Below are 48,581 nucleotides of genomic sequence, written 5' to 3'. Positions count from 1 at the left end.
ATAATATGATAGGTGAAACAAACTTTCGGTAAGAATTAAACTTTTAATGAACTGGATTGAAAATTAATAATTTTAACTATATCTTAATAAATATAACTTTTAACAAATTATGATTTTATAGAACGAGATAATGTTTATATGATGTTAAATAAACAAAAAAAATATATTTAGTATTTAAAGTTATCTTAAATCGTTTTTTTTAATTTAGCTGACTGTTATCAAAAAACCAAGAAATATTCTTCTAACTTTTACAAAAAGGAAACGCTTTTCAAGATGAAAAGCGCTCCACAGATAAAGACATGAAAAAGTTTTTTACAATAATCGTTTTAGGAGCGATGACGATAGGAATGAGTAGTTTCGGAATTGCTGAAGAGCAAGGAGAAGATTGTACAAAGTTAATGGACAATGTTTATGGTGCTTATCTTGATGCAGGATATGATACGGAACATTCTTTCGAATCTGCTATATCGGCATATGAGGGATGTGTTGAAAATGGCGGAAGTGAGAGTCATATTAATTAATTACTATCGCGCACACTTATAAACCAAGTTCATAAAATGGGCTTGGTTTTTCGAAATATTATTATGAAAAAATCAAATTTAATTGTTCTTGTTTTACTGCTGATATTTCAAGTTAGTTTAGCCCAAAATGAATCAGGCATAATATATTATGGACATAAAATTGGAGAAATTGCTATTGACACTTCTAAGGTTAAAAATGAAAGTGCTAAAAGTTATATTTTAAGTCAGTTTTTGCAGAAGAAAAGAATTTTATCTCAAGATAATAATGTGTATAAGCTAAGTTTTCATGAGAAACAGTCACTATTCGAGCCTATAAAAAGATTAGATAATGACGCTAATTCTTCTTATGTTAAAGCTGTGCCTGATGATAGTTTTTTTACGGATTTATCCAAAAATGAGATTTTAAGAATAACCAGTTTTTCTGGAGAAGACTACATTGTTGAGCAAAACAGTAATTTAAATTGGGAAATCACGGGTGAGCAAAAAAAGATTAATAACTATTTATGTCAAAAGGCAACTGTAATTATTGAAAACTCAATAGGTGTAAAAACCAAAGTGACAGCTTGGTTTACTAAAGATATACCTTTAAATTATGGTCCCAGAGAGTATTCAGGTTTGCCTGGATTGATTGTTGAATTAAATTTGAGAGATAACATCTATTATTTAAGAGATATTATTTTTAAAGACCTTGAAATCAATCAAGATTTTGAGGGAAAACCTGTGTCAAATAAAAAATATCAAACATTATTTGATATGTCAAAATATTAATTTTTTTTATTTGACATTATTCAATATATCCAAAAATTGGAGGCTAGCTAAGTATCGACTTTAAAACCAAACCTTACTCAGTGTCGTTTTTAATAAAATATTAGCTTTAGTGTGTCGATAAATGTGTCAAAGATGTTAAATAAACAAAAAAACATACATTTAACATTTAAAGTTATCTTAAATCGTTTTTTTTTTTTTAGGTTAGCTAACTCTAACCAAAACATATCAAATGTTCTTCTAATTAAATTAAAAAGGAAACGCTTTTCAAGATGAAAAGCGCTCCACAGATTAAGACATGAAAAATCATATCTCAAAGCAAATACAAAGTTACTGATTTTTCATGAAGATAAGGACAGCTTTTAGCTGAGATTTGGTCTAAGCGACCAAGAGAATTTAAATATTTTAAGACAAATAACATGAAAAAGTTTTTTACAATAATCGCTTTAGGAGCGATGACAATAGGAATGAGTAGTTTTGGAGTAGCAGAAGTTAGTGAAAATCAACATGATGATTGTGTAGCTAGAGCAAATTCATACGGTGATTTCATGGACGGTTATGATGGTATGGGATCATTGGGACATGCATTCAGGTATTATACAACATTTTGTGTTCAGTATCCAATCAATGGTTAATATAATTAAAATCATAAAAACTACCCTTGTATGGGTAGTTTTACTTTCCTCCACCCAAGTATTTTCTCAGTCTGGGACAGTTAAATATAATAACGAGGCGGAAATGTCATACTATTACAGTAATATAAAAGAAAATTATCCTGAAAAATTTAAGAAAATTCAACACTTTGCAACTTATGAGAAAAAGATGATGAATCTAATTAATTATAAACTCGTTTTTTCTGAACATCAATCTATTTTTAAACCTATTGTTAAGAATAATGAAGAGAAAATGATTTTAACAACTCAAAAAGAAGGAGGTGTTTATTATAAAGATTCAGTATCAAATTATTTTAATACCATTAGGCGTTCTGAAACTTTTGATGTTCAACTCGCAGAAATAAAATGGGAAATTACGAGCGATTCTAAAGAGATTTTAGGTTATAAATGCTTCAAAGCAATAGGTCATAAAATTGATATTGATTCCTCTGAATCAACTTCTAAAATAGAAGCTTGGTTTACTGAAGAAATAAATTTATCACATGGACCAATGGGAATTAATGGATTGCCTGGCTTGGTTTTGGAAGCACACTTTGATCATTATCATTTTTATGCAACTGAAATTAAATTTGAATCTCACAAAGAAATTTCCAAGCCCGTTGAAGGGAAATCAATCGACGAAAATCAATACATCAAACTTATTAGATAATTAAAATGAAAAAATTACTATTTATTTCTGGAATCATCGCACTAACTTTTCAATTTTCACAAGCTCAAAGTGCTAAAATTACTTATAAAAATGAATTAACAGCGCCAAAAGAATTGGAAGAGCTGAAAGAAAAGGATCCCAAAAAATATGAACGATATTCATTTATGATTAAAAAAATGAATGAAAGAACAAAGCAATTAAGGTATACGCTTAAATTTAATGACCAGCGATCAGAATTTAAAACAAACCCGAAGATGGCAAAAGGTGACGATGCTGTTTCAAATATGTCTATGCCACAGAGTGAATATTTTTATGACTTAAGTAACAATAAACGTTATCAAAAAAATAATATTTCGGGCAAAGAGTTCTTAATAAATAAAGAATCTATTACGTGGGAAATTTTACCTGAAACCAAAGTTATCAATGGCTACAAGGCAAGAAAAGCAGTAGCTTCTCAAATATTTTTTAGTGTAGATAGAGAAAGTGGAGAATTGAAAGGAAAAAAGCAACCAGTTACAGCGTGGTTTACCACAGAATTGCCATTTGCTTATGGACCAGAAAATTATGGAGGCTTACCGGGCTTGATTTTAGAGCTGAAAACTCAAGGAAAAAATTACAGTGTAGAGAAATTAGAAATTGATGAGGATAAAAATTTAGAAATTAAATTCCCGGATTTAAGCAATGCTTTATCAGAAAAAGAAGCAGCATCAATGATGCATAAAGCTGCTGCCAAGATGTTTGGAAGATGATAATGACGAGATAATTAAAACACATCAACAATGAGATACTTCATCATATTATTAATTTCCTTTCAGTGCTTTTCACAACAAACATTTGTGTATAAAACAAGTGCTGAAGTTGATTATAAATCTATTAAATTAGATGAAGTAAAAAAGTTAATGCGAAATGTTGAGAGTGAGTTAGGTGAAAATAAATTTATATTAAGCGTTTTAGATAATCAGTCTCAATTCTCTGTTTCTGCAGCCTTGAACAAAGATTCTCAAAATCTTCAGGCTCTAAAAATTGCAGAAGCAATGAGTTGTGTTAGTGATCAATGGTTTTATAATTCCTTTAATGGAAGTTTGTATTTACAAACCTCTTTTATGAATCAGATTTTTAATGTTCAGTTTAAAGAATTGCCAAGATGGCAGATTAAAAATGAACACAAAGTTATTGGTAAATACAAAGTAACAAAAGCAGTGACATCCAGAAAATTTATTGGATCAAATGGTGTTAAAGAAAAAGAAATTGAAGCTTGGTTTTGTAAGGATATTCCTGTTACTCATGGACCAATGGGCGCAGTAGGTTTACCAGGCTTAGTTGTTCAATTAAGACTTCAAAATACAATTTACACTTTAGACAGTGTTGAAAATACAGTAAATCCATTAAAAAAAATTAATCAAAATGAAATTATTTCCTCTGAGAAATTCTATGATTTAGTTGATGAAAAACTCCAAAATTATCGATAAAACAAAAATTTTAAAAGTGATAGTATGTTAAGTAAAACAAGCTTTCAGTAAGAATTAAGTTATGATGAACTGGATTATAAATTGATAATTTAAACTGAACATTGCGAATCTAACGGATCAGTTCCTAGTTTACCAACAGTACCTAATTAAAAATTATGTTACAAAAAATATCATTCTGCGTTTTTTTTATATTTTTTTCTTTGACCAATAAAAGCTTTAGTCAAGATTTAATTGTAGAATATCAAAAAAGTAATTTACCAGCTTTTTTAAAGATACATGATTCAATTTCACCCGATAAAAAAGGGCAATATCTCAATTTAAGGAAAAGGATAAGTAGAAATATCGGTAAGTTCAAGTATAAGCTTGAAATCGATTCTGATAATCAGACTTCACACTTTAGCGTTATTGAAAAAATGAGTGTTAATAATCAAGAGCGTTTTGATAATCAATTAAAAGGTTTCTTATATGGTCGCTTTCCTCATTTTACAAGTCTTAAAAAAGATAGTATTTTTAACGATGTCAATTACAGAGGCCAAAACTACTTTATAAGATTAGCTAACCCATATTACAATTGGGAATTAAAAAATGAAACAAAAACTATTAATGGATTTAAATGCTATTTGGCTACTGGTGAATTTATTGAAAAAGATGCTTTGTTCACGTTTGATAATAATAAAAAAGAAGTTTTACATGCTTGGTATGCGCCAGAACTTCCATCTGGTTATGGTCCATCCAGGTTTACAGGTTTGCCAGGAATGGTACTCCAAGCTGGAAATCAATATTTTGAATATTCTGTTACAAAAATTAAAGAATCAGATGTCAATGTGCAATTACCATCTAAACCATCAATAACTGAAAAACAAAAAAATAGTTTACTTAAGAAACGTTATCTTGGACAATAAATAATGCAGAATGATATTTTATTAAGACCACGAATTTATGTTTGTGGTCTGTTTTTTTAAATAAAACTATTTGATAAAATCAATATGTCAAAAAAACTCACAAGTCTCCTCATTTTTATTTTTACAATCACAGCAGTTTCCGCTCAAACTGTTCAACTCAAAGGTTTTATTACTGATAGCGTCCAGAATCCGCTGCCTAATACCAACGTGATTGCAACCTCTTTACAAGATGCCAATGCGCAGATTAAATTTAGCATCAGCAGCTCAAAAGGCGAATATAAATTACAGCTGAGCGAGAATCAGCCTTACCTTATTGAAATCACGCATTTAGGTTTTAAAAAGATTGAGGACACCATTGATTTATCAGAAGATGTCTCCAGAAATTTCATCATGCATGAAAGCACTGAATCTCTGGAGGAAATTATCATTCAACAAGAGATGGCGGTTATCGTCAAAGAAGACACCATCACTTATAAAACAGATCGATTTAAAACAGGCGAGGAAAGAAAGCTGAGAGATATTATTAAAAAGCTGCCAGGCATGGAAGTTGACCGCGAAGGTAATGTGACTGTCAACGGAAAACCTGTTACAAAATTAATGGTCGATGGCAAGGTTTTCTTTACAGGTGATGAAAAATTGGGCGTTAATAATATTCCTGCAGATGCCGTTGATGAAATTGAAGCGCTTGATAATTATAGCGAAGTTGCTTTTCTGAAAGGTTTGGAAGACAGCGACAAAATGGCGCTAAACATTAAGCTAAAAGATGGCAAAAGGAAATTTGTTTTTGGTGATGTTGAAGTCGGTGGCGGTATTGAAGATCGCTTTTTATTTTATCCTAAATTGTTTTATTACAGCCCAAAAACCGCAGTTAACGTTATCGGAGATTTTAATAACACAGGCAAGAAATCTTTTACACTTAAAGATTATCTAGATTTTGAAGGCGGTATGGCTTTGGCTCTCGAAGATCGCGAGGCTTACTCAAAATTATATAGCGATGATTTTGCACAGTTCTTAAGACAAGAAGATTTTGTTTCTAATAAAAATGATTTTGGTGCCGCCAGTCTTTCGCAAGAATTGGGCGGTAACTTTAGTTTAGACGCTTATAGTATTTTTAATAAAAGTAAATTAAGAACACAAAGCCGCGAAAATTTCGCTTACCAAACAACTGAAGCACCTGATGAACTGAGAACACAAGAAAGTGAAAATGATTTTCTTTTTAGCATTAGCAAAATAAAGTTGAGGTATGATAACAGTGACGACACAGATTTAAGAGCAAACACAAATTTTAAATACAACACAGCTGAAGCAGAATCCTTATTAAATTCTGAAGTTGGTAATGAAAACCGTTTTGTGAATACAAATGCACAACCTGAGAATTTTGAGTTTTTGCAAACTTTCAATCTTAACAAGCAATTTTCATTTAAACACACTTTAAAAGTTGAAGCAAAAATTAAAAGTGCAGACCAAACAACATCAAGACTATGGAGTTTTAATCAGCCGCTTTTTACAGATATCATTCCTTTGATTGATGAAGGAGACGATTTTAATTTGAATCAACTCAACAAGAAGCAAGTGACAAATGTAAGCCTGAATGCCAAGCATTATTGGGTTTTAGCCGACTTTCATCATATTTATCCTATCGTGAATCTTGATTATTTTAATTTTGATTTTAGCACACTTGATGAGCAACTTCTCAATGACGGCAGCGTCAATAGTTTTGAGTCTGCAGGTTTTAATAACCAAATGGATTTTGAATTGTTTAAAGCTGGACTTGGTTTTCAGTACAAAACCCAAATCGGGAATCTGGTTTTAAGACCAGGTTTAGTTGTCCAGAATTACAACTGGAATATTTCACAGTTTGATGAAGAGTTGATCAATTCACAAACGGCAGTTTTATTACCCGAATTTTTTGCTGAATACAAGTTTAAAAATTCAGCAAAGCTTAAACTGAAGTATAATCGTCACACAGGATTTGGCAATCATACGAATTATGCCAACCGTTTAAGCTTACAAAGTTTTAATCAAATTTCACGTGGTAATGAAAATCTTGAAAACCAGATTTTTCACCAAGCAAGCCTGTTTTACAGTCACTTCAGCATGTTTAAAGGCATGTTTTATAACTTGGGCTTAACATATTTGCGTAAAGAAAACAGCATCACTCGCCAAACAGAAATTGAAGGCATTGACCAGATCAGTACAAGTATTTTAACCGATTTGCCAGAAGACAGATATTCATTTAATGCTGGCGTTTCAAAGCGCATCCCGAATTTTACTATTTCTTTAAATGGAAATGCGAGTCTATCAGAATATTCAAGAATTATTAATGATGAAGTTTTTGATTATGAAAACATCAGTTTTGCTTACCGTGCAAGTGTACGAACACGCTTTAAAGATTTACCAAATATTGATGTTGGCGTGAATCAGAATTTTTCTCAATTGCATTCAAACACCATTGAAAACGACTTTAGCATCCTGTCGCCTTATGCAAATTTAGAATATGATTTTGGTAATTTCATTTTTGACTTCAATTACGATTACAATTATTTTAAAAACCAAACAACAGGCGATGCCAACCGTTTTGAAATGGCAGATGCATCTTTGTTTTACGGAAAAGAATCTTCAGCTTGGGGTTTTGAGCTCAATGCGACCAATTTATTTAATATCGATTTTAAAAGACAAAATTCAGTCAATGAGTTTATTGTGACTGATCGTAAAACTTTTATACAACCGAGGATTGTGATGTTTAAAGTGATTTATAAATTATAAGATCTCAGAATTTTTCAAAACTTCAACTTTTCAAGAAATTTAAAATAATTTTCAGATTGAAATCTTGATTTGAATGGATAAAAGTGTCAACTTTGTGAGCTAATTTAGCCTCATTTTTTTACTTTTGTCCATGCAAAAAAACGTACTTATCTTAGACTTCGGATCGCAGTACACACAGCTTATCGCTAGGCGTGTGCGTGAATTAAACATCTATTGCGAAATCCATCCCTTCAACAAAATCCCTGAAGATTTAAAAGAATTTAAAGCCATTATTTTATCAGGAAGCCCGTTTTCTGTTCTTAATCCTGAAGCGCCTCAACCTGATTTAAGCCAAATCAAAGGTCAGTTTCCTTTATTAGGTGTTTGTTTTGGTGCGCAGTTTATGGCGCATAATTATGGCGGTGAAGTGGCTTCATCAAACACAAGAGAGTTTGGTAGAGCCAATTTGAATTTTATAAAAGAAGACTCTGATCTTTTTCAAAATATCGATGAACATTCACAAGTGTGGATGTCACACAGTGATAGCATCAAAGCTTTGCCTGATAATTTTGAATGCATTGCGAGTACTTTTGAAGTCAAAAATGCAGCTTACAAAATAAAAGGTGAGCAAACTTACGGCATCCAATTTCATCCAGAAGTTTACCATTCAACAGATGGGAAACAGCTTCTCGAAAACTTTTTAGTCAATATTGCTGAGGTGCCGCAAACCTGGACACCAGCAAAATTTGCTGACATGACAATTGCCAGCTTAAAAGAAGAAATCGGTGATGATAAAGTTGTTTTAGGCTTAAGTGGTGGCGTTGATTCTACTGTGGCAGCAACACTTTTGCATCAAGCTATTGGCAAAAATCTTTATTGTATTTTTGTAAATAATGGTTTACTAAGAAAAAATGAATTTGAATCAGTTCTCGATCAGTACAAACACATGGGTCTGAACGTGAAAGGCGTTGATGCTTCTGATTATTTCTTAGATAAATTAGCAGGCGTTTCTGATCCTGAGAAAAAAAGAAAAATAATCGGGAATGCTTTTATTGATATTTTTGATCAAGAAGCTGGTGATATTACAAATGTGACCTATCTTGCTCAAGGCACAATTTATCCTGACGTGATTGAATCTGTTTCTGTCAACGGGCCTTCAGCGACAATTAAATCTCACCATAATGTCGGTGGTTTACCTGACTTTATGAAATTGAAAATTGTTGAACCTTTACGTATGCTTTTTAAAGATGAAGTAAGACGCGTAGGTGCAGAGTTAGGGATTGATGCAAAGTTATTAGGGCGTCATCCTTTCCCAGGACCAGGATTAGCGATCAGAATTTTAGGTGATATTACCAAAGAAAAAGTACGTGTCATTCAAGAAGTTGATGCTGTATTTATACAAGCACTTCGCGATTGGGATTTATATGAAAAAGTATGGCAGGCAGGCGCAATCTTGTTGCCCATTGATTCAGTTGGCGTAATGGGAGACGAGCGAACTTATGAAAAAGTTGTAGCTTTAAGAGCCGTTGAATCGACTGATGGAATGACGGCAGATTGGGTAGATTTGCCTTATAAATTTTTACAAACTGTTTCTAACACAATAATAAATAAGGTTAAAGGCGTTAATAGAGTGGTGTACGACATCAGTTCAAAACCACCAGCAACAATTGAATGGGAATAATTATGAGAATCTTAATCATATCTTTAATCTTCGCTGTTTTTAGTTTCACGGCATCTGCACAAAAGTTCTCGACTTATACTGTAGAAGATCAGCAAGATTTAAAAACTGTCGCTCAAAAATTTGATGTTTCTGTCACAGATATTTTAAATTTTAATCCAGATATTTCACGCTATAAAAAGCTTGAAGGCGAAACATTAGTCATTCCATTATCTGATGCTGAAGACAATATATCGCGTTTTGAATCTTATGAAGTTGAGCCAAAAGAAACTTTATACAGTATTTCAAAAACATATCAAGTAGAGGTTGAAACGATTATTAGATATAATCCATTTCTGAAAACACGCGAGTTGAATTCTGCTGATGTTTTGGAAATTCCGATTTTAAAAAGACCGACAGATATTTCAAACCAGAGTGTTAAAAACTCAACTTTCTCAAATTTGAAACACTTGGTGCAGCCAAAAGAAACAAAATATGGCATTGCTAAAGATTATGGATTAACGGTTGAAGAATTAGAAGCACTTAATCCTGATGCTGATGTCATTCATCCTGGAGATTATTTAATTATCGAAAGAAAGAAAGAGGAAACACCAGAATTACCTGAGTCTAAAGAATATAAATATGTCAAAGTCGATTCAGAATCCGACTTAGATGCTTTGCAGAAAAGCTTTAAAGTCACAGATGATTTGATTTCAAAACTCAACCCAGCTTATCAATATACAGGGGTTGGCAATGGGATTGTTCTGAAGCTTCCAGCTGATGCAAAAGGAAAAGACAAACGCTTGGATTTAAGCAGTAATTTTTCAGATCCATCTCAGAAAAAGATAGGCTTATTTCTTCCTTTTAACTTGGAAAAATTTAAAGCTAGCGAAAAAACAATGGAAGAAGAATTGATAGATAATCGTATTTCTCGTATTGCTATCGATTTATATGAAGGTGCTTTGGCAGCTGTCGATTCTGCTCAAAAATTAGGAATCAATGTTGATTTACGAACTTTTGATACTGGGATGAGCGCAGAAGGTATGCAAAAAGTGATTGATGACAATAATCTCATGCAGCTTCAAGCAGCGATTGGTCCTGTGATTCAACCTAATGTAAGAAAGTTAAGTCAACATTTATCAAAAGATTCGATTCCTGTTATTTTGCCAATTACTGAAGCTTCTATGTCAGGAACTCAAATTTTTAACTCTTTGCCAAGTCGAGCTTTAAAAGAAGAAATGATCACGACTTATATCCATCAGAATATAACGGATGATGTTAATTTAAGCTTGCTTTCTGATGCTGGAAATAATCATTTCAAGCAAGTCATCGATAGAACTTTTCCAGGAACAAAACACGTACGTATGAGCGAATCTTATTTGCAAATGAAAGAAGTTGGCAGCGTTTTGCAAAAGGGAAAAACCAATTGGTTTATCCTCGATACTGATAAAATTGGCATCGCGGAGTCAACTGTTTCTTTTCTTGAAAGCTACAGAAAAAAAGGTTACGATATCAAATTGATGATGCCGTCAAAATCGGCTTTAAGAGATGATATTTCAAATACATATTTGTCTAACTTGAAATTGCTTTATACAGATTCAAATTATGATGTTTCTGAATACAAATTGAAAGGTGGTGATGATATTTTAAAATCAAAATACTTCTTACGTGGTTTTGATGTCACAATGGATGTCATTTTAAGATTGGCTTATGTTGGTGATTTTTATGATGCTGTCAAGCTTGACGGTTTTACAGAATATTACCAAAATAAATTTCAATATCAATATGATGTTTTTGAAAAGATTTATCGCAATACCGCAGTTTATTTAATCGAATACCAAGATGACTTAAAGCTTAATGTGATTGAGCTTTTACCTCAAGAGTAGATAAGGCATATTTTTAAAATATCTAGCAATTAAAAAAGGTCTCATTCGTTAAATGAGACCTTTTTTCAGGTATAAATTTTATTGAAAATTTAAAGTTTAGCAACTCTTTCTTTAGCTTCTTCAAACTCTGACATGATATTATTGACAATATCTGCAGCGGGAAGAATATCAGAAATCAAGCCTGAAATTTGACCAATTTCAAGTTCACCTTCTTCTAAATCACCTTCAAACATGCCTTTCTTCGCTCTTGCACGACCTAGAAGTTTTATCAATTGTTCCTTAGTTGGCGTTTGTTGATACAATTCTTGAACATCATAAAAGAATTTGTTTTTTAATAATCTCACTGGCGCCAATTCTTTTAATGTCAATTGTGTGTCGCCTTCTTTAGCCTTGACAACTTCATTTTTAAAATTAATATGTGATGAAGCTTCATGAGAAGCGACAAAACGTGTTCCGACTTGTACAGCTTCAGCACCTAATATCATCGTTGCAAGCATCGCATCGCCATTGGCAATTCCTCCAGCAGCAATCACAGGAATATTGAGCTCTTTTGTAATCATCGGAATTAAGGTCAATGTTGTTGTTTCGTCACGACCGTTATGTCCGCCAGCTTCAAAACCTTCAGTAACAACGGCATCAACACCAGCTGCTTCAGCTTTTAAACCAAATTTGACACTGCTCACCACATGCACAACTTTAATGTTATGATCTTGTAAATGCTTTGTCCAGGTTTTTGGATTTCCAGCTGAGGTAAAAACGATTTCAACGCCTTCCTCAATAATGATTTCCATGATCTTTTCAATATCAGGGTAGAGCATAGGGACGTTGACAGCAAAAGGTTGGTCAGTTGCTTTTTTGCATTTTTGGATGTGTTCTCGTAAAACATCAGGATACATCGATCCTGCACCAATGATTCCTAAAGCGCCAGCATTACTCGCTGCACTTGCGAGCTTCCAACCACTAGCCCAAATCATTCCTGCTTGAATCAACGGATATTTTATATTGAATAATTCTGTAATTCTGTTGTTCTGCATTTGACTTTAATTTAAGCAATCACGCCAGAGCCAAGTAATTCGTCACCTTGATACCAAGCGACAAATTGTCCTTCAGTAATTGCAGATTGATTGTTTTCAAAGATAACAAATAGACTATCTTTTGTTTGATGTAAAGTGGCTTTTTCAAGCGGTTGACGATAACGTATTCTTGCCTGAACTTCCATTATTTCGCCTTCTTTAAGTTTTAAATCTTCACGAATCCAATGTATATCATTAGCTTTAACTTCTAAACCACGTTTGAGTAAGCCTGGATGATCTTTACCTTGTCCAGTATAAATAATATTTTCTTTAACGTCAGTATCAATCACAAAAAGTGGTTCTTTGGTTCCGCCTACAGCTAAACCTTTACGCTGACCTTTTGTAAAGAAATGCGCGCCATCATGCGTTGCAACAACTTTACCATCAGATTTTTGATACTTTATTTTCTGGCTTAATTTATAAATGTCGTCAGAAGTATCATTTTCCTTTTTGTTATTATATAAAGGACTGTCAGCAGGAATTTCAACGATATCACCTTTTTTAGGTTTGAGCTGTTGTTGTAAAAAATCAGGTAATCTTACTTTACCTATAAAACATAAACCTTGTGAATCTTTTTTATCGGCAGTGATCAAATCCTGCTCAGCTGCAATTCGTCGTACTTCAGATTTTTGAAGATCACCAACAGGGAATAAAGCTTTTGACAATTGTTCTTGAGAAATTTGACATAAAAAGTATGATTGATCTTTATTTCCATCTTTTCCTGCCAAAAGTTGATATTTCTTTTCACCATCGACTTCAATTTCTTCCTTTCTACAATAATGTCCAGTTGCAACATAATCAGCACCCAATGATTCAGCAATTTTCAGAAATTCATCAAATTTAATTTCTCGATTACAGAGAACATCTGGATTAGGTGTTCGTCCGTTTTCATATTCTGAAAACATATAATCGACAATTTTCTTTTTGTATTCTTTGCTTAAATCGACCGTTTGAAATGGTATCCCTAATTTTTCAGCAACCAACATCGCATCATTACTATCTTCTAGCCAAGGACATTCGTCACTGATTGTTACTGAATCGTCATGCCAGTTTTTCATAAAAAGACCGATGACTTCATAACCTTGCTGTTGACATAAATAAGCCGTGACACTAGAATCAACACCGCCACTTAAACCAACAACGACTCTCTTTTTCATATTCTTTAAATCTTGTTGCAAAAATAACAAATTGAGTAATGAACTGAGGTTACCATTATCGTAATTTTAATAATTTCGTTTTGTTTAATGAAAATTAACAAAGATTAAACAAGATTAAAGAATGAAGTTTTTATTTTTACCCTGAACAAAAAAAATCAACTATCATGATTAAAAGATTTATTTTATTATTTTCCGTCATTTTGCTCGCTTCTTGTAGCGATGACGACGATGCAGGACAGCCTGTAGTCGAGGAATTTACAACATTTGAAACAATTGCTAATAGTCCAGATCATGAAATGCTTGAACAAGCGTTGTTAGATACTGGTTTAGATCAGGTTTTGGATTCAGATATATTTACAGTATTTGCACCAACTGATGCAGCTTTTGGAAATATTGATGTGAGTGGATTGTCAACTGACGATTTAAAAAACGTTTTATTGAATCATGTTATTACTGGTGCAGCGATGTCAACTGATCTTACAAACGGATATATTGACACGAATGCTAAAAATTCAGATAATGACATCATTAATATGCATGTCAGTACTGACGGAGGCGTCACTTTAAATGGTATGTCTTCAGTCATAACTGCAGATGTTACAGCTTCTAATGGTGTTGTGCATATTGTTGATGAAGTCATTACGATTCCTTCGGTTGCAACTTTTGCAACAGCTGACAATAATTTCACTGGATTAGTTGCTGCATTAACTAGAGAAAGTAGTTTTACTTTTGTTGATGTTTTAAGCAGTAATGATTCTCCTGCACCTTTTACAGTATTTGCACCAACAAATGCAGCTTTTAGTGACTTTTTAGATGAGTTAGGTTTAACTTCTTTAGCAGATGTGCCAACTTCAGCCTTAGAAGCGACTTTAAACTCACATGTAATTGCAGGAGCCAATGTTCGTTCTGAAGACCTAACAGATGGTACAGTAAATACTTTAGGTGATCCTATTGAAATTGATGCTGAAAATGCTGTGATCACTGATCAAAATGGAAGAATGATCAACATTACTGTGACTGATGTTCAAGCAGGAAATGGTGTTATTCACGTGATTGATAAAGTTATTGCTCCTGATAATGTTATAGAAACAACTTATGAAATTATTTCAGAAAGCCCTGATCATACAGTTTTAGCACAAGCATTGATGGATGCTGATTTGGTTTCTGCTTTAAATTCAGATGAGTTTACTGTATTTGCTCCAACTGATTCGGCTTTTGGAAATATTGATATTTCTGGTTTATCTGCTGAAGAAGTTAAAAATATATTGATGAATCATGTTGTTGCTGGAACAAATATGTCAGCAGACTTATCTAATATGTATGTCAATACTTTAGCTACAGAAACAATTTCAGGTGATGCTAATAATTTGAGTTTATACATTAATATAGATAGTGGTGTAATGTTGAACGGAATGTCAACAGTGACAGTTGCTGATTTAGAGGCGACAAATGGCGTTGTGCACGTTGTTGATGAAGTCATTACAATTCCTGATGTGACAACTTTTGCAACAGCTGATCCTAACTTTTCAATTTTAGTTGATGCCTTAACACGTGAATCTAGCTTCACTTACGTGAACACATTAAGTAGCTTTGATTCTCCAGCACCATTTACAGTATTTGCACCAACCAATGATGCTTTTGTAGATGTGTTAGGTGAATTAAATTTTGCCTCACTTAATGATATTCCTACAGCAACTTTAGAAGCAACCTTAAATACTCATGTTGTTGCTGGTGCTAATGTCACATCGAACACAATCTCTTCTGGAGTTGTACAAACTTTAGGTGACGATATTACTTTAGATGCTGCAGGAGGAACAATTGAAGATCCTAATGGAAGAACTTCTACAATTGTAAAATTTGATGTTCAAGCTGGTAACGGTGTTATCCATGCGATTGATACAGTTCTATTACCAGAATTATAAGCATTTGTAATTCTATAAAATTTTAAATTGAATTAAACCGTCTCATTACTTTTAATGAGACGGTTTTTTTTTGAAATTGATTATGATGAGTTTCTTTTCTCTTTTTATTCGAGATAATGTATTTGTTTATTTAAGAAATCACTGTTAGTTGTATAAGCTAATACTTCTTTGAATTAATTCTCATTATGAGTTAATGTAAAAGAAATATCAATGCGTATTAACTTCATATTGAGTCCATGTTTTTATGATAAATATTGGACTTACCATGGAGTGATAGTGGACTCACCATGGAATCATGTTAATGCTGAATTCCTTAAGCATCTCTTATTCTAAACTTATAAAATGATTAATTTACTTTGATATTTGTATTTATAATCGAATGCTTGAAGTCATAATTTAAAAAAAGCTGTCTCAAATAAATGAGACAGCTTTTTATTTTTCTAGTTTTATAAACAAGAATTTTACTTCTTCTTATTCTGCTTTTGCTGCTCTTCCGCTTGTGCCATAATATCTTGAAACTTACGTGCAAACTTACCTTTCTTTTTAGGTTTCTTTTTTTTCTGTTCAATCTTCGCATGGATTTTCTTTTCATCAACAATCACATGTTTAATGACAAGCATAATTCCGATGGTAATTAAATTAGAGATGAAATAATATAATGATAATCCACTCGCATAATTGTTAAAGAAAACAAGCATAAATAGAGGAGATAAATACATGATAAATTTCATGTTTGGCATCCCTGGTTGCTGTGCTTGTTGCATATTTTGACCAGTGGTCATTGTCATGTAAATGAAAATTGCAACAGATGCTAAAATCGGGAATAAACTCACGTGATTTCCGTAAATCCACGAGATTAAAGGAATATTAGCATCCCATTCAAAAATAACATCATAACTCGATAAATCTTCAGCCCATAAAAAGCTTTTTTGACGTAAATCAAAAGCACTCGGGAAGAATTGGAATAAAGCATAGAAAACTGGTATCTGAAGTAGGGCAGGAATACAGCCCGCTAACGGACTCACGCCAGTTTTACTGTAAAGCTTCATTGTTTCTTGCTGCTTTTTCATCGCATTGTCCTCGTACTTTTTATTAATCTCATTGATCTCAGGACGTAAAACTTTCATTTTAGCTTGAGATAAGTATGATTTATAAGTGACGGGAGAAAGCACTATTCTTACCATAATTGTCATCACAATAATCGCAAGACCATAATTCCCTAAAGTACTGCTTAAAAAGCCGAATAATGGAATAAAGACATATTTGTTAATCCACCCGAATATTCCCCAACCCGTCGGAACAATTTCATCTAAATTCTTTTCATAAGTTGTCAGTAACTGATAATCTGCTGGTCCAAAATAAAGATTCATGTTTTCAGAAAACTCGTTGTTGTTGAGTTTTAATGGAATATCGGCTACAAATCTTTTTGTGTAAAGCGTGTCAACCTGCTCGTCTTGAACAAGGTTGTATGAAGTAAATTTCCCTTTTTCAAAAGAATTATCAGTTAATAATATCGTTGTAAAGAAGTGCTGTTTAAAAGCAAACCAATCAATTTTATTGCCTTCCTCACTTGCTTCATCACCTTGACCTGTGTAGTCGTCCTTGCCATCTTCATACTGAAAAACAATTTCTGTATATCTGTTTTCATAAGAGATACTTTTTGCTCGACGATAAGCTTTTAAGTCCCAAGTTAAATCAGCTTTATTGCTATTGATAACATTATTAAGACCTTGAGATCTTAAAGTGAAATCAAGCATATAATCTTTTGGCTTTAATGTGTAGGCAAACTCCAGATATTCGCTTTCAGAAGTTTTAGCACGCATCATCAATTTCTGAGAATCTCCGACCTCTGTAAGTTCAGGGATAAACATTAAATCTTTGGTTTCGATGTTACGATTATCGTTCGTCTGAAATTTAATGTTAAACTCAGAGTTCCCATCCTTAACAAGGTAAACAGGTTTCCCGTCAAAAGTGTTATGTTCTTTTAATTCGGCAGAAACAACTTGTCCACCTCTATTGGCAACTGTAATTTTGACAACCTCATTCTCAAAAGTTGTTGTTTCTTGCTCCAATTTTTGTGCTTCAACAACAGAGTAACCAAAAGCACCATATTGTTGTTGCGCCATGCTTAGTGCCAAAGAATCATTTCCATTTGCAGTAAGTTGGCTTGTTTCCTTTTGTTGAGATAAGTCTGGTTTTTCTACTTCAGTTTGTTTGTCATCAGTAGTGACTTCTGTATTTGTTTGTTCATTAACTTCTTTTGGAGCTTCTTCAGGTCTAAAGTACAACCATGAGAGTAAAATAGCACCAATCAACAAAAAGCCAATGATCGAATTTTTATCAAAATTTCCTTTTTCTTCCATTACCTATATAATCACGAATGTTTAAAAATTTTTTTGCAAAAGTCCGTAAATTGTTTGACTTAGGCTTATAAAACAATAATTTTTGTCAAATTAATTATTCTTTTTCTGTATTGAATTTTTTCGCAGCTTCAACAAATGCCATAAAAAGGGGATGCGGATTTGAAACTGTACTTTTATATTCTGGATGAAATTGAACGCCAACAAAGAAAGGATGATCTTCCAATTCAATAGTTTCAACTAAATCTGTTTCTTTATTTCGACCCGAGCAAATCATACCCTTTTCTTCAAGCTGATCGACATATTTATTATTGACTTCATAGCGATGGCGGTGTCTTTCGCTAATGTTTTGTGATTGATAAATTTCAGCGAGTTTAGAGCCTTCTCTCAATTCACAATCCCAAGCGCCTAATCGCATGGTACCACCCATATCAACAATTTTTTTCTGATCATCCATAATATCTATGACAGGATGCGGCGTGTTTTTGTCCATTTCAGTGGAATTGGCATTCTCTAGATTAAGGACATTTCTAGCAAATTCTATAATAGCCATTTGCATCCCCAAACAGATGCCAAAAAAAGGAATTTGATGTTCTCTTGCGTATTTAACAGCCTCTATTTTTCCTTGAATGCCGCGTTCTCCAAAACCTGGAGCAACCAAAATACCATCTAGCGATTTGATGATTTCAGTGTTGTCATCCATAAATTCAGAATGAATGCTGATTGTTTCAATTTTCACATCATTGTAAGCACCTGCATGTATGAAAGCCTCTAAAATTGATTTATAAGAATCTTGTAATTCTACATATTTTCCAACCAGACCAATTTTTAGTGTCGTTTTTGCATTTTTTAATCTTGACAAAAATGAATTCCATTGTTTTAAATCTGGTTCTTGTTTATTCGGTAATTTCAATTTTTCAAGCGCAATCACATCTAAACCTTCTTCAACCATCAGATTCGGAACATCGTAAATTGTGTCTGCATCTATAGATTCTATAACAGCCTCTTGTTTGACATTGCAAAACAAGGCAAGTTTTTTGCGTATATCTTCTCCGATGTGATGCTCTGTTCTGCACACAAGAATTTCTGGTGAAATACCGCTTTCCATCAATGTTTTGACGCTGTGTTGCGTTGGTTTTGTTTTGAGTTCTCCAGCCGCAGATAGATAAGGGATCAAGGTTAAGTGAATTATCAATGCATTGTTGTCACCGAGTTCCCATTTGAGTTGTCGTACAGCTTCAATGTATGGTAATGATTCAATATCGCCGACAGTTCCACCAATTTCAGTCAAGACAATATCATAATCACCGCTTTCGCCTAAGATTTTAATACGATCTTTGATTTCATTTGTAATATGAGGGATGACTTGAACGGTTTTGCCCAAATATTCGCCACGTCTTTCTTTATTGATCACGCTTTGGTAAATACGTCCGGTTGTCACACTATTAGCCTGAGAGGTGTTAACGTTAAGAAAGCGCTCGTAATGCCCAAGGTCAAGATCGGTTTCTGCACCATCTTCTGTGACAAAGCATTCACCATGTTCATAAGGGTTAAGCGTTCCTGGATCAATATTAATATAAGGATCTAGCTTCTGGATTGTGGTTTTATAACCTCGTGCTTGAAGAAGTTTTGCTAAAGAAGCGGCGATTATTCCTTTCCCGAGAGACGAAGAAACACCACCTGTGACAAAAATATATTTTGTTTCGGCCATCGTGTTGAAATTATGTCATTACGGGAGGCAAAAATACCAATTAATTTCGAGGTTTCAACAATTTTAAAATGCATTTTCTAAAAATATAATTCAAGAAGATTTTAGATTTGTTTTAGCTTATTTTTTAGTTTTTAGGGAATTATTGAGATTAAAATACAGCTTTTGGTTGTGTCTATCTATTGTAGTTTAGACCTATTCATGAAATTGATTTTAAATCTTATCAATTCCCCTTGAATTATATTGTATCGACACCATAAATTGTTACTTTTGTAGAGCATATAAAAATTATCATAAAACCTGATTATGAATTTACACGAATATCAAGGCAAAGAAATATTAAGTAGCTTCGGCGTCAACGTTCAGCGTGGTATCGTTGCTACAACACCAGAAGAAGCAGTAGATGCTGCTAAGAAATTAACCGAAGAAACTGGCACAGGTTGGCACGTGATTAAAGCGCAAGTGCACGCAGGTGGTCGTGGAAAAGGTGGTGGTGTTAAACTTGCCAAAAACCTTAAAGAGGTTGAAGAAATCGCAGGAGAAATTATCGGAATGGATTTGGTGACGCCACAAACTTCTAAAGAAGGGAAGCGCGTACATCAGGTTTTAGTTTGTGAGGATGTTTACTATCCTGGCGACAATGAGCCTGAAGAATACTATATGTCTGTTTTATTAAATAGAGCAACTGGTCGTAATATGTTGATGTATTCTCCAGAAGGAGGGATGGACATCGAAACTGTTGCGGATGAAACGCCAGACAAGATTTTTACTGAAGAAATCGATCCAGCAACAGGTATTTTACCTTTCCAAGCACGCCGTGTTGCATTCAACTTAGGTTTGTCAGGAAAAGCTTTTAAAGAAATGGTTAAGTTCGTTATGTCATTATATACAGCTTACGACAAATCAGATTCTTCTCTTTTCGAAATCAACCCTGTTTTAAAAACAAGTGATGATAAAATTTTAGCTGTTGACTCTAAAGTCTCTTTAGATGATTCTGCTTTATTTAGACATAAAGATTACCAAGAAATGCGTGACATCCGTGAGGAAGACCCGACGGAAGTTGAAGCTAAAGAAGCTGGCTTAAGCTATGTTAACCTTGACGGAAACGTTGGTTGTATGGTAAATGGTGCTGGTTTAGCAATGGCAACAATGGACTTGATTAAGTTTGCTGGTGGTGAGCCTGCTAACTTCCTTGACGTTGGTGGTACTGCTGATGCAAAAAGAGTTGAAGAAGCTTTTAGATTAATCTTAAAAGACGATAAAGTTGAAGCAATTTTGATTAACATTTTCGGAGGTATCGTTCGTTGTGATCGTGTTGCTGAAGGTGTTGTTGAAGCTTATAAAAATTTAGGTGACCAAATTAAAGTGCCTATTATCGTAAGATTGCAAGGGACAAATGCTGAGATGGCTAAAGAATTAATTGACAATTCTGGATTGGCTGTTGAAAGTGCAGTCCTTTTCCAAGAAGCTGCTGATAAAGTACAGAAAGTATTGAGCTAAGTTGATTTCATAATCTTAGTTTATATCATATATATTCAATGAAAAAAGCCTGCAATTTGCAGGCTTTTTTGTTATAAAAATAGACTTGAAGTTTTAATTAAGACTCAAGTAATGCTTTAATACGTTTCATGGCTTCAATAATTTCTTCTTCACTTGCAGCATAAGAAATACGAATACAATCAGGGTTACCAAATGCTTCTCCTGTCACTGTCGCAACAAAAGCTTCTTCTAATAAAAGCATAGAGAAATCAGTTGCGTTTTCAATTTTACGGCCTTTAACCGTTTTTCCGAAAAAAGAATTGACATTAGGGAAAACATAAAAAGCACCTTCTGGTTCATTACATTCAAAACCTTTGATGTCATTTAGCAAGTCTAAAATCAATTGACGTCTTGACTTGAATTCGTCAATCATGTAATCCAATTCACTAACATCAGCTTGCAAAGCAGTAATCACAGCACGTTGAGCAATACAGTTTGCTCCACTTGTGACTTGACCCTGTAATTTTGTACAAGCTTTAGCGATTTCTTCTGGTGCACCGATATAGCCAATTCTCCAACCTGTCATAGCAAATGCTTTAGAAACACCGTTGACAGTCACAGTTCTATCTTTCATGCCTTTAATGCTTGCCATTGAAACATGCTGATGTCCAAAATTAATATGTTCGTATATTTCATCACTTACGACGACAATATGTGGGTGATCAGCCAATACTTCTGCTAAAGCTTCTAATTCCTCTTTTTGGTAAACAGATCCACTTGGGTTACATGGAGAGCTATACCAAATCATTTTTGTTTTAGGCGTAATCGCTTTTCTAAGCTGATCAGCCGTCATTTTGAAATCTTGATCAATGCTGGTTTCGACTTCTACAGGAACTCCCTCGTTTAATTTAACGATGTCTTTATAACTCACCCAATATGGGCAAGGTAAAATGACTTCATCACCAGGGTTAATAATTGCTGCAGCGACATTATATAATGCTTGTTTAGCGCCTGTTGAAACAACAATTTGTTTGTCAGAATAATCAAGATCATTATCGCGTTTGAATTTTTTCTGAATCGCAGCTTTTAGTTCTGGGTAACCATCAACAGGTGTGTAAGTGTTGTAGTTGTCCTCAATAGCTTCAATCGCAGCTTTTTTAATAAATTCTGGCGTGTTAAAATCTGGCTCGCCTAAGCTTAATCCGATAATTTTGTGGCCTTCAGCTTTCAGTTCACGTGCTTTTGCAGCCATAGCTAAAGTTGCTGAGGTCTCTAATTTTTCGACTTTGTCAGATAATTTGATCATTCTAAATATATATTTTTTAAGAAGCCAGCTCTGGCTGAGCTCCTAATTTTTTCAGGTAATTAAAATGTGATTTAATCGCTGAGCGTGTAGTTTCATATTCATTGTAAGGTAAATTAAACTCTTGTGCAGTTTCCTTTACAATTTCAGCAATTTTATCATAATGAATATGACTGATGTTTGGAAAAATATGGTGTTCCACTTGATGATTTAAACCACCAGTAAACCAATTAACAATCTTGTTCTTTGTCGCAAAGTTTGTTGTCGTAAAGAGTTGGTGAATTGCCCATGTGTTTTTCATTTCTCCTTTTTCATTCGGCATAGGCATTTCATTATCTTCTAAAACGTGAGCTAATTGAAAGATCACACTTAAGATTAATCCAGCGGTGTAGTGCATCACAAAAAAACCAAGAATAACTTTCCACCACGTAATACCAATCAACATCGGAATAATCAACCAAACAGTGATATAGATCGACTTTGTAATTGCTAGTGTGCTCCATTGTTTCCACTTACTCGGCATCTTTCCGTAAGATAATTGACGCTTCAAATAATTTTTTGTCTGTATAAAATCTGTCGTTAACGCCCAGTTGAAAGTCAATAAACCGTATAAGAAAACAGAATAAATGTGTTGAAACTTATGGAATCTTCTCCATTTTGCATGTTTCGAAAATCTGATGATTCTACCAGCGTCGATATCCTCATCATGACCGTGAATATTCGTGTAGGTATGGTGAAGGACATTGTGCTGTACTTGCCAGTTATAAACATTTCCGGCTAAAACATAAATGCTACTTCCCATAAATTTATTAACCCATTTCTTTTTTGAGTAAACGCCATGATTTCCATCATGCATCACATTCATGCCAACGCCAGCCATGCCAACGCCCATTAAAACTGTGAAAAGCAGCTTCCACCAGTCTGAAATATCGAGAAATAAAATGAGAAAATAAGGTGTTAAAAATAATGAGAACATGATCACTGCTTTTAGATGCAGCTTCCAGTTACCAGTTTTTTGAATGTTGTTTTCCTTAAAGTAAGAGTTGACGCGCTTATTTAATGTTCTAAAAAATTTGTGCGGGTCTTTGCGTGCAAACTTGATTGTTGGGTTTGTCATGTATTCTAAAATTTATAATCGCAAAAATACAATTAATTTTCAGAGGCATTATGTGTTTTTTGTTAATTTGGGCAGCTTCTTTAGGTTCGTTTAAACCTAGAGAAACAGGCTTTTCATTGCAATGCTTCAGCTAGAAAAGCTAATTTTGCTAATCAATACAAGGCTTTCAAGTGATCAAGCTTGTCTTGATGCTAAAATTAAGCTTTCTATCTTCCAGGATTTTCATTTCAATCCTTGCTGCGTAAACATCATAGATCTTATTTAAATACTACATAGAAATTATAGAGGCATAAAAGCTTCATGTCAAGCTTAAAAATCTATTTTTGCATAAATTTAGTGACTGAAAAAAAATAACTATGCATTCAATTATTACCAAACATTTTCCTGACTTAACTGATGAGCAGCTTGAACAATTCAAAAAAATAGCAGTTGTTTATAAAGACTGGAATCAGAAAATAAATGTTGTTTCTCGTAAAGATATTGATGAGATTTATACACGACACGTCTTGCATAGTCTGGCTATTGCCAAAATTCAACGTTTTAAACTAGGATCGCATATTTTGGATGTTGGCACCGGAGGTGGTTTTCCTGGTATACCTTTAGCAATTTTACATCCTGAAACCAACTTTACTTTGGTTGATAGTATTGGTAAAAAAATTAAAGTCGTTGAAGAAGTTGTCCAAGCTTTAGATTTAAAGAATGTCAAAACTGTTAATGCACGTGTTGAAACCATTGATCAACAATTTGATTTTATAGTGAGTAGAGCAGTGGCAGCAATGCCAACTTTTGTGCATTGGGTAAAAGGTAAGATTGCTAAAAAATCGAATCACGAATTGAAAAATGGTATTTTATATTTAAAAGGAGGTGACTTGTCAGAAGAATTAGCGACTTATCAAACAGCAGAAATATTCAATCTTGATGAAATTTTTTCAAACGATTTTTTCGAAACAAAAAAGGTTGTTTATCTTCCAATGAAGTATAAAGGTTAATAAAATTTATCTCTCTACAGGCTTAAAGCAAAGAAGCTGTTTCAGTTAAGAAACAGCTTCTTTTATTTTTATAATAAAAATTGATTATTCTTTATCCATAAAAGGATATCTATAATCAGTCGCTGGTACAAATGTTTCCTTAATTAGTCGAGGAGATGTCCAACGTAATAAGTTTAATTTAGAACCTGCTTTATCATTTGTACCACTATTTCTAGCGCCACCAAATGGTTGTTTGCCGACAACAGCACCTGTACATTTATCATTGATATAGAAGTTTCCTGCTGCATCTTGTAAAATTTCAGTTGCTAAAGTAGCAGCATAGCGATCTGTAGAAATAATAGATCCTGTTAATGCATACTGACTTGTTTCATTACAAAGGTGTAAAGTTTCTTCAAACTTGTCATCTTCATAAACATAAACAGTTAAAACTGGACCGAATAATTCAGTTTCCATTGTTGTGTATTTAGGGTCTGTTGTGACAATCACAGTAGGGTCAACAAACCATCCTTTAGATTTATCATAAGTACCACCAACAATAATTTCAGCATTATCATCTTTTTTAGCTTGATCGATATATTTAGCTAGCTTATCAAAAGATTTTTCATGAATAACAGCTGTAAAGAAATTCTCGAAATTCTCTGGACTACCTATTTTAAAAGATTTGATATCCTCAACGAGGTGTTTTTTTACTTCTGGCCAAATACTTTTTGGAATATATGTTCTTGAAGCTGCACTACATTTTTGTCCTTGGAACTCAAAAGCACCACGTGTTAAAGCCGTTGCAATAACTTTTGGACTTGCAGAATTGTGAGCTACGATGAAATCTTTACCACCAGTTTCACCTACAATTCTTGGGTAAGTTTTATAGTTGTGAATGTTTTCACCGATTTTCGACCAAATTCCTTTGAAGACATCAGTACTTCCTGTAAAGTGAACACCAGTAAAATCTGGGTGTGATAATATAGTGTCTGTAATCATTTCAGGGTCTCCCATCACCATATTAATCACACCATCAGGAACACCAGCTTCTTTAAAGACTTCCATAATCACTTGTGCAGAAAACATTTGTGCAGCACTTGGTTTCCATACAGCAACGTTACCCATTAAAGCAGCACTTGCTGGTAAGTTTCCGGCAATTGCTGTAAAGTTAAACGGCGTAATTGCGTAAACAAAACCTTCAAGCGGTCTGTGTTCAACACGGTTCCATGCTGATGAATCTGATTCTGGTTGCTCTTCAAAGATTTGCGTCATATACTCAACGTTAAATCTTAAAAAGTCAACGATTTCACATGCTGAGTCAATTTCTGCTTGGAAGATAGTTTTTGATTGCCCAATCATTGTTGAAGCATTCATTTTATCTCTGTAAGGTCCAGCAATAAGATCTGCAGCTTTTAAGAAAACAGCAGCACGTTGTTCCCAAGGTAGGTTCGCCCATTTCTGGCGCGCTTCAAGTGAGCTTTCTATTGCTTCTTCAATATGTTTTTTTTCAGCTTTGTGGTAAACACCAACTTCGTGTTGATGATCATGTGGAGGTCTGATGCTAGCTGTATCACCTGTTTTAATTTCTTTTGATCCTATATATAAAGGGACTTCAATTTTTTGATTGTAAAGTTCTTTATATTTTTTTAATACTGATTCTCGTTCAGGAGTACCTGGCGCATACGATTTGATTGGCTCATTAATCGCAGGTGGCACTTGAAAAAATCCTTTGCCCATAATTAATAATTTTTTTTAGTAGTTTTTAATGAGGCTAAAGATACTTAAATTGTTCTGACTGAGAAGTGTCAAAAAATAAGATTTTATTAATATGTGTTAATAAATGCCAAAGTCTATTTTTTGATATTCCTGCTAATCAAATGCCCTGTTCCTATGACCTTGTCATATCTTGCTCCAACAGGTCTGTAGTAAACAATAATTGAATATAAGTTCTCGGTTTCTGTGTGACTGCCGGAAATTTTAATGTCGTTAAAGCCTTTATCTTGACTCCAGAAAACATATTTGTAATTATAAAAACCTTGTTTAAAAAGCATGCTGTTTTCATAAGAACCAGTATTCGGATTTAATTTAAGCATGGTGTCATCGTTTAATGTGTAGTTATTAAATTTTCCGTAAACATGAACTTCGCCATCACTTAAATCTTTATTTGTTTGTAGTTTAAAATGAACTCTCGTGTAATCAGCTTCCTTATCAAGCTGATCAGCATTAATGACATTGAGTAAAAAGCTACCGTTAATATCTGGATTGTAAGTATATTCTCTGGTGCTGCGATCGTAATCTTTAAATAAGTATGAGTTATAAATATCTGTGAGTTCAACACGTCGGATTTGAGAAGTTCCTAAACGAATGTCTTTTGTGTCGAAGTTACGATACTCGTTTCCGCCCCAAAAAGAACTTTCATCATTGTATCTGTAAATCAATGTATTGCCTTGGTTGTATTGAGGTTTTAAGTCGTAAATGCCATTAGAGAAATCATTGTTTTTTATCAAAACAACTTTGACGCTTTGTTTAGGGTTTTTAAAGAAAAAATCATCTTGACCAATTTCAAAATTGATAACTTGCTTTTGATTGGCATAGTCTAATCTGCGGTCTTCTAAAACAGACATTTTTACTTTAACTTCATTATTAACGACAATAAATTTTCTTGTAAAAACGACTTGACCAGCATCGTTTTTGATTTTTAAAAGATAATTCCCTGTTTTTTTAAAAGCGCGCGTATCCTTATTAGGGAGATTTAGAGAATAATTAGTGTAAGATTGTAATGTGTTAAAAGAGTTTTGGAAATTTAGAATTCTTAAATCATCAAAGCCTTCTAAATATTCACTTTTTGAAAGATCAGATTTAGTCCAATCAAAATTGTAATGTTCAATTTCATAATAATAATCGCTTTCTGCGCCTTTTAAATCGTCAAATTTCAAAATAAGACGATCATTCATTTTCATGATCGGTGTTCCGCTAAATTCATCGCTTGATGATTGAAAAATTATTGTTTTTATGTTTTCTGTGGGAGGTGTTTCATAAACTTGAGAAAAACTGACGTAAAAACTTAAAATGAATACGATAAGATAAGATGTTTTCAAACTTTTTTTATCAAATATAATAAAGTCTTAGTATATTTGTTTAGAATCGATATAAATAGTGTAACTATAAGAATGGTTTAATGAGTAATTGAAACTATGATTATTATATTTGCCATCCAATTTAAAACTCTACGTTGAAAATGTCTAAAAGCGTTAAAGTTAAGAAAGGATTAAAACTTCCTTTCAAGGGTGAGGCGGAGAAAATTCTCGAAGTTGTCCCGTTGTCAAACACCTATTCCGTTAAGCCACCAAACTTTTACTCGGTTGTACCGAAGATGCTACTTAAAGAAGGAGCTCGTGTGAAAGCTGGTGATGAACTGTTTTTCTCAAAATATGCTGACCAAACGAGATTTGTCTCTCCAGTAAGTGGTTTGTTGAAAGAAATTGTTCGAGGGGCTAAAAGAAGAATTCTTGAAGTCATTATCGAGGCAGATAAAGAAATCGAATATAAAGATTTTGGTTCTCTTTCAACTGAAAGTGCATCTTCTGAAGATGTCAAAGCGAAATTGTTCGCAACCGGTTTGGGGGCTTTCATAAAGCAAAGACCTTATGATGTGTTGGCAGATGCTGAAGATACGCCGAAAGCGATATATGTCTCTGCTTACAATACAGCGCCTTTAGTTGCTGACTTAGAGTTTGTTTTAAAAGATAAAATCGAATTTTTTCAAGAAGGAATTAATGTGCTTAATAAATTGACTGAAGGTCATGTTTATTTAGGTGTTGATTCTCATTCTACTTCTGCATTGAAAGATGTGAAGAATGCTGAAATTCTTTCTGTTTCTGGACCACATCCAGCAGGTAATGTCGGAACTTTAGTTCATGAAACAGAGCCAATGAATTCAGGTGAAAAAGTCTGGGCGGTTGGAGCTGAAGATGTTGCTATTATCGGAGAGCTTTTTAAAACAGGTCGCTTCAATGCTGAACGAACCGTAGCTGTTACTGGACAATCTGCACAAGATAGAAAATACTACAAAACAATTATAGGTGCTCAGGTTAGTTCTTTTGTAAAGGCTTTTGATGATAATTCTCGATTTATTTCTGGTGATGTTTTAACAGGAGAGAAAATCGATTCTGACGGACACATGAGTTTTTATGACAATGAATTGACCATCATTCCTGAAGGTGATTCTTACAGAATGTTCGGGTGGATTCCTTTTAAGGATAATCATGTGCATTCAATGTCAAAGACTTCTTTGTCATGGTTGTTTCCGAATCGTAAATACGATGTCAATACTAACCTTAATGGCGAAGAGCGTTCTTTAGTTGTGACTGGTGAAATGGAGGAAGTGATGCCTTTAGATATTTTTCCTATGGAATTATTGAAAGCGTGTATGGCTGGTGATGTTGAAAAGATGGAAAACTTAGGTATATACGAAGTTATTCCTGAAGATTTTGCTTTAATTGATTATATCAATACTTCAAAGTTTGAAGCACAGCATGTCATAAGAAAAGGTTTAGATATAATGATTACAGAAGTCGGATAAAAAAATTGTTATGAGTTGGATTAGAAAAAAATTAGACAAAGTTAAAGAGCCATTTCAGCCAGGTGAAAAGTTTGAAAAATATGCACCAGCTGTAAACGCTCTTGATACCTTTTTGTTTGTGCCTAATCACACAACGCAAAAAGGAGCACACGTTCGTGATGCGGTTGATTTAAAACGAACAATGATCACAGTTGTGCTGGCGTTGATTCCTGCTTTGATTTTTGGAATTTGGAATGCAGGTTTTCAGCATTTCACACAATTAGGTCAAGAGGTTGGCTTTGGTGAAGCCTTCTTGCATGGTGCTTATAAAATTGTACCGATGATTATTGTGTCATACGGTGTAGGTTTAGCACTCGAGTTTTTGTTTGCTATTTTACGCGGACACGAAGTTAATGAGGGTTACCTTGTTACAGGTTTATTAATTCCGATGATTATGCCAGTTGACATTCCGTTATGGATGGTTGCTTTAGCTGTTATATTTTCAGTTGTGATTGGTAAAGAAGCTTTTGGAGGAACAGGGATGAATATTTTGAATCCAGCATTGACGGCAAGAGCTTTTGCCTTCTTTGCATATCCGACATATATGTCTGGTAATAAGATATGGGTTAGTGAAGCGTCAAATGTTGACTCTATTTCAGGAGAAACAATTCTGGGTGCTTTAGCTGAAGGTAAAGACGTTGCATACTCGTCAATGGATATGTTTAATGGCTTTATACCAGGTTCTGTTTCAGAAACATCAACCTTGTTAATTTTACTAGGAGCTTTAATATTAATCTTAACTAAAGTGGGTAGTTGGAGAATTATTTTAAGTGGTTTTATAGGTGCTGCAGTTATGGGACTCATCTTTAATGCACTGAATATTGAAGGAAATGGATTAACAAATTTTCCTTGGTATAATCATTTAATTGTAGGTGGTCTAGCTTTTGGTATTGTCTTCATGGCAACTGATCCTGTAAGTGCTGCTCAAACAACACGTGGTAAGTGGGTGTATGGTTTTCTTATTGGTTTGTTAGGTGTGATGATTCGTGTTTTCAATCCAGCTTACCCTGAAGGAATAATGTTAGCAATTTTGTTGATGAATGTTTTTGCACCAACAATTGATTACTATGTGATTCAAGGAAACATTAAGAAAAGAAAAAAGAGGCTAAAGCTTAAAACAGAAAAAACAGCTTAAGAAATGGATAAAAATAGTAATGCATATACGTTTATTTTTGCAATTGCAATGGTGATTGTTGTGGGTGTAGCGCTTTCTTTTACTGCAACACAGTTGAAACCATTACAAGATGAAAACGTAAGACAAGAGAAAATGCAAAATATACTTTCAACTTTTGTTGGCGAAAAAATCAACGTTGAAGGTGAAGAGAAAGAGTTAACACGTGATGTTGCTTCTGAGGTCTATGGAGAGTTTATTTCAGAAGAAATTTCTCTTGATAATAAAGGAAATGTCAAAACAGATGTTGATGCATTTAAAGTCAATTTAGCAAAAGAACTTTCAAAACCTAATGATGAAAGAACTTACCCATTATATGTCGCTAATTATGGTGGTGACAAATTTTACATCGTTCCTTTGAGAGGGAGCGGTCTTTGGGGACCAATTTGGGGTTATATCGCTTTAAAAGATGATGTAAATACAGTAAAAGGAGTTGTATTTGATCACGCTGGTGAGACTGCTGGTTTAGGTGCAGAAATTACAACTGATTGGTTTATGGAAAGGTTTAATGATGAGGTTATTTATGATGCTAATGGAGAGCTTATTGGTGTTGCTGTTGTAAAAGGATATAGCGGAGGTACTGATAAAACAGATAATGCTGTTGATGCAATTTCAGGAGCTACAATTACTGGTGATGGAGTATCAGATATGATTCAGAATATCTTGAAAAACTATGAACCATATTTCAAAGAATTAAAAAAATCTGACAAAGTCGCAATTCGTTAATTATGGATACTAAGAAAAATCAAGATAAAACAATGAAGGAGACCGAGAAAAAGAAAGAATTAATGATGTTTCTTTCGGGCTCTGAAGAAAAAGAGCACTTCTTATCAAGTGCTAACCGAAAAATATTATCAGATCCACTTAACGATGATAACCCAATTACAGTTCAAGTTTTAGGTATTTGTTCTGCATTAGCAATTACAGTTCAGTTAAAGCCTGCAATCGTAATGTCGTTAGCGGTAGTATTTGTTATGGCTTTTAGTAATGTTATTATTTCATTGCTAAGAAACTCAATTCCAGGTCGTATTCGAATTATTGTTCAATTAGTCGTTGTTGCCTCAATGGTAATTTTAGTTGACCAAATATTAAAAGCCTATGCTTATGATGTGAGTAAACAACTTTCCATCTTTATTGGGCTGATTATTACAAACTGTATTATCATGGGGCGTCTAGAAGCATTTGCTTTAGGAAATGGTCCTTATAAATCACTTTTAGATGGAATAGGAAACGCAGCGGGATACGGATTAATTCTTATCATCATTGCTTTCTTTAGAGAACTTTTAGGTTCAGGAAAACTTTTAGGATATGAAGTTTTAGGGCATAAAGGATTAACATTAGCTGATTCAACAGGTTTATATGCTTTAGGTTATCAAGATAACGGATTCTTCTTGTTGTCACCTATGGCTCTAATAGTTGTAGGAATTATTATCTGGGTACAGCGTTCTAAAAACCGTAAATTAATTGAAGAAAATTAATAAATCATAAGAAAATGGATTTAGTAAACTTATTTGTAAAAAGTATATTTGTAGAGAACATGGTTTTTGCCTATTTCTTAGGAATGTGTTCTTATTTGGCTGTATCAAAAACAGTAAAAACAGCTGTTGGTTTAGGTGCAGCGGTGATCTTTGTTCTTTTGATTACTGTACCTGTGAACTATCTTATTGATAATTATATTCTTCAATCGGGTGCTTTAAGTTGGTTAGGATCAGAGTTTGCAGATGTTGATTTAAGCTTCTTAAGTTACATCATGTTTATTGCTGTGATTGCATCAATGGTGCAATTAGTTGAGATGATTGTTGAGAAATTTGCTCCCGCATTATATGGCTCTTTAGGTATTTTCTTGCCTTTAATTGCTGTAAACTGTGCGATTTTAGGAGGGTCTTTATTTATGCAACAAAAAGATTTTAACGGAATTTCAGAAGCTGTGACTTACGGAGCAGGAAGTGGAATCGGGTGGTTCTTGGCTATCCTTGCAATTGCTGCTATTCGTGAAAAAATTGCCTACTCTAATGTCCCAGCACCCTTAAAAGGTTTAGGTATTACTTTTATAATCACAGGTCTCATGGCTATTGGCTTCATGAGTTTCATGGGAATTGAACTTTAAAAAAATATAATATGATTGTTATAATTTCAAGTGTCGTTGTCTTTTTAATTCTAATACTTTTGTTAGTTATATTATTATTGACAGCTAAAGCAAAACTTTCTCCTTCAGGTCCTGTTACAATTAACATCAACGATGAGAAAGATATAGAAACGGGCTCAGGGTCTACTTTACTTTCGACTTTAGGAGACAATAAATTGTTTTTACCTTCTGCTTGTGGTGGTGGTGGAACATGTGTTCAGTGTAAATGTATTGTTGAAGACGGTGGTGGTGCAATTCTACCAACTGAAGAGCCTCACTTTACTAGAAAAGAAATCGCTGAAGGCTGGAGACTTGGTTGCCAAGTAAAGGTTAAAGAAGATATGAAAATCCAGATTCCTGAAGAGGTATTTGGTATTAAAAAATGGGAGGCGACTGTTGTTTCCAATTATAATGTAGCTTCATTTATTAAGGAATTTGTTGTTGAAATTCCTGAAGATATGGATTACAAAGCTGGGGGTTATATCCAGATTGAAGTTCCAAAATGTACTGTTGATTTCAAAGACATGGATATCACAGCTCACCCAGAGGAACATCCTGATGATCCTCAAAAGTTTAAACAAGAGTGGGATAATTTTAAGCTTTGGCCTTTGACAATGAAAAATACCGAAACTGTTGAGCGTGCTTACTCAATGGCTTCTTACCCAGCTGAAGGTCGTCGTGTAATGCTTAACGTGCGTATTGCAACGCCTCCTTTTGATAGAAGTAAAGGAGATTGGATGAGTGTTAATCCAGGTGTTGCTTCGTCATACATTTTTAATTTAAAAGAAGGTGATAAGTGCATTATTTCAGGACCTTATGGTGAATTCTTTATCAATGAAAGTGAAGCAGAAATGCTTTATGTCGGAGGTGGAGCAGGAATGGCGCCAATGCGTTCTCATTTATATCATTTATTTAGAACATTAAAAACGGGTCGTAAAGTTTCATATTGGTATGGTGGTCGTTCTAAAAGAGAATTATTCTACTTAGAGCATTTTAGAGCTTTAGAAAGAGATTTTCCAAATTTCAAATTTCATTTAGCTCTCTCTGAACCAATGGAAGAAGATAACTGGAAAGAAAAGAAAAGTATTGATGATGAAGGAGATGGATTCGTCGGATTTATTCACCAGTGTGTAATTGATAATTATTTGAATCATCACGAAGAGCCTGAAGAAATCGAATTATATTTCTGTGGACCTCCATTGATGAACCAAGCTGTTCAGAAAATGGGTGAAGATTTTGGTATACCAGATGAAAACATCAGATTTGACGATTTCGGTGGATAAACATCAAAATTATATATATCTTAAACCCGAGATTCTTCTCGGGTTTTTTTATTTAAAATTATTATGGCAATATTAGAAGAACAACAATTACATAATTTGGCGATGAACATTGCTGGGAAGGATTTGGAGTCCATGGGTTATGAGTTTTTAGGTGTCAATAGTAAAATTGGAAAGAATCCTCAATTCGTCGCAATAAAAGATTCTAAGCTGATATTTGTTTTGGTGCGTGCAATCCAATATCCTGACAATCCAGTATTTTACGATAAAGCTTTAGCTGAAAAAGTTCGTGATCATGGAGAAAAACATAAAGCAAGAACTTATTACGCAGGTGTAGGTCTTGCAAATTCACTTGATTATGACTTGCCTATAGATTCTGATCAAAATTACATTGTTAATTATACAGGTTTAATTGAAATTAAACCTTGATGCAAACAGGTATCACTTCATTCTTATTGATGCGGTAACGCTCTATTTCTTCATCTGTCATATTCTCAGCATAAGCAATTTGCTTAACAGTAAAACCTAGCTTTTCTAACTTCTTGTAGTAATCTATTCCGTAAACTCTCACGTGATCGTATTGACCGAAAATTCTTGTTCGCTCATCTTTATCTGTGATACTATTATCTTCAAATGTGACTTCTCTGGAACTATCAATAGGAATTTGAAGTATCGCTATTCCGCCAGGTTTTAAAACGCGATAAAGTTCTTGCATCGCTTTAGTATCATCTGGAATATGTTCTAAAACATGATTGCAAAGAATGAAATCGTAGCTGTTTTCATCAAAAGGTAAATCACAAATATTCGCCTTAACATCAGCTAAAGGTGATTCAAGATCAGTTGTTGTATAAGTGATGTTTTTTGCTTTTCTAAAACGTTTATAAAAAGCTTGTTCTGGAGCAACATGCAGCAGCTGACATTCTTTTGTAAATAAATCAGTTTCATTTATCAGATAAAGCCACAATAGGCGGTGTCGCTCTAATGATAAAGTGGAAGGAGATAGAACATTTTCTCTAACCTTATCATAACCATAAGGAAGCATTGTTCTGAAACTTTTCCCATCAATAGGATCTTGATATTTTCGACCTGAATAGTAAAATACCAAAAGAGGCCTAAATAAATAACTGATTTTAATGAGTAAAGGTCTGGGAATTAAATTTAGGAAGAATTTGAAAATTTTTTTCATCAGAAAGGAAGCCTAAAGTGCCCAGAGCGGGAGTCGAACCCGCACGCCCTAATGGACACATGGCCCTCAACCATGCCTGTCTACCAATTCCAGCACCTGGGCGTTAACTTTTATAAGTAAAAAGCAGTGATCTGGCTGGGGCTCGAACCCAGGACCCTCTCCTTAAAAGGGAGATGCTCTACCAACTGAGCTACCAGATCGTTGGTAATAATTAAAAAGTGATCTGGCTGGGGCTCGAACCCAGGACCCTCTCCTTAAAAGGGAGATGCTCTACCAACTGAGCTACCAGATCTTAAAAAAAAGAACATTTTTTATGCGGGTGCAAATATACTATCTTAATTTATTTTATCAAGTCAATTTCAATTAAATTTGAAACAAATTTTAATTTTTTTTATTTTATGTCTAAAATCATCTTACTCGGCTATATGGGCGTTGGAAAATCAACACTTGGAGAGTTGTTATCAAAAGTCAATCGGCATCATTTTTTTGATTTAGATGCTCAAATAGAAGAATCTTTTGGGCTTTCAGTTCAAGAAATTTTTAAATCAAAGGGAGAGTTAGCGTTTAGAAAAGAGGAAAAGCGACAATTACATCAAATTATGAATATGAATGCTGATATTGTTTTGAGTTTGGGTGGTGGCACACCTCTCTATTATGATAATGCTGATTTTATTTTTAATACCGATTCTTTTAAAACTGTTTATCTGACCTCTTCATTAAAACATCTTGTTCATAGATTATTTAAGGAAAAACAACAACGTCCTCTTATTTGTCATCTTCAAACTGAAGCTGAGCTAGAGGATTTTATCAGAAAACACCTTTTTGAAAGACATCACATATATGATCGCGCTCAATACCAATTAAATGTTGATGATAGATCTGCAAAAGAATCTGTTGATGAATTACTTAACTTACTAAATGCGCATTAAAATGGCCTTGTTCGTTTTGGCTAACTTCAACGTGACTCATCATTGTCGTTGATAGGGATAGTCCTTTAAAATCAGCCTGAATTGGGAATTTCTTGTGAGCTCTATCAATAAGAACAACTGTTTTAAGCTGTTTTAAATTTGTCTTTAAAAAATGATTGACGGAATAAATAAGCGTACTTCCTGATTTGAGAACATCATCTACAATAATAACAGACTGATCTCGGTATTCACCTTCTTTTAAGTTGACAGAAACAGAGTTAATAGGTGATTTTTTATCAATTTTGATTTGACTTAATTTAACGTCTAAGTCACTTATTTCTCTCAGGAAATTACAAATGATTTTTGCAATATGGTATCCGTTTTCACACACACCAGCAACTATAATATGTTTTTCATTAATGTTGCTTTCAAGAATCTGATAACTCATGCGTTTTAGCCTTTGCATGATTTCTTGATGATTTAATATTTTTACTTTATCTGTCATTTTTTGAATCCTTTTCTGCGTCCTTTTCTGCGTCCTTTTCTTGTTTTTTAATTGGGTCAAGCCATTCGTCGAGTTCACGCCTGTCTTTTTTTGTTGGTCTTCCTGTTCCTTTTTCTCTGTAATATTTCTGTGAATCTTTTAATAATTCTAATTTTTCAAAGGCTTCTTTAGGTGTTTTATCAAGACAATAAATATTAACCAATTTGGCTCCAACTCTTGATTTAGGCAAATCTAAGACTTCAATTTTATAATTGATTTGATTCTTTCTCACCTCAAGTTCATCCGTCGGATAAACTTCTCTTGATGGTTTGACAATTTCATTTTTTATACGAACATGTCCCTTTCTACAAGCTTTCGTAGCAATGCTTCTTGTTTTAAAATATCTGACGCACCATAAATATTTGTCAACTCTCATAATAATAATTAGATTCAGTAGTTCTTGATAGACAAAAATAACAGAAAATTGTATCTTGCGGCGTAAAAATTAGTTTAATGAAAAATCTTAGTTTATTAATGATGATGCTTCTCATTTTTTCTGCATGTAGCAGTGATGATGATGGAGGTGGAATCAGTTTGAGAGATGCGGAAGAAGTGAAAGAAGAAAATGAAGCTTCTATTCAAGACTTTTTGTCAACTCATTATTATAAAATGGAGACAAACCCTAGTAATCCAAATTTTGAACGAATCGTGTTTGATTCTATTTCAAATGGAGAAGAGGCAATTATTGATTCAGAGTTTTTAAAAACAAAAACAGTGACCAGTAATGATATCGATTATGAAGTTTACTACCTTAAATTTAGAGAAGGCGCAGCTTCAGAAAGACATCCAACTTTTGCTGATTCGACTTTGATTACTTATGAAGGTTTCACTTTAGCCAATAAAATTTTTGATGTTTCTCCAAATCCGGTTTGGTTTGATTTGACTCAGATTATTCCTGGTTTTTTTGAGATTATGCCTGAATTTAGAGGCGGAACAGGATTTGTTGAAAATCCTGATGGGACAGTTGCTTTTAATGATGATTTTGGTATTGGAGCGATGTTTATTCCTTCTGGACTAGGCTATTTTGCTAACCCACCTGTGGGCTCAAAAGTATCAGCATATTCACCGATTATTTTTACTTTTCAATTGTATAAATCAAAAGAAACTGATCATGACGGCGATGGTGTGCCTACATGGATGGAAGATATTAATGGAAACCATAATGTCAATGATGATGATACAAATGGAAATCGGGTTCCTAATTATTTAAATCCTGATGATGATGGTGATCGTGTGCCAACACGTGAAGAAATTATTATTAATGAAGATGGTACGATTGAATTGCCAGACTCAAATGGAAATGGAACACCTGATTATTTAGATGAATCTTATCCTTTAGAATAAAATAGGTGTTTTATAAACATAAAAAATCCGATTGCTTTATGGCAATCGGATTTTTTTATGAATCATTTTTTGTCTGAATTAAACTGTTTGTTCAGGATCAAAACCTTCTAAGTATTGTGCGACACGTTGAACAAATTGTCCACCTAAGGCGCCGTTGACAACACGGTGATCGTAACTATGTGATAGGAACATTTTGTAACGAATACCAATGAAATCACCTTCAGGTGTTTCAATTACAGCAGGAACTTTTCTGATTGCTCCAAGAGCTAAAATACCAACTTGTGGCTGGTTGATAATTGGTGTTCCGAAAACGCTGCCAAAAGTACCAACATTAGTCACTGTGTAAGTTCCGCCTTGAGTTTCATCAGGTTTTAATTTACCAATTCTAGCACGATTAGCAAGATCATTTACTTTTTTCGCCATGCCTAATAAGTTCAATTGATCTGCATTATGAATGACAGGGACAATTAAATCTCCATTAGGAAGTGCAGCTGCCATTCCTAAATTGATATTTTTCTTTTTAATGATTTGTGTTCCATCAACTTGAATATTAACACCTGGAAAATCTTTAATTGCTTTAACAACAGCTTCCATGAAAATAGGTGTGAAAGTTAATTTTTCACCTTCTCTTTCTTGGAATGATTTCTTGTGTTTGTTTCTCCAATTCCAAATATTAGTAACGTCAACTTCAATGAAAGATTGAACGTGGGCTGAAGTTTGCTTGCTACTTGTCATGTGGCTCGCAATCATTTTACCCATTCGTGTCATTTCAACAATCTCATCTTCTGCATTAATATTGACAGGTGTTTTTGCTTTAGGAAGTTCTTGTGCAGCAGGTTTAGGAGCTGCTTTTGTTTCCTGAGTTGTTTTTTGTTGAGTCTGCTGTCCGCGGTTTTTGACGTAAGTCAGCATATCATCTTTAGTGACGCGGCCTTCTAGACCTGATCCTTCTACTTTTTCTAATTCATTAAGAGAAATACCTTCTTCCTTAGCAATATTTTTGACCAAAGGAGAATAGAAGCGAGATGCATCAGCGAAGTTAGTTGATGCTGTTTCTTTTGCAGCTGCGATGTCATTTTCAATGTTCTCTGCAGCTTGCTGTGTTGTCTCTTTATCTTCGGTTGCTTGGTTGTTACTTTCTGAAGTATTTTCTGCTTCACCTTCAACTTCGATAATTGCGATGGTTTGTCCAACTTGAACGACATCATCAACTTCAAAAAGTTTTTCTTTTAAAACGCCATCAACTTCACTTGGAACTTCGGAGTCAACTTTGTCAGTTGCAATTTCTAAAACTGCTTCATCAGCCTCAATCGTATCACCAACTTCTTTTAGCCAGTTGGTTATGGTTGCCTCAGCAACACTTTCTCCCATTTTAGGAAGTTTTAATTCGATATTTGCCATATAATTATTGTAATACTTGTTTTAAATGAATTTTTTGCGAATTTACTAAATAAAAGCCGTTTATGGTTTTAATTTTATCATAAATCTAAGCTTAGCATTTCTCCCTGCTCATCTTTTGAATCGCTTCCAACACAAAAATTAATGCCTTCGGGTCTAATTCTGATCTTTGCAGGAATGTCTCGCCAATTTACAATTTTTTCTATAACTTCCATATAACGCATTGTACTCATATCAAATATGATGTACTTTTTTCTTAACGTAGATAAATTTATTGTTGAAATTTCTCTTTCTGTATAAAAATAAACTTTGTTGAATTTCTTTTCTAAGCCTTTGAAATTGTTTTGTTGATCAGTGATTACAATTGCTTCATGATAAGTTTCAGTAGTTTGGTTTTTCTTCTTCTTTGAAGCTGTTAATTTTAGGAAACCTAAAGCGAATTTTAAACTGTATTCAAGGAGTTTATTGTTGTAATGCTTCTTATAAAAAATAAGCATGGCTCCAAAAAATCGATCATAATATTGTTTATTCTTAACTGTACTTTCTCCCTTGAAATGAATTGTTTTTATATTTCCAGCATAATAGTTATCGCGCTTGTTTTTAAGAAGTTTGTAACTTAAATCAATATCTTCACCGTACATGAAGAAATCTTCATCAAAACCTTTTACAGTCAAATAATCTTGACGTTTCAGAAACATGAATGCACCAACAAGAACATCAGTCTTCCCATTTTCATGAGTTTGAAGATTGTTGTTGTAATAATCTTTATCTTGACCTATAAGTTTTTGAAAAGCAACTTTTGGATTGGGAATATTGCGTTTCGATTCTGGTAAAAAATATCCCTTTCCATCGATTAACTGAGTGCCAATTGCACCTAAATTTTTCTTGCTTTTGTAAAGCTTTAAAAGTTTTTCAAAACAGTCTTCAGCAACAACTGTGTCAGGATTTAAAATGCAGAGATATTCTCCTTTTGCTTGTTTGACAGCTAGATTATTTGCTTTAGAAAATCCTGTGTTTTCTTTATTTGCGATAGTTTTAACTTCAGGAAAATGATGATGTGTTAGAGCTAGACTTTCATCTTCTGAGTTATTATCGATAACGATAATTTCAGCTTTCATATTTTTGATAGCCTTACTCACACTTTCAAGGCAGAGCATGAGATAATGAGGGACTTTATAGTTCAGGATCACGACGCTGAGTTCCACAATTTAAGCTTTTAAGGATTTTTCAAAAGGAATACGGTGCACAATACTTCTACCTAAAGTGACTTCATCGGCAAATTCTAGCTCATCACCAACAGAAATGCCACGTGCAATAGTTGACATTTTTATATCAAAATTTTCTATTTGTTTATAAATATAAAAATTTGTGGTGTCGCCTTCCATGGTGCTGCTCAATGCGAAAATAATCTCATTAATCTGACCTTCTTTGGCCTTCTGAGTTAAGCTTTCAATGGTTAAATCGTTGGGTCCGATGCCTTCAATGGGATTGATTTTTCCGTTCAAAACATGATAAACACCTCTATATTGCTCGGTGTTTTCAATGGCCATAATGTCTCGAATGTCTTCAACCACACAAACGATGCTTTGATCTCTTTTAGGATTTGCACAAATATCGCAAATCTCACTATCAGAAATATTGTGGCAATTTTTACAACGCTTGATTTTCAATTTTAAATCTAATAATGACTTCGCTAAATCTGTGGTGACTTCTTGATCTTGATTGAGTAAGTGTAAAACGAGTCGTAATGCAGTCCTTTTTCCTATACCTGGTAAAAATGAAACCTGTTCAACAGCTTCTTGAAGCAATTTGGAAGAAAATTCCATTTGAAATTATTTTTTAGGCTTTGCTGTAAAGGTAAATTTTTAATCTTAGATAAACCTTACTTTTTGTACTTTTGGCGACTAAATTAAAAATATGCAGCCAAGTCTGATTCTTTTATTAATCGCACTTTACTTTGGTGTTCTTATCGCGATTTCTTTTTTGACAAGTCGAGGAAATAAAACTTCTGAAAATGCTGATTTTTTTGTAGCAAGTCGTCAATCACCTTGGTATTTGGTTGCTTTTGGGATGATAGGTGCTTCTTTAAGCGGCGTAACTTTTATTTCAATTCCTGGGACAATTGCAGATACAGGCTTTGGTTATTTCCAGGTTGTTTTGGGTTATACTTTGGGTTACGCAGTGATTGGTACCGTTTTACTTCCTTTATATTATCGATTAAACTTAACATCCATTTACACTTATCTAGAAACGAGATATGGAGATTATGCTTACAAAACTGGCGCAAGTTTCTTCGTTTTATCAAGGTTAGTTGGGTCGAGTTTTAGATTGTTTTTAGTGGCCAACGTTTTACAGTTAATTGTTTTTGATGAGCTCAATGTTCCTTACTATGTGACGGTAACGATGACTATCTTTTTAATTTGGCTTTATACTTTTAGAAGTGGTATTAAAACAATTGTGTGGACAGATACTTTACAGACACTTTTTATGTTAACTGCTATGCTTTTTGCCGTTGGTTTGTTGATGCAGAACTTAGATGTTTCTTTTTTTAATGTTTCAGTATATCTCAATTCTCATGAAGAATTCCAAATTTTCTTTTTTGAAGATTTAAAAAGTAGCAACTATTTCTTTAAACAGTTTATTTCAGGTGCTTTCATTGCGATCGTTATGACGGGATTAGATCAAGATATGATGCAGAAAAACCTGACTTGTCGAAGCTTGAAAGATGCACAGAAAAACATGTTTTGGTTTACAATTGTGTTAGTGATTACAAATTTTTTGTTTCTTTTTCTTGGTCTTTTATTAATGGATTATGCAAATCAAAATAATTTTACTGAAATTGGAGATGCTCTTTTTCCAGCGATTGCAACTTCTGGAGATTTAGGTCTTGGCTTGGCTATTTTGTTTTGTATTGGCTTAATTGCTGCAGCTTATTCAAGTGCAGATTCTGCTTTGACTTCATTAACAACTTCAATTAGTATTGACTTGGTTCAAATACAGAAGAAATACGATCAAAAGAAACAAGTTATTGTACGTAAAAGAATTCATGTTTTTGTGACTTTACTGCTTATTGTGATCATGATGGTTTATAAATATGCCATCACAGATACGAGTTTGATTTACACACTTTTTGAATTCGCAGGTTATACTTATGGACCTTTGCTTGGTTTATATGCTTTTGGGCTTTTCACAAAACTAAAAGCCGCAGATATATGGATTCCTTTTATTTCGATAGGTGCCGTTGTGCTCACATTTTTCTTCAGTCTGTATTTAGAGTCGATTCACGATTTTGAACTTGGTTTTTTTGTGTTAATTGTGAATGGAGCTTTAAGTTTTGTTGGCTTAATATTGTCCAGTTTGAAGCAGGACCAAAGTGCAAGCATTTAAACATTTGATATTGTTGTTTTCTAATAAATGCTGAAAATCATTATTCTCAGCACCTGGATTAAATATCACACGCTTTGGATTTAGCTTAAGGATATAATCTATAAACTCTTCCTGGTTTTTAGGATTCAAATAAACAGTGACAGTATCAATGTTTTTTAATGCAATTTGTTTGTCATAAACTTGAAATCCATCAATTTGAAATTCTTTTTTACCAATGCCAACTGCTTCAAAATTATATTTTTTAAGAAATTTTAAAGCAAGATTTGAGTATCGATTTGGCTTATCTGATGCGCCAATAACAAGTGTTTTTTTAGACATAAGATAGAAGTATTATTTTTACTTAAAGTGAAGTTGAAATGGATGTTAAACTCTGTTAATGCATGTAACAAATTAGCATTTTGAGCGTTTAATAAGATAGGGAACGTTTATTCGTTAACTATAAAAACTTTGATTGCCTGTTGCAGTGTTTCATGGTTAGATTAGGTTAGGTTAAATTTGTTGTGCAGCAGGCAATTTTTTATTTGTTACCACTTTATGATACAACTTCCCCATGTAAAACCACTTCCGAAAGCGGCCAAAACAACAATATCACCTTTCATAATTTTCTTTTCTTCCCAAGCCTCAGTTAAAGCAATCGGTATAGAAGCTGCAGTCGTGTTACCGTAGCGTTGAATGTTATTGTAAACTTGATCATCAGAAAGTTGAAATTTCTTCTGAACAAACTGTGATATTCTTAAATTCGCTTGATGAGGAATTAGCATATTGATATCATCTTTCTTTAAGCCATTTTTTTCTAAGCCTTCATTAATCACTTCAGAAAAACGAACAACGGCATGCTTAAAAACGAGTTGACCATTCATGTATGGAAAATATGGGATATCTTCTTGAGGATTTTCAGCAATAATTTCAGGTACCCAATGTTCAGTTGAAGGACCTATCAGGGATAACTCTTTAGCGAATTGACCTTGAGAATGTAAATGTGTTGATAGTATTTGACTGTCATCTTCACTTCTGCTCAAAACAGCTGCACCAGCGCCATCTCCAAATATGACAGAAACACCCCTGCCACGTGTTGTCATGTCTAAACCGCCACTATGATTTTCACTTCCTATGACAAGAACATTTTTGTACATTCCAGTTTTAATAAATTGATCAGCGACAGAAATGGCATAAATAAAACCGCTGCACTGATTCCTAACATCCAATGCTGGACAAGTTTTAATGCCTAACATATCATGTACAATAACTCCGCTTCCTGGAAAATAATAATCAGGACTTAAGGTTGCAAAAACAATAAGATCAATATCGTCTTTGTCAATTTTTGCGCGTTCAATTGCAATTTTGGCTGCTTTAACACCCATTTTTGCCGTTGAGTCATCACTTTTTTCAATGTGACGTCTTTCTTTAATGCCTGTACGTTCTTGTATCCATTCATCACTTGTGTCCATGATTTTTGATAAATCATTGTTGGTCACAACATTTTCAGGAACATATTTTCCGAGGCCAATTATTTTAGAACTATACATAAAAGGAATTTATTGCAATATACATAAATAAAATACGAAAGCCGCAGTACGATTGACTACAGCTTGCAGTTTAAAAATGAATTTATTTTTCTTAAGAATTATAACGGTCCGTGCATAACGAAAGTGGCGACTTAAAATGCGCAAGTTTTTCGGTTAAACTTTTCACTTTCTAAAAATACACAAACCTTTCATTTCAGCCACAAATCTCGCCATTTTTGTTATGCGCTGTTGGCAACTGGCTTATTAAATCGTGCTTTTTAAAACTGAAAAATATAAAATTGGTTTCAATATTATATTGAAACCAATTTATTTAGCCTTTGAACTTAATTATAATTTTAAATTATTCAATACCTATACTTTCTTTTGTTTCTTTTGTTAAATTCCAGTTTTGCATAACATCTAAACTAACCAAAAGTATATTCACATCATTTTTGTTAACTTTTGATACTTCTTCATACCATTCAAAAGATTGATTATTAATTGATTTATGAGAACTTACATATTTACCATAAAATATTACAACAGAAATCATATCATCTTTAACCTTATTAGAATATAAAGGATTTATTTTATCCAAAAGTTCTTCAAATAAGAATGCTGATTTATCTATTTTTAAATCATTAATTTGATTAAAATCAGATATAATATTTGTACACTCATTATGATTAAATACATTTTTGACCTGTTTACCATTCTTTTTAAAAAATAAAACTTGGGGCAAACTTAATTTATCTTGTTCATTAAATTCTGCAAAAGTTCGAATGTCTTTTAATGTGTACAGATGATTCTTTTCATAATTAAGGTTATTAGTAGATAAATATTTCTCAAGAGATTCTTTGGTTTCTAGTGTAAAACTAATTTCGGCATCTTTAGTTGAAGTTACTTTACAACCTGATATAAAAAAAATAACAATAACTATTATTAGTGTTCTTTTCATTTTACTAGTTATTTGTCAATCTAACATAAAATACATCAGGGTCAACATTGCTTTCTACAAAGTCATAAGTACCAGCTTTAAAAGTAAAGCCTTTTGATATTTCAAGCTTATCACAGTCGTCATCATCTAAAACAAAATCTTCTTCAAGTTTTAAAAAATCACCACCAAACTCATCTCGAATTTTCTGCATATAATCTTTATCAACTTCCAATCTAATTGTTTGATTGTCTTCTTTTATTAAATAAGTACCGATAGATTTGTCTTCATATACGGTTATTTTTACTCTTTCAATTTTAACTTCAACCTTATCTAGTTTGCAAATCCCTATCCTAAAACAGTTTCTAGATTTTCGTCCTATTCTCCATACAGTTTTAACGTGACCTGAATTAACCTTTTCTTGGTAATCAAGTAATTCAGTATCATCTACACTAATATCATCACTGCAAGATGAAGTTATACTAACAACGATACATAATGTTAAAAATTTTAAATTATTTACTAATTTCATTTTATCAATTTAAAATTTATTTTGAATATTTTACCAACTAAACTTTGCTATTGTATTTAAATTAAGTAAACTCATAACTCAACATCAGAATTAAAATAATACGTTTCTAATCAATAAGCATTTAAAGACTTCATTTTTCATAAAAGCAATATATATAATTTTTGAAATCATTAATATTATTCAGAAATTTTTTTTTCAGCTTGTTGCCAACTTAATTATATAGCTTGTAATTAACTGTCTTGATCTGAGCTTTTAAATCGTTTAATAAATTATAAAGTCCAAAGAAAGTCCTATTCATATAGATAAAGTGTTGACTTCCTCTATTACTATTCATTTTTCTTAATTCTTTGTCACTACTGTATTTTTTACTTAAATTTTGAACTTTATCCCAAAATTCTTGGTTGCCAAAATCAAAATCAACTTCATGTAGAGGAGATGTGAATAGGCTTAACATTTCATGAAATAAATCAGAAAAATATTCAATTTCTGCTTCATTATCATCCTCTCTTAGTATTTCGAGCTCTCTTAATTTTTGCTGAAATACTTCTCTGTTGTTGATGTTTTCAGGTTCTGCTAATTCAAAATAAGGCTCATAAAATTCATTAGGTATTTTTTTAACACAGCCAAAGTCAATCGCGATTAAATCATCATTTTCATCAATTAAGAAGTTTCCAGGATGCGGATCTGCATGCACTTCGCGCAAGTTATGTAATTGATGCATATAGAAATCCCAAAGGGCTTGACCTATTTTATTACCTTGCTCTTGTGTGAAATCGGTTTTTGTAAACTCGCTTAAATGCTTGCCGTACATCCAATCCATCGTGATAATTTTTTCACTTGAGAGCTCTTTATAATATTTAGGAAATCTCAAGTGTGGGATATGTGCACAAGCTTCAGAAATTCTTTCGCTTTGTTCAAGCTCCAAGATGTAATCAGTTTCTTCTAAAAGTTTACCTTCTATTTCCTGAAAATATCTATCATTATCTTGTCCTTGTAAGTTAAACATTCTGATTGCAATGGGTTTGACCATCGCTAAATCTGAACTGATACTATCTGCAACACCAGGATATTGAATTTTGACAGCTAATTCACGATCATCTTTTTTGGCTTTATGAACTTGACCAATACTCGCTGCATTGATAGAATCTTTCGAAAACTCATCAAATAAATCTTCTGGATATTGACCGATATATTTCTTGAAAGTTTTGCGAACTAAAGGTGCAGAAAGTGGAGGGACGCTGAATTGAGATAAACTAAATTTTTCAACATATGCGCTAGGTAACAAGCTTTTTTCCATCGAAAGCATTTGTGCAACTTTTAAGGCGCTACCTTTCAAGTCTTTTAAGCTGTCGTAAATATCAGAAGCATTGTCTTTATTGAGCTCTTCTTTATCTAAAGAAGGATTAAAAGCTTTTTTGCTATAATATTTGAGGTAATTTCCACCAATCTTAGCTCCAGTTGAAACTAACTTGGAGGTTCTGTTGAATTTACCAGTAGGTATTTTGTCTATGGTTTTCATTTACTTAAGGATTTCTTTGTATAAAAATTTACCCAAATCGAAAACGCGTTCTAAAGCGGAATTATCTAAAATGTCAAAAATTGTATTGACTGATTTTTCAATGGCGACATCTGTTTTTTCAAATGAAGCCGAGTCATCTTCTTTCCAGAATTTTAATAAGAATAAAAATTGTAGCCAAGTGCCTTCAGCATAAATCTTTTTGTTTCTCTGAAGGAATTTAATATTTTGTTCGTCGTTTTCATCTTCAACCAAGTCGCTAGCAAAATTTAAAATATGCTTTCTTAAATCTTTAAGTTGTTTTAAATTTTTTAATTCTTGATCATTTTCATTTAAAACATTTAAAACATATAAAACATAACTTCGGTTGGCAGTCAAAATTTCAAAAAGCGTATAAAAGAAAGTCAGTAATTTATCTCTGTTACTTGCTTCTTGCAATTCTGCACTTCCTTTAATGAGTTCTGCGGCATTGTTATAAAATTGAACCCAAATGTCTTTCTGCAAGGCTTCTAAACTTCCATAAAAACTATAGAATTGTTCTTCAGAAATTTTATTTTCTTTCGCAAATTTATAAACAGATTTTGGATATTTTTCGTTTTCTAAAACGCTGTCCATATACATGCTGACAATACCAGCTGGCGTAATTTTTTTCTGTGATTTTACTTGTTTTGCCATGAGATGTGTTTTGTTACAAAGATAAGATTGTTTAATCTTTCAAGTCAATAATTAAACAAAACTTTCTGTTAAATTATATCTTGCATTATCTGTCAAGATGTCAGAAAGTTAAGATTGGTATTTAGTTTGACTTACACGTATTCAAAATATTAAAATTATGGCAAAAGGAAATATCAATGTTTCTGTCGAAAATATCTTCCCTTTAATTAAGAAATTTTTGTACAGTGATCACGAAATCTTTTTAAGAGAATTGATTTCGAATGCAACAGATGCAACTTTAAAGTTAGAACATCTCGTTAGAATTGGAGAGGCTAAAATTGAAACTGGTCAACCTAAAATTGAAGTCAAAATCAATAAAGAAGACAATACACTTCATATTATTGATGAAGGTGTTGGGATGACGCAAGATGAAGTTAAAAAATACATCAACGAAGTTGCTTTTTCTGGCGCAGAAGAATTTTTAGAAAAGTATAAAGATTCTGATGCTAAAGAAACTGGCATTATCGGTCATTTTGGTCTAGGTTTTTACTCAGCCTTTATGGTGGCAAATAAGGTTGAAATCTTTACAAAATCTTGGAAAGATGAACCTGCTGCGCATTGGACATGTGAAGGAACTACTGAGTTTTCTCTTGAAGAATCTGACAGAACGACACGCGGAACAGAAATCGTTTTACATATCAATGACGATGAAAAAGAATTTCTTGAAGATGCGCGCATCAATGAATTGTTGGTGAAGTATAACAAATTTATGCCTGTCCCAATTAAATTTGGAACTAAGGAAAAAGAATTACCACTTCCTGATGATGCCAAAGAAGACGAAAAGCCTAAAAAGGTCACTGTTGATAATATCATTAACAACCCTGATCCTGCATGGACAAAGCAGCCAACTGAATTAGAAGAAAAAGATTATAACGAGTTTTATAGAGAGCTTTACCCAACGCAATTTGAAGAGCCGCTTTTCCATATTCACTTAAATGTAGATTATCCATTTAACTTGACAGGAATTTTATACTTCCCAAAACTGTCGAACGATATGGCAATGCAGAAAGATAAAATTCAGCTTTACCAAAATCAAGTTTTCGTAACGGATAATGTTGAAG

General features: G+C 33.4%; 44 protein-coding genes and 3 tRNA genes (1 of these 47 cut by a window edge). 24 read left to right on the top strand and 23 right to left on the bottom strand.

Going from position 1 to position 48,581, the window contains the following annotated elements:
* Positions 1–299 precede the first annotated feature (299 nt).
* The 10 genes from CAP47_RS06395 (at position 300) to CAP47_RS06355 (ending at position 11,268) form a co-directional block, all read left to right on the top strand.
* Entirely contained in the window at positions 300–521 is a 222-nt protein-coding gene (locus CAP47_RS06395) for a hypothetical protein (protein ID WP_100775879.1), read from the top strand.
* Between the two features lie 63 nt (positions 522–584).
* A complete protein-coding gene (locus CAP47_RS06390) occupies positions 585–1,289 on the top strand; it encodes a GLPGLI family protein (RefSeq protein ID WP_192869956.1) in 705 nt (234 codons plus the stop codon).
* Between the two features lie 416 nt (positions 1,290–1,705).
* Complete coding sequence (locus CAP47_RS12370; protein WP_192869955.1) at positions 1,706–1,921, top strand: hypothetical protein; 216 nt, start codon at positions 1,706–1,708, stop codon at positions 1,919–1,921.
* Positions 1,845–2,609: a GLPGLI family protein gene (locus tag CAP47_RS06385; protein WP_100775877.1), complete on the top strand. Its 765-nt coding sequence runs from the start codon at positions 1,845–1,847 to the stop codon at positions 2,607–2,609. The genes CAP47_RS12370 and CAP47_RS06385 overlap by 77 nt, the downstream gene beginning before the upstream one ends.
* A gap of 5 nt (positions 2,610–2,614) precedes the next feature.
* Positions 2,615–3,358: a GLPGLI family protein gene (locus CAP47_RS06380; protein ID WP_100775876.1), complete on the top strand. Its 744-nt coding sequence runs from the start codon at positions 2,615–2,617 to the stop codon at positions 3,356–3,358.
* 30 nt (positions 3,359–3,388) lie between these two features.
* Positions 3,389–4,078 (top strand): GLPGLI family protein, encoded by a 690-nt coding sequence (locus CAP47_RS06375; RefSeq protein ID WP_100775875.1) that lies wholly within the window; start codon positions 3,389–3,391, stop codon positions 4,076–4,078.
* Positions 4,079–4,233: 155 nt separating this feature from the next.
* Positions 4,234–4,980 carry a GLPGLI family protein gene (locus CAP47_RS06370; RefSeq protein ID WP_100775874.1) on the top strand — a complete coding sequence of 249 codons (747 nt, stop codon included), beginning with the start codon at positions 4,234–4,236 and terminating at the stop codon, positions 4,978–4,980.
* Between the two features lie 84 nt (positions 4,981–5,064).
* Positions 5,065–7,746 carry an outer membrane beta-barrel protein gene (locus CAP47_RS06365; protein ID WP_100775873.1) on the top strand — a complete coding sequence of 894 codons (2,682 nt, stop codon included), beginning with the start codon at positions 5,065–5,067 and terminating at the stop codon, positions 7,744–7,746.
* Between the two features lie 130 nt (positions 7,747–7,876).
* A complete protein-coding gene (gene guaA / locus CAP47_RS06360; protein WP_100775872.1) occupies positions 7,877–9,406 on the top strand; it encodes a glutamine-hydrolyzing GMP synthase in 1,530 nt (509 codons plus the stop codon).
* A 2-nt stretch (positions 9,407–9,408) separates the two neighbouring features.
* Positions 9,409–11,268 carry a LysM peptidoglycan-binding domain-containing protein gene (locus CAP47_RS06355; protein ID WP_192869952.1) on the top strand — a complete coding sequence of 620 codons (1,860 nt, stop codon included), beginning with the start codon at positions 9,409–9,411 and terminating at the stop codon, positions 11,266–11,268.
* A gap of 89 nt (positions 11,269–11,357) precedes the next feature.
* On the opposite strand, the gene CAP47_RS06350 is transcribed toward CAP47_RS06355, so the two are convergent.
* Entirely contained in the window at positions 11,358–12,302 is a 945-nt protein-coding gene (locus CAP47_RS06350) for an NAD(P)H-dependent flavin oxidoreductase (protein ID WP_100775870.1), read from the bottom strand.
* 11 nt (positions 12,303–12,313) lie between these two features.
* Positions 12,314–13,498: a tRNA 2-thiouridine(34) synthase MnmA gene (gene mnmA / locus CAP47_RS06345; protein WP_238140979.1), complete on the bottom strand. Its 1,185-nt coding sequence runs from the start codon at positions 13,496–13,498 to the stop codon at positions 12,314–12,316.
* Between the two features lie 164 nt (positions 13,499–13,662).
* Here mnmA and CAP47_RS06340 point away from each other — a divergent pair, with 164 nt between their 5' ends.
* Positions 13,663–15,420, top strand: coding sequence for a fasciclin domain-containing protein (locus tag CAP47_RS06340; protein ID WP_100775868.1), 1,758 nt, complete (start codon positions 13,663–13,665; stop codon positions 15,418–15,420).
* 461 nt (positions 15,421–15,881) lie between these two features.
* Here CAP47_RS06340 and yidC read toward each other — a convergent pair whose 3' ends face one another.
* Both yidC and CAP47_RS06330 read right to left on the bottom strand, forming a co-directional pair.
* On the bottom strand, positions 15,882–17,783 hold the full coding sequence (gene yidC / locus CAP47_RS06335) for a membrane protein insertase YidC (RefSeq protein WP_100775867.1): 1,902 nt from the start codon (positions 17,781–17,783) through the stop codon (positions 15,882–15,884).
* A 94-nt stretch (positions 17,784–17,877) separates the two neighbouring features.
* Positions 17,878–19,491, bottom strand: a complete 1,614-nt coding sequence (locus CAP47_RS06330; protein ID WP_100775866.1) for a CTP synthase — start codon at positions 19,489–19,491, stop codon at positions 17,878–17,880.
* Positions 19,492–19,794: 303 nt separating this feature from the next.
* Here CAP47_RS06330 and sucC point away from each other — a divergent pair, with 303 nt between their 5' ends.
* Positions 19,795–20,988, top strand: a complete 1,194-nt coding sequence (gene sucC, locus CAP47_RS06325) for an ADP-forming succinate--CoA ligase subunit beta (protein WP_093244003.1) — start codon at positions 19,795–19,797, stop codon at positions 20,986–20,988.
* A 97-nt stretch (positions 20,989–21,085) separates the two neighbouring features.
* On the opposite strand, the gene CAP47_RS06320 is transcribed toward sucC, so the two are convergent.
* Both CAP47_RS06320 and CAP47_RS06315 read right to left on the bottom strand, forming a co-directional pair.
* Positions 21,086–22,273 (bottom strand): pyridoxal phosphate-dependent aminotransferase, encoded by a 1,188-nt coding sequence (locus tag CAP47_RS06320; RefSeq protein WP_100775865.1) that lies wholly within the window; start codon positions 22,271–22,273, stop codon positions 21,086–21,088.
* A 16-nt stretch (positions 22,274–22,289) separates the two neighbouring features.
* Complete coding sequence (locus tag CAP47_RS06315) at positions 22,290–23,387, bottom strand: fatty acid desaturase family protein (RefSeq protein WP_093244009.1); 1,098 nt, start codon at positions 23,385–23,387, stop codon at positions 22,290–22,292.
* Positions 23,388–23,743: 356 nt separating this feature from the next.
* Here CAP47_RS06315 and rsmG point away from each other — a divergent pair, with 356 nt between their 5' ends.
* Complete coding sequence (rsmG, locus tag CAP47_RS06310; RefSeq protein WP_100775864.1) at positions 23,744–24,376, top strand: 16S rRNA (guanine(527)-N(7))-methyltransferase RsmG; 633 nt, start codon at positions 23,744–23,746, stop codon at positions 24,374–24,376.
* Between the two features lie 84 nt (positions 24,377–24,460).
* Here rsmG and pruA read toward each other — a convergent pair whose 3' ends face one another.
* Both pruA and CAP47_RS06300 read right to left on the bottom strand, forming a co-directional pair.
* Positions 24,461–26,092 (bottom strand): L-glutamate gamma-semialdehyde dehydrogenase, encoded by a 1,632-nt coding sequence (gene pruA / locus CAP47_RS06305; protein WP_100775863.1) that lies wholly within the window; start codon positions 26,090–26,092, stop codon positions 24,461–24,463.
* A 113-nt stretch (positions 26,093–26,205) separates the two neighbouring features.
* Entirely contained in the window at positions 26,206–27,453 is a 1,248-nt protein-coding gene (locus CAP47_RS06300) for a DUF5103 domain-containing protein (RefSeq protein ID WP_100775862.1), read from the bottom strand.
* A 140-nt stretch (positions 27,454–27,593) separates the two neighbouring features.
* Here CAP47_RS06300 and CAP47_RS06295 point away from each other — a divergent pair, with 140 nt between their 5' ends.
* The 7 genes from CAP47_RS06295 (at position 27,594) to CAP47_RS06265 (ending at position 33,981) form a co-directional block, all read left to right on the top strand.
* Positions 27,594–28,937 carry a Na(+)-translocating NADH-quinone reductase subunit A gene (locus tag CAP47_RS06295; protein WP_100775861.1) on the top strand — a complete coding sequence of 448 codons (1,344 nt, stop codon included), beginning with the start codon at positions 27,594–27,596 and terminating at the stop codon, positions 28,935–28,937.
* A gap of 10 nt (positions 28,938–28,947) precedes the next feature.
* A complete protein-coding gene (locus CAP47_RS06290) occupies positions 28,948–30,111 on the top strand; it encodes an NADH:ubiquinone reductase (Na(+)-transporting) subunit B (protein ID WP_100775860.1) in 1,164 nt (387 codons plus the stop codon).
* Positions 30,112–30,114: 3 nt separating this feature from the next.
* Positions 30,115–30,873, top strand: coding sequence for an NADH:ubiquinone reductase (Na(+)-transporting) subunit C (gene nqrC, locus CAP47_RS06285; protein WP_100775859.1), 759 nt, complete (start codon positions 30,115–30,117; stop codon positions 30,871–30,873).
* 32 nt (positions 30,874–30,905) lie between these two features.
* Positions 30,906–31,625, top strand: coding sequence for an NADH:ubiquinone reductase (Na(+)-transporting) subunit D (locus tag CAP47_RS06280; RefSeq protein ID WP_192869951.1), 720 nt, complete (start codon positions 30,906–30,908; stop codon positions 31,623–31,625).
* A 14-nt stretch (positions 31,626–31,639) separates the two neighbouring features.
* Positions 31,640–32,254: an NADH:ubiquinone reductase (Na(+)-transporting) subunit E gene (nqrE, locus tag CAP47_RS06275; protein ID WP_093244030.1), complete on the top strand. Its 615-nt coding sequence runs from the start codon at positions 31,640–31,642 to the stop codon at positions 32,252–32,254.
* 11 nt (positions 32,255–32,265) lie between these two features.
* Complete coding sequence (nqrF, locus tag CAP47_RS06270; protein WP_093244032.1) at positions 32,266–33,555, top strand: NADH:ubiquinone reductase (Na(+)-transporting) subunit F; 1,290 nt, start codon at positions 32,266–32,268, stop codon at positions 33,553–33,555.
* A 63-nt stretch (positions 33,556–33,618) separates the two neighbouring features.
* Positions 33,619–33,981 (top strand): Na(+)-translocating NADH-quinone reductase subunit F, encoded by a 363-nt coding sequence (locus CAP47_RS06265; protein ID WP_100775857.1) that lies wholly within the window; start codon positions 33,619–33,621, stop codon positions 33,979–33,981.
* On the opposite strand, the gene CAP47_RS06260 is transcribed toward CAP47_RS06265, so the two are convergent.
* From CAP47_RS06260 to CAP47_RS06245, 4 genes are all read right to left on the bottom strand, one after another.
* On the bottom strand, positions 33,971–34,738 hold the full coding sequence (locus CAP47_RS06260) for a class I SAM-dependent methyltransferase (protein WP_100775856.1): 768 nt from the start codon (positions 34,736–34,738) through the stop codon (positions 33,971–33,973). The two genes, CAP47_RS06265 and CAP47_RS06260, sit on opposite strands and share 11 nt — an antisense overlap.
* Before the next feature lie 18 nt (positions 34,739–34,756).
* Positions 34,757–34,840: transfer RNA gene (locus CAP47_RS06255), tRNA-Leu, on the bottom strand.
* A 25-nt stretch (positions 34,841–34,865) separates the two neighbouring features.
* Positions 34,866–34,938: transfer RNA gene (locus tag CAP47_RS06250), tRNA-Lys, on the bottom strand.
* Positions 34,939–34,957: 19 nt separating this feature from the next.
* A tRNA-Lys gene (locus CAP47_RS06245) sits at positions 34,958–35,030 on the bottom strand.
* Between the two features lie 106 nt (positions 35,031–35,136).
* Here CAP47_RS06245 and CAP47_RS06240 point away from each other — a divergent pair.
* Positions 35,137–35,667: a shikimate kinase gene (locus CAP47_RS06240; RefSeq protein ID WP_100775855.1), complete on the top strand. Its 531-nt coding sequence runs from the start codon at positions 35,137–35,139 to the stop codon at positions 35,665–35,667.
* On the opposite strand, the gene CAP47_RS06235 is transcribed toward CAP47_RS06240, so the two are convergent.
* Entirely contained in the window at positions 35,645–36,151 is a 507-nt protein-coding gene (locus tag CAP47_RS06235; RefSeq protein ID WP_100775854.1) for a phosphoribosyltransferase family protein, read from the bottom strand. The two genes, CAP47_RS06240 and CAP47_RS06235, sit on opposite strands and share 23 nt — an antisense overlap.
* Complete coding sequence (locus CAP47_RS06230; protein ID WP_100775853.1) at positions 36,141–36,566, bottom strand: RNA-binding S4 domain-containing protein; 426 nt, start codon at positions 36,564–36,566, stop codon at positions 36,141–36,143. The genes CAP47_RS06235 and CAP47_RS06230 overlap by 11 nt, the downstream gene beginning before the upstream one ends.
* A gap of 77 nt (positions 36,567–36,643) precedes the next feature.
* Between CAP47_RS06230 and CAP47_RS06225 the strand changes: the two genes are divergently transcribed.
* Entirely contained in the window at positions 36,644–37,534 is an 891-nt protein-coding gene (locus CAP47_RS06225; protein ID WP_100775852.1) for an FKBP-type peptidyl-prolyl cis-trans isomerase, read from the top strand.
* Positions 37,535–37,612: 78 nt separating this feature from the next.
* On the opposite strand, the gene CAP47_RS06220 is transcribed toward CAP47_RS06225, so the two are convergent.
* The 3 genes from CAP47_RS06220 to recR all read right to left on the bottom strand — a co-directional run bounded on the left by CAP47_RS06220 (position 37,613) and on the right by recR (position 40,758).
* Positions 37,613–38,935, bottom strand: coding sequence for a dihydrolipoamide acetyltransferase family protein (locus CAP47_RS06220; RefSeq protein ID WP_100775851.1), 1,323 nt, complete (start codon positions 38,933–38,935; stop codon positions 37,613–37,615).
* A 77-nt stretch (positions 38,936–39,012) separates the two neighbouring features.
* Positions 39,013–40,122 (bottom strand): glycosyltransferase family 2 protein, encoded by a 1,110-nt coding sequence (locus CAP47_RS06215; RefSeq protein WP_262502133.1) that lies wholly within the window; start codon positions 40,120–40,122, stop codon positions 39,013–39,015.
* Between the two features lie 18 nt (positions 40,123–40,140).
* Positions 40,141–40,758, bottom strand: a complete 618-nt coding sequence (gene recR, locus CAP47_RS06210) for a recombination mediator RecR (RefSeq protein WP_093244049.1) — start codon at positions 40,756–40,758, stop codon at positions 40,141–40,143.
* Positions 40,759–40,849: 91 nt separating this feature from the next.
* Between recR and CAP47_RS06205 the strand changes: the two genes are divergently transcribed.
* Positions 40,850–42,319 carry a sodium:solute symporter gene (locus CAP47_RS06205; protein ID WP_100775849.1) on the top strand — a complete coding sequence of 490 codons (1,470 nt, stop codon included), beginning with the start codon at positions 40,850–40,852 and terminating at the stop codon, positions 42,317–42,319.
* On the opposite strand, the gene CAP47_RS06200 is transcribed toward CAP47_RS06205, so the two are convergent.
* The 6 genes from CAP47_RS06200 to CAP47_RS06175 all read right to left on the bottom strand — a co-directional run bounded on the left by CAP47_RS06200 (position 42,275) and on the right by CAP47_RS06175 (position 47,481).
* Complete coding sequence (locus CAP47_RS06200) at positions 42,275–42,637, bottom strand: CoA-binding protein (RefSeq protein WP_093244055.1); 363 nt, start codon at positions 42,635–42,637, stop codon at positions 42,275–42,277. The genes CAP47_RS06205 and CAP47_RS06200 overlap by 45 nt on opposite strands.
* Positions 42,638–42,843: 206 nt before the next feature.
* The gene (locus CAP47_RS06195; RefSeq protein ID WP_093244058.1) at positions 42,844–43,845 is read right to left on the bottom strand and encodes a 3-oxoacyl-ACP synthase III family protein; all 1,002 of its coding nucleotides are present in this window, start codon (positions 43,843–43,845) and stop codon (positions 42,844–42,846) included.
* A 340-nt stretch (positions 43,846–44,185) separates the two neighbouring features.
* Complete coding sequence (locus CAP47_RS06190) at positions 44,186–44,782, bottom strand: hypothetical protein (RefSeq protein WP_100775848.1); 597 nt, start codon at positions 44,780–44,782, stop codon at positions 44,186–44,188.
* A gap of 4 nt (positions 44,783–44,786) precedes the next feature.
* Complete coding sequence (locus tag CAP47_RS06185; RefSeq protein WP_100775847.1) at positions 44,787–45,290, bottom strand: hypothetical protein; 504 nt, start codon at positions 45,288–45,290, stop codon at positions 44,787–44,789.
* A gap of 211 nt (positions 45,291–45,501) precedes the next feature.
* On the bottom strand, positions 45,502–46,809 hold the full coding sequence (locus tag CAP47_RS06180; protein ID WP_100775846.1) for an ABC1 kinase family protein: 1,308 nt from the start codon (positions 46,807–46,809) through the stop codon (positions 45,502–45,504).
* Positions 46,810–47,481, bottom strand: a complete 672-nt coding sequence (locus CAP47_RS06175; protein WP_100775845.1) for a TetR family transcriptional regulator C-terminal domain-containing protein — start codon at positions 47,479–47,481, stop codon at positions 46,810–46,812.
* Between the two features lie 157 nt (positions 47,482–47,638).
* Here CAP47_RS06175 and htpG point away from each other — a divergent pair, with 157 nt between their 5' ends.
* Positions 47,639–48,581: the beginning of a molecular chaperone HtpG gene (gene htpG, locus CAP47_RS06170; RefSeq protein WP_100775844.1), read on the top strand. 959 nt of this gene lie beyond the right edge of the window; the window shows 943 of its 1,902 coding nt (coding positions 1–943); the start codon lies at positions 47,639–47,641; its stop codon lies off the right edge, out of view.

It is taken from the genome of Psychroflexus sp. S27, assembly GCF_002810405.1.
GTDB lineage: Bacteria > Bacteroidota > Bacteroidia > Flavobacteriales > Flavobacteriaceae > Psychroflexus > Psychroflexus halocasei_A.
This window is presented reverse-complemented; position numbering and strand designations above follow the sequence as displayed.

Coding starts and splice junctions, on each gene's coding strand:
- CAP47_RS06370 (WP_100775874.1), top strand. CDS start 4,234: ATGTTACAAAAAATATCATTCTGCGTTTTTTTTATATTTTTTTCTTTG.
- CAP47_RS06260 (WP_100775856.1), bottom strand. CDS start 34,738: ATGAAAAAAATTTTCAAATTCTTCCTAAATTTAATTCCCAGACCTTTA.
- CAP47_RS06190 (WP_100775848.1), bottom strand. CDS start 44,782: ATGAAAAGAACACTAATAATAGTTATTGTTATTTTTTTTATATCAGGT.
- CAP47_RS06385 (WP_100775877.1), top strand. CDS start 1,845: ATGATGGTATGGGATCATTGGGACATGCATTCAGGTATTATACAACAT.
- CAP47_RS06185 (WP_100775847.1), bottom strand. CDS start 45,290: ATGAAATTAGTAAATAATTTAAAATTTTTAACATTATGTATCGTTGTT.
- CAP47_RS06330 (WP_100775866.1), bottom strand. CDS start 19,491: ATGGCCGAAACAAAATATATTTTTGTCACAGGTGGTGTTTCTTCGTCT.
- CAP47_RS06350 (WP_100775870.1), bottom strand. CDS start 12,302: ATGCAGAACAACAGAATTACAGAATTATTCAATATAAAATATCCGTTG.
- CAP47_RS06375 (WP_100775875.1), top strand. CDS start 3,389: ATGAGATACTTCATCATATTATTAATTTCCTTTCAGTGCTTTTCACAA.
- CAP47_RS06340 (WP_100775868.1), top strand. CDS start 13,663: ATGATTAAAAGATTTATTTTATTATTTTCCGTCATTTTGCTCGCTTCT.
- rsmG (WP_100775864.1), top strand. CDS start 23,744: ATGCATTCAATTATTACCAAACATTTTCCTGACTTAACTGATGAGCAG.
- CAP47_RS06175 (WP_100775845.1), bottom strand. CDS start 47,481: ATGGCAAAACAAGTAAAATCACAGAAAAAAATTACGCCAGCTGGTATT.
- yidC (WP_100775867.1), bottom strand. CDS start 17,783: ATGGAAGAAAAAGGAAATTTTGATAAAAATTCGATCATTGGCTTTTTG.
- CAP47_RS12370 (WP_192869955.1), top strand. CDS start 1,706: ATGAAAAAGTTTTTTACAATAATCGCTTTAGGAGCGATGACAATAGGA.
- recR (WP_093244049.1), bottom strand. CDS start 40,758: ATGGAATTTTCTTCCAAATTGCTTCAAGAAGCTGTTGAACAGGTTTCA.
- sucC (WP_093244003.1), top strand. CDS start 19,795: ATGAATTTACACGAATATCAAGGCAAAGAAATATTAAGTAGCTTCGGC.
- nqrE (WP_093244030.1), top strand. CDS start 31,640: ATGGATTTAGTAAACTTATTTGTAAAAAGTATATTTGTAGAGAACATG.
- CAP47_RS06355 (WP_192869952.1), top strand. CDS start 9,409: ATGAGAATCTTAATCATATCTTTAATCTTCGCTGTTTTTAGTTTCACG.
- nqrF (WP_093244032.1), top strand. CDS start 32,266: ATGATTGTTATAATTTCAAGTGTCGTTGTCTTTTTAATTCTAATACTT.
- CAP47_RS06235 (WP_100775854.1), bottom strand. CDS start 36,151: ATGACAGATAAAGTAAAAATATTAAATCATCAAGAAATCATGCAAAGG.
- CAP47_RS06205 (WP_100775849.1), top strand. CDS start 40,850: ATGCAGCCAAGTCTGATTCTTTTATTAATCGCACTTTACTTTGGTGTT.
- nqrC (WP_100775859.1), top strand. CDS start 30,115: ATGGATAAAAATAGTAATGCATATACGTTTATTTTTGCAATTGCAATG.
- CAP47_RS06295 (WP_100775861.1), top strand. CDS start 27,594: ATGTCTAAAAGCGTTAAAGTTAAGAAAGGATTAAAACTTCCTTTCAAG.
- mnmA (WP_238140979.1), bottom strand. CDS start 13,498: ATGAAAAAGAGAGTCGTTGTTGGTTTAAGTGGCGGTGTTGATTCTAGT.
- CAP47_RS06225 (WP_100775852.1), top strand. CDS start 36,644: ATGAAAAATCTTAGTTTATTAATGATGATGCTTCTCATTTTTTCTGCA.
- CAP47_RS06265 (WP_100775857.1), top strand. CDS start 33,619: ATGGCAATATTAGAAGAACAACAATTACATAATTTGGCGATGAACATT.
- CAP47_RS06365 (WP_100775873.1), top strand. CDS start 5,065: ATGTCAAAAAAACTCACAAGTCTCCTCATTTTTATTTTTACAATCACA.
- CAP47_RS06230 (WP_100775853.1), bottom strand. CDS start 36,566: ATGAGAGTTGACAAATATTTATGGTGCGTCAGATATTTTAAAACAAGA.
- CAP47_RS06180 (WP_100775846.1), bottom strand. CDS start 46,809: ATGAAAACCATAGACAAAATACCTACTGGTAAATTCAACAGAACCTCC.
- CAP47_RS06315 (WP_093244009.1), bottom strand. CDS start 23,387: ATGACAAACCCAACAATCAAGTTTGCACGCAAAGACCCGCACAAATTT.
- CAP47_RS06390 (WP_192869956.1), top strand. CDS start 585: ATGAAAAAATCAAATTTAATTGTTCTTGTTTTACTGCTGATATTTCAA.
- CAP47_RS06320 (WP_100775865.1), bottom strand. CDS start 22,273: ATGATCAAATTATCTGACAAAGTCGAAAAATTAGAGACCTCAGCAACT.
- CAP47_RS06280 (WP_192869951.1), top strand. CDS start 30,906: ATGAAGGAGACCGAGAAAAAGAAAGAATTAATGATGTTTCTTTCGGGC.
- CAP47_RS06395 (WP_100775879.1), top strand. CDS start 300: ATGAAAAAGTTTTTTACAATAATCGTTTTAGGAGCGATGACGATAGGA.
- CAP47_RS06200 (WP_093244055.1), bottom strand. CDS start 42,637: ATGTCTAAAAAAACACTTGTTATTGGCGCATCAGATAAGCCAAATCGA.
- guaA (WP_100775872.1), top strand. CDS start 7,877: ATGCAAAAAAACGTACTTATCTTAGACTTCGGATCGCAGTACACACAG.
- pruA (WP_100775863.1), bottom strand. CDS start 26,092: ATGGGCAAAGGATTTTTTCAAGTGCCACCTGCGATTAATGAGCCAATC.
- CAP47_RS06290 (WP_100775860.1), top strand. CDS start 28,948: ATGAGTTGGATTAGAAAAAAATTAGACAAAGTTAAAGAGCCATTTCAG.
- CAP47_RS06195 (WP_093244058.1), bottom strand. CDS start 43,845: ATGTATAGTTCTAAAATAATTGGCCTCGGAAAATATGTTCCTGAAAAT.
- CAP47_RS06220 (WP_100775851.1), bottom strand. CDS start 38,935: ATGGCAAATATCGAATTAAAACTTCCTAAAATGGGAGAAAGTGTTGCT.
- CAP47_RS06240 (WP_100775855.1), top strand. CDS start 35,137: ATGTCTAAAATCATCTTACTCGGCTATATGGGCGTTGGAAAATCAACA.
- CAP47_RS06380 (WP_100775876.1), top strand. CDS start 2,615: ATGAAAAAATTACTATTTATTTCTGGAATCATCGCACTAACTTTTCAA.